At 67.6% G+C, this 56,241-nt stretch carries 51 protein-coding genes and 5 pseudogenes (1 of these 56 only partly in view); 28 read left to right on the top strand and 28 right to left on the bottom strand.

The window, feature by feature from the left end; genetic code table 11:
* Positions 1-259, top strand: the 3' end of a protein-coding gene (locus AB0K12_RS42630; protein WP_364573987.1) for a TIGR03854 family LLM class F420-dependent oxidoreductase. Its footprint begins 623 nt before the window's first position; the window shows 259 of its 882 coding nt (coding positions 624-882); the start codon falls outside the window, past its left edge; the stop codon is at positions 257-259.
* A 20-nt stretch (positions 260-279) separates the two neighbouring features.
* The gene (locus AB0K12_RS42625) at positions 280-438 is read left to right on the top strand and encodes a hypothetical protein (protein ID WP_364573985.1); all 159 of its coding nucleotides are present in this window, start codon (positions 280-282) and stop codon (positions 436-438) included.
* A 20-nt stretch (positions 439-458) separates the two neighbouring features.
* Here the strand turns inward: AB0K12_RS42625 and AB0K12_RS42620 are convergent, their stop codons facing one another.
* Positions 459-866, bottom strand: coding sequence for a hypothetical protein (locus AB0K12_RS42620; RefSeq protein WP_364573983.1), 408 nt, complete (start codon positions 864-866; stop codon positions 459-461).
* Positions 867-1,617: 751 nt separating this feature from the next.
* On the opposite strand from AB0K12_RS42620, the gene AB0K12_RS42615 reads away from it, so the two are divergent.
* Positions 1,618-2,445 (top strand): hypothetical protein, encoded by an 828-nt coding sequence (locus AB0K12_RS42615; RefSeq protein WP_364573981.1) that lies wholly within the window; start codon positions 1,618-1,620, stop codon positions 2,443-2,445.
* Between the two features lie 117 nt (positions 2,446-2,562).
* On the opposite strand, the gene AB0K12_RS42610 is transcribed toward AB0K12_RS42615, so the two are convergent.
* The gene (locus AB0K12_RS42610; protein WP_345388576.1) at positions 2,563-2,850 is read right to left on the bottom strand and encodes a DUF4287 domain-containing protein; all 288 of its coding nucleotides are present in this window, start codon (positions 2,848-2,850) and stop codon (positions 2,563-2,565) included.
* Positions 2,851-2,952: 102 nt separating this feature from the next.
* Between AB0K12_RS42610 and AB0K12_RS42605 the strand changes: the two genes are divergently transcribed.
* The 4 genes from AB0K12_RS42605 (at position 2,953) to AB0K12_RS42590 (ending at position 5,540) form a co-directional block, all read left to right on the top strand.
* A complete protein-coding gene (locus tag AB0K12_RS42605) occupies positions 2,953-3,600 on the top strand; it encodes a winged helix-turn-helix transcriptional regulator (protein ID WP_364573979.1) in 648 nt (215 codons plus the stop codon).
* Between the two features lie 101 nt (positions 3,601-3,701).
* A complete protein-coding gene (locus AB0K12_RS42600) occupies positions 3,702-4,133 on the top strand; it encodes a hypothetical protein (protein ID WP_364573977.1) in 432 nt (143 codons plus the stop codon).
* Between the two features lie 104 nt (positions 4,134-4,237).
* On the top strand, positions 4,238-4,522 hold the full coding sequence (locus tag AB0K12_RS42595) for a hypothetical protein (protein WP_364573975.1): 285 nt from the start codon (positions 4,238-4,240) through the stop codon (positions 4,520-4,522).
* 61 nt (positions 4,523-4,583) lie between these two features.
* Complete coding sequence (locus AB0K12_RS42590; RefSeq protein ID WP_364573973.1) at positions 4,584-5,540, top strand: hypothetical protein; 957 nt, start codon at positions 4,584-4,586, stop codon at positions 5,538-5,540.
* Between the two features lie 68 nt (positions 5,541-5,608).
* On the opposite strand, the gene AB0K12_RS42585 is transcribed toward AB0K12_RS42590, so the two are convergent.
* The 6 genes from AB0K12_RS42585 to AB0K12_RS42560 all read right to left on the bottom strand — a co-directional run bounded on the left by AB0K12_RS42585 (position 5,609) and on the right by AB0K12_RS42560 (position 14,267).
* Positions 5,609-5,818 (bottom strand): hypothetical protein, encoded by a 210-nt coding sequence (locus AB0K12_RS42585; RefSeq protein WP_364573971.1) that lies wholly within the window; start codon positions 5,816-5,818, stop codon positions 5,609-5,611.
* Positions 5,819-6,019: 201 nt separating this feature from the next.
* On the bottom strand, positions 6,020-9,430 hold the full coding sequence (locus AB0K12_RS42580; protein ID WP_364573969.1) for an alginate lyase family protein: 3,411 nt from the start codon (positions 9,428-9,430) through the stop codon (positions 6,020-6,022).
* A gap of 31 nt (positions 9,431-9,461) precedes the next feature.
* Entirely contained in the window at positions 9,462-11,093 is a 1,632-nt protein-coding gene (locus AB0K12_RS42575) for an extracellular solute-binding protein (RefSeq protein WP_364573967.1), read from the bottom strand.
* A 33-nt stretch (positions 11,094-11,126) separates the two neighbouring features.
* Complete coding sequence (locus tag AB0K12_RS42570; RefSeq protein WP_364573965.1) at positions 11,127-11,996, bottom strand: carbohydrate ABC transporter permease; 870 nt, start codon at positions 11,994-11,996, stop codon at positions 11,127-11,129.
* A gap of 89 nt (positions 11,997-12,085) precedes the next feature.
* Positions 12,086-12,997, bottom strand: a complete 912-nt coding sequence (locus tag AB0K12_RS42565) for an ABC transporter permease subunit (RefSeq protein ID WP_364573963.1) — start codon at positions 12,995-12,997, stop codon at positions 12,086-12,088.
* Positions 12,990-14,267, bottom strand: coding sequence for a polysaccharide pyruvyl transferase family protein (locus tag AB0K12_RS42560; RefSeq protein ID WP_364573961.1), 1,278 nt, complete (start codon positions 14,265-14,267; stop codon positions 12,990-12,992). Before AB0K12_RS42560 ends, AB0K12_RS42565 begins: the two co-directional genes overlap by 8 nt.
* Positions 14,268-14,346: 79 nt before the next feature.
* On the opposite strand from AB0K12_RS42560, the gene AB0K12_RS42555 reads away from it, so the two are divergent.
* Positions 14,347-15,351, top strand: a complete 1,005-nt coding sequence (locus AB0K12_RS42555; RefSeq protein WP_364573959.1) for a LacI family DNA-binding transcriptional regulator — start codon at positions 14,347-14,349, stop codon at positions 15,349-15,351.
* Between the two features lie 68 nt (positions 15,352-15,419).
* Here the strand turns inward: AB0K12_RS42555 and AB0K12_RS42550 are convergent, their stop codons facing one another.
* Genes AB0K12_RS42550 through AB0K12_RS42540 form a run of 3 tightly spaced genes read right to left on the bottom strand, consistent with a single transcriptional unit; the run spans position 15,420 to position 18,710 of the window.
* Positions 15,420-16,076, bottom strand: a complete 657-nt coding sequence (locus AB0K12_RS42550; RefSeq protein WP_364573957.1) for a response regulator transcription factor — start codon at positions 16,074-16,076, stop codon at positions 15,420-15,422.
* Complete coding sequence (locus tag AB0K12_RS42545) at positions 16,073-17,416, bottom strand: histidine kinase (protein WP_364573954.1); 1,344 nt, start codon at positions 17,414-17,416, stop codon at positions 16,073-16,075. The genes AB0K12_RS42550 and AB0K12_RS42545 overlap by 4 nt, the downstream gene beginning before the upstream one ends.
* A gap of 10 nt (positions 17,417-17,426) precedes the next feature.
* Positions 17,427-18,710: an alpha/beta fold hydrolase gene (locus tag AB0K12_RS42540; RefSeq protein ID WP_364573952.1), complete on the bottom strand. Its 1,284-nt coding sequence runs from the start codon at positions 18,708-18,710 to the stop codon at positions 17,427-17,429.
* A gap of 352 nt (positions 18,711-19,062) precedes the next feature.
* Here AB0K12_RS42540 and AB0K12_RS42535 point away from each other — a divergent pair, with 352 nt between their 5' ends.
* The gene (locus tag AB0K12_RS42535) at positions 19,063-19,857 is read left to right on the top strand and encodes a nucleotidyltransferase domain-containing protein (protein ID WP_364573950.1); all 795 of its coding nucleotides are present in this window, start codon (positions 19,063-19,065) and stop codon (positions 19,855-19,857) included.
* Positions 19,858-20,277: 420 nt separating this feature from the next.
* On the opposite strand, the gene AB0K12_RS42530 is transcribed toward AB0K12_RS42535, so the two are convergent.
* The 5 genes and pseudogenes from AB0K12_RS42530 to AB0K12_RS42510 all read right to left on the bottom strand — a co-directional run bounded on the left by AB0K12_RS42530 (position 20,278) and on the right by AB0K12_RS42510 (position 32,026).
* Complete coding sequence (locus tag AB0K12_RS42530) at positions 20,278-26,478, bottom strand: S8 family serine peptidase (RefSeq protein WP_364573948.1); 6,201 nt, start codon at positions 26,476-26,478, stop codon at positions 20,278-20,280.
* Between the two features lie 17 nt (positions 26,479-26,495).
* Positions 26,496-26,672 carry a hypothetical protein gene (locus AB0K12_RS42525; RefSeq protein WP_364573946.1) on the bottom strand — a complete coding sequence of 59 codons (177 nt, stop codon included), beginning with the start codon at positions 26,670-26,672 and terminating at the stop codon, positions 26,496-26,498.
* Positions 26,673-26,752: 80 nt separating this feature from the next.
* Positions 26,753-29,710, bottom strand: coding sequence for an AAA family ATPase (locus tag AB0K12_RS42520; protein ID WP_364573944.1), 2,958 nt, complete (start codon positions 29,708-29,710; stop codon positions 26,753-26,755).
* A 254-nt stretch (positions 29,711-29,964) separates the two neighbouring features.
* Positions 29,965-30,229, bottom strand: a pseudogene (locus AB0K12_RS42515) (integrase core domain-containing protein); the annotation flags it as partial.
* 129 nt (positions 30,230-30,358) lie between these two features.
* On the bottom strand, positions 30,359-32,026 hold the full coding sequence (locus AB0K12_RS42510; RefSeq protein ID WP_364573942.1) for a hypothetical protein: 1,668 nt from the start codon (positions 32,024-32,026) through the stop codon (positions 30,359-30,361).
* Between the two features lie 19 nt (positions 32,027-32,045).
* Between AB0K12_RS42510 and AB0K12_RS42505 the strand changes: the two genes are divergently transcribed.
* The gene (locus AB0K12_RS42505) at positions 32,046-32,249 is read left to right on the top strand and encodes a hypothetical protein (RefSeq protein WP_364573940.1); all 204 of its coding nucleotides are present in this window, start codon (positions 32,046-32,048) and stop codon (positions 32,247-32,249) included.
* 648 nt (positions 32,250-32,897) lie between these two features.
* Here the strand turns inward: AB0K12_RS42505 and AB0K12_RS42500 are convergent.
* Entirely contained in the window at positions 32,898-34,205 is a 1,308-nt protein-coding gene (locus AB0K12_RS42500; protein ID WP_364573938.1) for an FAD-binding oxidoreductase, read from the bottom strand.
* Between the two features lie 34 nt (positions 34,206-34,239).
* Positions 34,240-34,749: a nuclear transport factor 2 family protein gene (locus AB0K12_RS42495; protein WP_364573936.1), complete on the bottom strand. Its 510-nt coding sequence runs from the start codon at positions 34,747-34,749 to the stop codon at positions 34,240-34,242.
* Between the two features lie 125 nt (positions 34,750-34,874).
* On the opposite strand from AB0K12_RS42495, the gene AB0K12_RS42490 reads away from it, so the two are divergent.
* Positions 34,875-35,768, top strand: coding sequence for a LysR family transcriptional regulator (locus AB0K12_RS42490; protein WP_364573934.1), 894 nt, complete (start codon positions 34,875-34,877; stop codon positions 35,766-35,768).
* Here AB0K12_RS42490 and AB0K12_RS42485 read toward each other — a convergent pair.
* Positions 35,744-36,052: a helix-turn-helix domain-containing protein gene (locus AB0K12_RS42485; protein ID WP_364573932.1), complete on the bottom strand. Its 309-nt coding sequence runs from the start codon at positions 36,050-36,052 to the stop codon at positions 35,744-35,746. The two genes, AB0K12_RS42490 and AB0K12_RS42485, sit on opposite strands and share 25 nt — an antisense overlap.
* 221 nt (positions 36,053-36,273) lie before the next feature.
* Here AB0K12_RS42485 and AB0K12_RS42480 point away from each other — a divergent pair.
* Both AB0K12_RS42480 and AB0K12_RS42475 read left to right on the top strand, forming a co-directional pair.
* Positions 36,274-37,269, top strand: a pseudogene (locus AB0K12_RS42480) (IS1380 family transposase); the annotation flags it as partial.
* A gap of 697 nt (positions 37,270-37,966) precedes the next feature.
* Positions 37,967-38,440, top strand: coding sequence for a DUF4279 domain-containing protein (locus AB0K12_RS42475; RefSeq protein WP_364573929.1), 474 nt, complete (start codon positions 37,967-37,969; stop codon positions 38,438-38,440).
* A gap of 139 nt (positions 38,441-38,579) precedes the next feature.
* Here AB0K12_RS42475 and AB0K12_RS42470 read toward each other — a convergent pair whose 3' ends face one another.
* Positions 38,580-39,038 (bottom strand): hypothetical protein, encoded by a 459-nt coding sequence (locus AB0K12_RS42470; RefSeq protein WP_364573927.1) that lies wholly within the window; start codon positions 39,036-39,038, stop codon positions 38,580-38,582.
* A gap of 304 nt (positions 39,039-39,342) precedes the next feature.
* Here AB0K12_RS42470 and AB0K12_RS42465 point away from each other — a divergent pair, with 304 nt between their 5' ends.
* Complete coding sequence (locus AB0K12_RS42465) at positions 39,343-39,852, top strand: hypothetical protein (RefSeq protein ID WP_364573925.1); 510 nt, start codon at positions 39,343-39,345, stop codon at positions 39,850-39,852.
* A 203-nt stretch (positions 39,853-40,055) separates the two neighbouring features.
* On the opposite strand, the gene AB0K12_RS42460 is transcribed toward AB0K12_RS42465, so the two are convergent.
* Positions 40,056-41,345 carry a hypothetical protein gene (locus AB0K12_RS42460; protein WP_364573923.1) on the bottom strand — a complete coding sequence of 430 codons (1,290 nt, stop codon included), beginning with the start codon at positions 41,343-41,345 and terminating at the stop codon, positions 40,056-40,058.
* A 59-nt stretch (positions 41,346-41,404) separates the two neighbouring features.
* On the opposite strand from AB0K12_RS42460, the gene AB0K12_RS42455 reads away from it, so the two are divergent.
* Complete coding sequence (locus AB0K12_RS42455; RefSeq protein ID WP_364573921.1) at positions 41,405-41,554, top strand: hypothetical protein; 150 nt, start codon at positions 41,405-41,407, stop codon at positions 41,552-41,554.
* A 250-nt stretch (positions 41,555-41,804) separates the two neighbouring features.
* Entirely contained in the window at positions 41,805-42,539 is a 735-nt protein-coding gene (locus tag AB0K12_RS42450) for a GntR family transcriptional regulator (protein WP_364573918.1), read from the top strand.
* A 13-nt stretch (positions 42,540-42,552) separates the two neighbouring features.
* Here AB0K12_RS42450 and AB0K12_RS42445 read toward each other — a convergent pair whose 3' ends face one another.
* The gene (locus tag AB0K12_RS42445; protein WP_364573916.1) at positions 42,553-42,945 is read right to left on the bottom strand and encodes a hypothetical protein; all 393 of its coding nucleotides are present in this window, start codon (positions 42,943-42,945) and stop codon (positions 42,553-42,555) included.
* A 190-nt stretch (positions 42,946-43,135) separates the two neighbouring features.
* Here AB0K12_RS42445 and AB0K12_RS42440 point away from each other — a divergent pair, with 190 nt between their 5' ends.
* From AB0K12_RS42440 to AB0K12_RS42400, 9 genes and pseudogenes are all read left to right on the top strand, one after another.
* Positions 43,136-43,561: a plasmid replication, integration and excision activator gene (locus tag AB0K12_RS42440; protein WP_364573914.1), complete on the top strand. Its 426-nt coding sequence runs from the start codon at positions 43,136-43,138 to the stop codon at positions 43,559-43,561.
* Positions 43,562-43,828 carry a hypothetical protein gene (locus tag AB0K12_RS42435; protein WP_364573912.1) on the top strand — a complete coding sequence of 89 codons (267 nt, stop codon included), beginning with the start codon at positions 43,562-43,564 and terminating at the stop codon, positions 43,826-43,828.
* Entirely contained in the window at positions 43,825-44,139 is a 315-nt protein-coding gene (locus tag AB0K12_RS42430) for a hypothetical protein (protein WP_364573910.1), read from the top strand. Before AB0K12_RS42435 ends, AB0K12_RS42430 begins: the two co-directional genes overlap by 4 nt.
* 187 nt (positions 44,140-44,326) lie before the next feature.
* Positions 44,327-45,940 (top strand): annotated as a pseudogene (locus tag AB0K12_RS42425) (replication initiator).
* Complete coding sequence (locus AB0K12_RS42420) at positions 45,937-46,128, top strand: helix-turn-helix domain-containing protein (protein WP_364573908.1); 192 nt, start codon at positions 45,937-45,939, stop codon at positions 46,126-46,128. The pseudogene AB0K12_RS42425 and the gene AB0K12_RS42420 overlap by 4 nt, the downstream one beginning before the upstream one ends.
* Positions 46,125-46,517 carry a hypothetical protein gene (locus tag AB0K12_RS42415; RefSeq protein ID WP_364573906.1) on the top strand — a complete coding sequence of 131 codons (393 nt, stop codon included), beginning with the start codon at positions 46,125-46,127 and terminating at the stop codon, positions 46,515-46,517. The genes AB0K12_RS42420 and AB0K12_RS42415 overlap by 4 nt, the downstream gene beginning before the upstream one ends.
* Entirely contained in the window at positions 46,453-47,427 is a 975-nt protein-coding gene (locus AB0K12_RS42410) for a hypothetical protein (RefSeq protein WP_364573904.1), read from the top strand. Before AB0K12_RS42415 ends, AB0K12_RS42410 begins: the two co-directional genes overlap by 65 nt.
* Before the next feature lie 925 nt (positions 47,428-48,352).
* Positions 48,353-49,183 carry a hypothetical protein gene (locus AB0K12_RS42405; RefSeq protein ID WP_364573902.1) on the top strand — a complete coding sequence of 277 codons (831 nt, stop codon included), beginning with the start codon at positions 48,353-48,355 and terminating at the stop codon, positions 49,181-49,183.
* Between the two features lie 78 nt (positions 49,184-49,261).
* Positions 49,262-49,740: pseudogene (locus AB0K12_RS42400) on the top strand (IS5 family transposase); the annotation flags it as partial.
* Here AB0K12_RS42400 and AB0K12_RS42395 read toward each other — a convergent pair.
* The 6 genes and pseudogenes from AB0K12_RS42395 to AB0K12_RS42370 all read right to left on the bottom strand — a co-directional run bounded on the left by AB0K12_RS42395 (position 49,738) and on the right by AB0K12_RS42370 (position 53,536).
* Complete coding sequence (locus tag AB0K12_RS42395; RefSeq protein ID WP_364574111.1) at positions 49,738-50,253, bottom strand: SMI1/KNR4 family protein; 516 nt, start codon at positions 50,251-50,253, stop codon at positions 49,738-49,740. The pseudogene AB0K12_RS42400 and the gene AB0K12_RS42395 sit on opposite strands and share 3 nt — an antisense overlap.
* Positions 50,254-50,311: 58 nt before the next feature.
* Positions 50,312-51,288, bottom strand: a pseudogene (locus tag AB0K12_RS42390) (IS256 family transposase); the annotation flags it as partial.
* Between the two features lie 175 nt (positions 51,289-51,463).
* Positions 51,464-51,793: a hypothetical protein gene (locus AB0K12_RS42385; RefSeq protein ID WP_364573900.1), complete on the bottom strand. Its 330-nt coding sequence runs from the start codon at positions 51,791-51,793 to the stop codon at positions 51,464-51,466.
* Positions 51,790-52,347 carry a winged helix-turn-helix domain-containing protein gene (locus AB0K12_RS42380; protein WP_364574109.1) on the bottom strand — a complete coding sequence of 186 codons (558 nt, stop codon included), beginning with the start codon at positions 52,345-52,347 and terminating at the stop codon, positions 51,790-51,792. The genes AB0K12_RS42385 and AB0K12_RS42380 overlap by 4 nt, the downstream gene beginning before the upstream one ends.
* A gap of 206 nt (positions 52,348-52,553) precedes the next feature.
* The gene (locus AB0K12_RS42375) at positions 52,554-53,180 is read right to left on the bottom strand and encodes a hypothetical protein (protein ID WP_364573898.1); all 627 of its coding nucleotides are present in this window, start codon (positions 53,178-53,180) and stop codon (positions 52,554-52,556) included.
* 8 nt (positions 53,181-53,188) lie between these two features.
* Complete coding sequence (locus AB0K12_RS42370) at positions 53,189-53,536, bottom strand: hypothetical protein (protein ID WP_364573896.1); 348 nt, start codon at positions 53,534-53,536, stop codon at positions 53,189-53,191.
* Between the two features lie 903 nt (positions 53,537-54,439).
* On the opposite strand from AB0K12_RS42370, the gene AB0K12_RS42365 reads away from it, so the two are divergent.
* From AB0K12_RS42365 to AB0K12_RS42355, 3 genes are read left to right on the top strand one after another with little or no spacing between them, the layout of a single operon-like run.
* Positions 54,440-54,808: a hypothetical protein gene (locus AB0K12_RS42365; protein ID WP_364573895.1), complete on the top strand. Its 369-nt coding sequence runs from the start codon at positions 54,440-54,442 to the stop codon at positions 54,806-54,808.
* A 5-nt stretch (positions 54,809-54,813) separates the two neighbouring features.
* The gene (locus AB0K12_RS42360) at positions 54,814-55,281 is read left to right on the top strand and encodes a NucA/NucB deoxyribonuclease domain-containing protein (protein WP_364573893.1); all 468 of its coding nucleotides are present in this window, start codon (positions 54,814-54,816) and stop codon (positions 55,279-55,281) included.
* A gap of 28 nt (positions 55,282-55,309) precedes the next feature.
* Positions 55,310-55,876, top strand: coding sequence for a hypothetical protein (locus AB0K12_RS42355; RefSeq protein WP_364573891.1), 567 nt, complete (start codon positions 55,310-55,312; stop codon positions 55,874-55,876).
* Positions 55,877-56,241 lie beyond the last annotated feature (365 nt).

The following is a 56,241-nucleotide window of genomic DNA, read 5'->3' as shown; positions in this document are numbered from 1 at the left end:
AGCCGACCACTACGGCACCAGCCTCGCGGTCGCCACCACCGAGATCCCCGCCACCGCGCTCGACGCCATCGCGAGACGCAACCCAGGGGCCGACCCCGCCGAGATCGTCCCGGTCGGCTGGCCCGCCGCCCGCGCGATGATCGAACGCTTCGTCGACGCCGGCATCACCAAGTTCGTCGTCCGCCCCGCCACTCCCGTGCCCTCGGCCGAACGCTGGCTCGACGACTTCGCCACGCACCTCATGCCCCTGCAGAACTGACCGGCTTCCGCTGTAGCGGCATGCGCATCGAGTACCGCTACCAGTACCGGAGCTCCGACCAGCCCTACCCCCGCGGCGTCCCCGCCGGCGAAGTCGATCCCGGCTGGCACGTCCACGAGGGCCTGCGCGGCACGGACAACCAGGCCATCCTGTCCGTAGGCCCGGACGCCGAGGGCTGACCGCCTTCGGGTGGGCCGCCTCACCCGTGACGTCCCGGCGGCGGCTCGGTGTCGACGGTGCCGAACACGAGCCCGCCCCCGGCCGCGGCCTGGAAGCCGTACGCGTGCAGTCCGGGATCGTCGATCGCGGTGACCACGCGCAGAGCACCCTCCTCGGCCACCGTACGGACCACGGCATGCACCAGCGCGCCGCGTACCTCCGCCGGGACGCCGGGCCGGGTCTGGACGAGATCGAGACGCGCGGCGCCGCGCCGCGCGTCCTCCCAGGACGCGACCGCATGCCCGACGTAACGCTGCCTGCGCGCTTTGTCCGCATACGCCTGCACCCAGCAGGCGAGCCTGTCCTCGGCGATCAGCCGGTGGGAAAGGCTCACGTCCATGCCCGCCTTGGCCAGCCACGTGCCGGTCTCGGAGGCGGGCAGAGGCACCAGCTCCTCCGCAGAGGTCCCTCGCCGCCGCCTTGGGCGGGTCGGCAACCCGACGAGGGGCACCGAGCTGAGACAGAACCCAGCGGGAGAGACATCCGGCGCGTCATGCGCATCCAGCACAACGTACCCACCGCGCACTTTCCGGCGGCTACGGCTCACCAACCCGGTGGCGAGTTCCTCCGTGAGCTTGGCCAGCACCTCCACGGCCCACTCATCCACTGAGCTCACCGGCAGACCGGTCCATGGACTTCTGGGCGCGGTCGGAAACGCGACCTCAATGGCGTATACGTTCGGATCCCGCCGCCAACGGAAAATCACCAAGAGCTTCTCCGGCTCCGCAACGACCTCGACACCGGAGAACCCGTCCGCCATCGCCCCGGCCCGGAGCAGACAACTCCTGACCGCTTGAACGATTTCCTCTCGCCCCCATGAGACCACCACCCGCCCAGGCTGCCACACGCTACGGCGGGTACGGACGGCCAGCCGAAGCCGACAACCGATCCCACCTCTGGGCTTGGCCATGAAGCCTTGTTCTGCTGTTCCTTAACGGCCAGCCGACGTATGCCCATGACAGCGAGAATCGGAGTCAAAAACATAACAATGGAGATGCTTCCTCCTCCGCCGAACCACCTTCCCATGCCACGCCGACCGTCCGACTGAAAGCGTGAGAGGTATGACGATAGAAGACCCCATCCACTTGCTGGGACGCCTACGACTGGGACGAGAGGAGTACTGCCAGCGCCTTCTGACCATGTTGATCGTGGGCGGCCCGTATCCGCGATGGAACAGCCGTACCCCTCTGTCATCCCAGGGCGCCCGGTTCCTCCGATCGCTGGACGTCCTGTCGTTCGGACGGACCGAATGGAACGGGCAGCCGCTGTTCGTGGACGAGTTCGAGTTACGCCCGCGCCACGACGACGAGCAGGGCGGAGCCCCCGACTACGCGGTGCTGTGGGCGGAACGGCTGTGGATGATCGAATTGAAGACCGAGAGCTCCAGCCACCGACGAGGCCAGCTCTCCGGCTATTACACGCTCGCCCGCCACCACCACCCGCACAGCAAAGTGGACCTCACCTACCTGACACCCCCGCTCACCTTCACGCCGCCGCCCGAAGAGGACGACAGAAGGTTCGCTCATGTGACCTGGGCCCGCATCATCCCGTTGCTGGAGGACGTCTGGGGTCAGGGCACGGAAGAGCAACGGCAGGTCCTCACGGCACTGCTGGCGGCGTTGAACAGCATCGGATCGAACTGGTCCGACTGGAGGACACAGCAGGTCGCCACCAGAAGGGACGAGCCGCGGGCAGTCGAAGCCCAGGCGATGGCCCTGGCAGAAGCGACCGCAAGGGACGGCCGGCAGCGAGCAGTGGACCATCCGGCAGCAGACCTGGAAGAACTGCAACGTCTACGCCTGGCCCTGCGACAGGCCATCTGCGCCGACCCCGAAGGATCCCCGCTCCGCCACGTACGGCCCTGGCTATGGAGCCTCACGACCAGCGGCGGCCACGCACTCACGCCCTCCGGCCAGGCCACAGGGTTCGAACTCCGCCTTTCCCGCTACCACAAGCCAGTGTGCTGACGACCGCAGGTGCAAACACGAACGGCAGACTAGCCGTCGTCACCGTCCCCTGACGATGGACGCACCGACACTCCATCGCGACGCTGAAGGCCCGGGCAGCGGGCCTCGGGCGGCTCGTCAGGGGCGGTTGTTCTTGCCGTCCAGCCAGAGCGTGTCGGACTCGTCGCGGTGGGAGCCCGAGCTGCCGACGTGTTTGGCGTCGATCTTCGGCCCCTTCTTGATGACGTGCACCAACGCCATCGCATGTCCACGACCGAGCCCATAGTCCTGCTTCAGCCAGTCGACGATCACTCCGGCCTTCACCGACGGGTCGTCGAAGCCGCGTTCCTTCGCCAGAGCGATGAACTCACGTGGGGTCAGCCCGGTCTTGGTCTCGATGTTGTCGAGGTAGGCCTGGAACGACATGCGCTTCTCCACTCTGTACGGCCTGTCACGATCTCGCGCCAGGCAAAGCTTGTCTTTTACAAGTATGCTTTGTCAACTGAAGCATGGGCTAGGATCTGCATCATGGCGTCTCGGGAGTACGGACAGTTCTGCGGCCTGGCGCGCGCGATGGAGATGGTCGGCGAACGGTGGAGCATGCTGATCATCCGCAATCTGCTCATCGGGCCCCAGCGCTTCACAGACCTGCACAAGGGCCTGCCTGCCATCCCGACCAACATCCTTTCGGCCCGCCTCAAACAGCTGGAAGAGGCGGGCCTGGCCACCCGCCGCATCCTGCCGCACCCCGAGCGCGCCGTGGTCTACGAGCTCACCGACTACGGGCGCGGCCTCAAGCCCGCGCTCATCGCCCTGGGCCGCTGGGGCGCGCGGACGCTCACCGAGCCCCGCCCCGGCGAGATCGTCACCGCCGAATCGGTCGCCATGTCCTTCCACACCACCTATCGACCGGAAGCAGCCCAAGAACTCACCGCCGGCTACGAGATCCGCATGAGGGACATCACGCTCCGCCTGCAGATCACCCATGGAGAGCTCACCGTCGGCCTCGGCTCCCACCCCTCCCCCGACCTCGTCATCGAACGCCTCACCGGCTACCCCATCCGCGAACTGATGAGCGGCGCCAAGACTCCTGACGACGTACTCCGCGACGGCAGCGTACGAACAGAAGGCGACCCCGCCCTGCTCGACCGATTCGTCGAGATGTTCCGCCTCTGACGGAACAGGCCGCGGCCTTCAGCGCTTCAACGCGCACTCAACAGATCTTCAACGTCCCCTCGGCCATCCTTCGTTCATCGACGGACGCGAAGGAGCGAGAGATGATGCGACGCTGGATGGTCGCCGGAGTGTCGGCCGGGCTGCTGATGGGCGCCGTGCCCGCCCATGCGCAGGCCGCCGCCGCGGGTCCCATCAACTACACGTGCGGGCCGGGCATCAATGCGCACAAGGGCATCGAAATGGCCGCCACCCAACGCAGCAACGGGGCGTTCGCGGTCCTGGTCAAGTCAACGAACAGGCCGTACAAGGGCCAGAACGTCTTCTGGGTCCACGGCGGGCAGCTCCGCAAAGGCGACCGGATCTCTCTCGACTGGGGCGACGGTTACGGCCACGGCTACCACTCCTGCCACGCCAAGGCCAGGGGAGGAGGAGCCCACACCCGCGGCGTGAACCAGCCGAGCGGCCGCTGGTTCCGCGCCTGCCTGAAATCCAACAACCACTGGACGTGCACCAAGTGGTTCAACGTCGCCTAGATCGCTGATGTGAAATTCGCTGATCGGCTGCGGGCGTGACGAAGGGCGGCCATGGTCGGTGAAGACGCGAATCCCGCCACGCCTTCTACCAGGGCGCCAAGCTGATGCTGATCACCACCGCCGACGGCGCGGTGACCGGCTTCCGCCTGGCCTGCCCCAAGGCACTCGACGAACGCAAGCAGGCACTGCACCTGCGGCACGTCACCCCGACCGCACCCGGGCCGTGCCCGATCGTGTGCGACAAGGGATTCGCCGGCGCCGGCATCGAGAAGGCCGCCGCCGATCTAGGCCACCCCTTGGTCCGGCCGCCCGCGAAGACGAGCCCGGACCCGCCCTGCCCTTTCCCGGCTGGTTACGCCAGCGCATCGAAGCGATCATCTGGACGCTGAAGAACCAGCTCGGCCCTCGAACGCCACAACGCCCGCCACACAGACGGCATACTACGGAAGCATGTTCGACGAGAAGCAGAGGTCTGAAGCGCGAGAGTTCGTACGGCTTCTGCTCGCGCTGGGCGCGGACGACTTCGACGGCATCGTCGAACGGGGCACCGATGTCCTGGGAGGCACCCCGGAGGCCGAATCGCTGCTGCGAGAGCTGGCCGTCGAGGAGTTCTCACGCTACCTGTCCGACCAGCCGACCTGGCCGGAGGTGCTCGACAGCGATCGGCTGCTGCGCGCGTTCAAAGACCTGGAGCTCGCGGGCATCGTCGCCAGGGCCGACTTCGCGTGCTGCCAGAACTGCGGGATCGCCGAGATCGGCGGGGAGGTGCCGGACGACGAGCGGCACGCGTACCGCGGCTATGTCTTCTGCCACCGGCAGGACATGCGGGACGCTGTGGACGGCGGCCGCCTCAGCCTGGCCTACGGAAGGTTCAACGACGCCGTCGTCACCGCCGACCAGGCCGACATCGGCAGGGAGGTGGCCGAGACGATCCGCCGCCACGGCCTGGAGTCGCAGTGGAACGGCGACCCCGGCACGCGCATCGAGGTGCCCCTGACCTGGCGCCGCCGCCGGTTCGGCCGTCTCGCCACCTGGCCGGGCGGCCCACCGCCGGCCTCCCCCGACCCGCACCACATGACCGTCACCTACTGCGACTACCGGCTGGGCCGTTACGAGGACGAACCGGTACCGATGTCCCTGACGCAGGCCAGGAGCCTTCTGCTCGATCTCACGCCCAGGAAGGACAACTTCGCCGTCTTCATCGGGCGGTCGGGCGGTGTCATCCAGATGCGCTGGGAGAACGGGCGCCGGCTGTGGCTGGAAACCCCTGACCAAGAGGCCCGCCATTCCCGCGGCCGACACGTCACCCTTGACGAGGCCGACGACCTGGTGACGATCCTCGCCCGCGAAGACCGCGTCGCCATCGATCACCTGGGCAACCTGGAAACCCACCCCTGGGACACCTGAAGGGCCAGCCTCTCAGCAGCTCACGGAACTCCTCGTCGGTGACGATCGCGTCCCTTGAATGATCCATTTCACCGCTGGGAGGCGAAGCGCTCAGGCACGTCAGTCGGCAGGAATCCGCGCCCGACCTCGATGCCGCTGGACAGCTTCACGTTGACGCCGATGTTCGACGGCAACGGCTCGCGCAGCGGCGTCTCCTGCTCCGCGACCCCGCTCTCGTCCCCGACCACGATCACCCCGTTGCGCACCTCCACCTCCACCTGTGCGGGCCGGGCTGGCATGAATGCTCCGCCTGGAGATTCTCGTGGGCGCGTGACCGGACGGGAACTCGACGAGGCGTGGGTGGAGGACCACCACACCCGATACACCATCCGCTGACCTGCGAGGTGCAGGTGCCCACGCTCGTCCTGAAGCGGCGAGCGTGGGCACCTGCACCATCGCATGACTCGGTACTCGGTAGGAGCAAGAACCTGCTCGGGGCTCTAACGCCCCCCGCAGGACCCGGCGACGGTGACGTTCTCGAACGAGGTCTTCGTGGAGGCGTAAAGCCCGACGCCGCCGCTGCGTACAACGGTGTCGCGGCCCTTCAGGATCTCCTCGCCGTTCAACGTCATCGTGATGCGGTCGCCGTGGATCGTCGCGCCCAGCCGCACAGGACCTGTCAGCGGGTCGCTGATATCTGCCTTGGCCACGATGACGGGGCCCGACGCGTGGGCCTCGCGGATGATGCTCGCGTACCGGTCTCCGTCGCTCGTCTTGCCGACGTGGATCCGGTACCCGTACGCGTCCGTGCTGTCCCGCAGCGAGATGCCCGCGTTACCGGCGGCGGGTCCCTCGAGCGTGAGCGTGGTCTCCACGGCGTAGTCGCACGTGTCGGAGAAGCGCTTCGGCAGGGTCGGGCCGGCCAGGACGTGCGCCCGGCCGTCGGCCGGCGTGAGGCGCAGTTTGCCCGAGGCGACGGACACGGACCCGGCTATTCCTCGCCAGTGGGCCTGGTCGAGCCCTTCCCTGATCACGATGTCGTCGAAGGTCGCGGCCCGCCGATGCGTGTAGGCGGCGGCACCGCCCGTCGGGAACTGCGTGTCGTCCGCGGAGATCGACGTGTCGCCGACCTTGGCGCTCAGATGCTTCCCGATCGCGGACACGACCAGTGTGTGCGGGACGTTGGCGCCGCCGGGTAGTGCGGTCTCCGCGAGGACCTTGGTCTCCGAGTCGTCGATCTTCACGAGCTTGAGCGTCGCGCCCGACGTGGAGTTGAGCACTTCGGCCCGGTAGTAGTTGCGGGAATTCTGGTAGCGGAACGCGAGACCGGTACGGGACGTCGTCTGGCCGCGTGCCCCGGGAACGATGTCCGCGGACATGACCACGTCATCCGGTACGTCCTGCAGCGCCGCGAACGAGACGGTGTCCGCGGTGGAGGTCTGTGCCAGCTGTCCGCCGGTCACCGCCCAGGCCCCCTGGACCGGTGTCCAGCCGCCGAAGGAGCCGTCGAAGTCATGGACGGTGCGGTCCAGACCGGCGTCGTCGAACTCGTCGTCGAGCACGGGCGCCGGGGCGAACCGTTCCTGCAGTGACACGGTGATGAGGTCGCCCGTACGGGTGAACGCGGCCGGGGCGTCGTTCACCGTCACCGCGGTCGCGTTCGGCGCGTGGAGGGAGAGCGTGCCGGTGAACGGGTCCCCCATCGAGATCCGGGCGGTCGTGCCGCTCAGTTCCACGCTGACGTCGGACACCGGTGCGGACGCGCTGATGACGGTGCTGTTCGCGTCGGTCAGCGACGATCCTCTGGTCAGCGCGTACCGGGTGAGGCCGCCGGCCGGAGCACGCTCGAGGTACGCGGTCTCGGCGTTGGTGGTGGCGGCCCCGAACGTCCTCGACGAGGGATTCGCCTCGCGCGACAGGTAGAAGCGCCCGGTCGCGCCCGGCATGGCGATCTCCATCGCCGTCGCCGTGGAGTGGCTCACCCCGGACATGGCGATGCGCTTCGCCGTCACCGAGGGCGCCGCGCCGGCCGGGCCGGGAACCACGACCGTGTCCAGTCCCGTCGGCCCGGTGGAGGACCAGTCGTACGACAGGAAGTCGACGTCGGTGAGCACCCGCTCGCCGACACGTACGGCGCCGTATTCGTGGACCCTGGGGGTCACCGCGGCGCCGGACGTCGCCACCGGGATGAGCCGCACGCCGGCGACGGGCGCGGCTCCCGGCACGGTGTCGAACCCGACCGTGGCGACCTTCGTCGTCGAGTTGACGGTCACCGGATCGCCGGGGAAGTGCCAGAGCTGCCGGTATGCGTGCGCGGCGGTGTCACCGGTGAGGGCGTCGGAGACCACCCAGAAGCCGGGCTTGACGAAGTAGACCACGCGATCGTGCTCGACCGGCCGGTAGCCCATCGCCGCACCGCGGTAGATGTCGAGGCCGGCGTTCGAGCGCCACCGCGACGTCGTGCGGGGAACGCCTTTGGCCTGTGGCTCTCCGTCGACCTCGACGGTGTTGTGCGCCTCGGTTTCACGGCGCATCCAGTCGTTCGTCGGAGTCGAGCTGTAGTCCCCCACCCCGGAGTCGACGATCAGCGGACGCCCGTACGCCGCCATCACCAGGCTGAGGTCGTCCGGATGCCGATGCGAGGCGGTGTAACTGGTGTTCTGGTTGTTGATCAGCATGTATCGGGCGTCGGCGTCCCACCCGGAACGCTGCACCGCGAAGCTGATCGGGAACACCGTGGACGACAGCGTCGGGACGGTCCCCTGCGTCCGGCCGGAGGCGACCCAGGTGAAGTCGGACCAGGAGTTGCGGACGCCGCTCCTGCGGATGGCCGACGTACCCGCGGTGTCGTTCGGCGTGTCGCCGATCGCCGCGGGTTCGAGGTTCGGCTGACGGGTCGCGAACAGCGAATCAGCGATCCAGTCCGCCCCCTGGACGAGCGCGTCGGGAACGGTCCGCCCGTTGGCGTTCGCGACTGAGATGACGGAGTTGAGCATGTCCGCCACGTACGCCTGATAGTTGAACGCCGGCTCGCGGTACACACCGTCGCCCTTCGACCACGTGCGCAGGAACCGCTCGGCCGAGCGCATCGCGAACCACTCCCAGCCGGACGATGCCGAGAACTCGGGCAGGAACACGGCTGCCGCGTGGACGGAGCGGGCCATCGACATGTACCAGTTGTTGCCGAAATGTAGCTGCAGCACGCCGACGAGGTAGTTCGTCGTGGCGTGCACGCCGGACAGGTACGCCACGAGATCGCTCGCGTCGATGCCGGGATCGGCCCGGAACACGGAGAACGAGCTGACCAGCTGGGCGAGCCGCTTGGCCGCCGACAGGTTGCGGCCCTGCGGCCAGCTCTGGTTGTCGGCGAAGAAGTCCAGCGAGATGTCCATCCACGCCTTCGCGTACGCCACACGCTTGGCCGGGTCGCTCTCGGACAAGTACGCGGAGGCCAGTTTGGGCATGAACGTGAAGTCGCTCATCAACGTCTGCGCGCCGCCGGGGGCGGTCTGCGTCCCACCCCAGAGGTCCTGCCAGTCGACGTCGATCCGCTGCTCGGCGCTGTCATAGAAGTTGCGGGTCTGGGAGCCGAACCGGAAGGTCCCCGCCGCGAGCTCGTCGGGGCCCGAGTCGCCACCGCCCGAGCCCGCGGCCGGAGCCGGGTACTGGACGCCGGTGCGGCCCGCGTAATAGACCTTGAGCTCGCTCGCGGCGCCCGCTTCGTCACCGGCGGCCAGTTCGGCCGCCACCTCGCCGAGCCCCGGGCGCGTCAGGTCGAGCAGCCGGCCGAGGTCCGACATGTCGGCGACGGCGGCACTGGCCGGCGACAGGAACGCCGCCACCAGAGCCAGCACGACCGCCGCACGGGCCCGGCGGCGCGTGTGCCGACGTAACCTGCTCCGTCTCGCCACTGGTTTCTCCCTATCTTCGTGAGAGTCCACGTCAGCCACCCGTCTGCTCCTCGTACTCGGCCTTGATCTTGTCGCCCACCCGGTCCATGTACTTCTTGATCGCCGGCTGCCACGCCGAGACGGGCTCGTTGCCCAGCTGGATCTCCAGCAGCACCGAGTCCAGCTCCTGCTGCTCGCTGGCCGCCTTGCTGGCGGCGGTCTCCGAGTACAGCCCGAGCGTCGGGTCCTCGACGGCGAGCGGGACGCCGGCGACCTGGTGGTCGTGCTGGTCCTGGACGGCCTGGCGGTTGCCCGGCTCGTAGATGACCGGCGATGCCTCGGCGAGGTAGCGCACCGGCAGGAACAGCTGGCTGCGCCCGGCCTCGGTGAGCGCCGGGTCGGCGCCGTCGCGGGTGAACGTCTGGCCCTCGACGCCGTACCGGAGCGCCAGGTACTCGCTGCTGCCGAAGGGTGCGCACAACCAGTCGAGGACCTTGAGGATCTGCTTGATCCGGCTGGCGTCGTCGGTCCTGGCGACGGCGGTGAAGCTGGACAGGGTCGGGCCGGGCGTGCGTACCCGCGTCCCCTTGCCGTCACGGGTGGGCGAGAGCATGCCGGTCAGGCGGAAGCCGGGCACGTCCTTCGCCTGGCCGTAGAACTTGCCCCACCCGGCGTACCCGCCGATGGTGAACGAGGTCGTGCCGGCCAGCATCCACGCGTTGCGCTTCGTGTTGGGCGCGCCCGCGTGGTCGGGATGCACCACCCCCGACTTCACCAGCTCGACGGTGTCCTCAAGGGCCTGGATGAACTGCGGTGTCGTCCCTGAGTGGGTGAAGACGCCGCCTTGGGCCTGCCAGACGCCGACGCCGCCGGGCCAGTTGCCGGTGATCCCGTTCATCTCGAGGATCGTGTTGAACGGGATCTGCCCGAACGCCCACCGGCCGGCCCGCTCGTCGGTCAGCGCACGCGCCATCTCCTTGAACTCGGCCCACGAATCGGGCTGGAGGCCGAGTCCCGCCTTCTCCAGCAGGTCGGCCCGGGTGTACAGCACGGTGCCGATGCGGGCCCGCGGCACGGGGACGCCCCAGATCCGCTGGTCGTAGACGGTGCCACGCCAGGCGTCGGTGGGCAGGGCGGCGAGGTTCGGGTAGGCGAGGACCGCGTCCCCTGACAGGTGCTCGGTGAGGTCGGTGAACGTCGCCTGCAGCATGGCCGGCATCTGCTGGACGACGCCCTGGATGGCCACGACGTCGGGCACGTCGCCACCGGCGATGGTCGTGGCGACCTTGCTCTTGTAGTCGGTCGAGGCGACGTACGTGATCTTCAGCTCGGTGCCGAGCCTGCTGTTGAGGTTCTGCCAGTAGGGGTTCGAGCCGAGCGCGGGGGCGATCGGGTCGTAGGTGTACGTCAGTGCCGTGACGGCTTCGCCCCGCACCGGCTGTGCTGCGGCGCTGGAGGTGGCCGGGTAGGTGAAGTATCCCGGCGACACCCCGGCCGGCTCGGCGGCCAGGTCGGGCGTGGCCACGGTGACGGGCTTGTAGGTGGGCAGCTTGAGCGACCCGGCCGGGCTGTTCGAGCCGTTCGGCGAGCTCGGGCTGCCGTCGCCGCAGGCCCCGAGCAGCGGGGCCAGCCCCGTTGCCGCGCCGAGTGCCAGGACGCGGCGGCGGCTGAAGGTGGGTGCCATGACGTCTCCTTGCCACACTGCGCGGACGACCGGTCAGCCCTTGACGGCGCCGACCATGAGTCCCTTGGCGAAGTGCTTTTGGATGAAGGGGTAGATGAAGAGGATGGGCAGGACGGAGATGACGAGGATCGCCATCTGGACGGAGACCTGTGGGGGCAGGTTCTCCAGGTTCGAGCTGAGCTGGTCGGCCCCGATCGGGGTGTTGTTGACGACGTAGGTGCGCAGCACCAGCTGCAGCGGCCACTTCTCCGACGACTGGAGGTACAACATCGCGGAGAAGAAGGAGTTCCAGTACGCCACCGCGTAGAACAGCCCGATCACGGAGACGACCGCCTTCGACAGGGGCAGCACGATCCGCAGCAGGATGCGCAGCTCCCCGGCGCCGTCGATGTAGGCGCTCTCCCGCAGCTCGCCGGGGATGCCCTGGAAGAACGCGCGCATGACGATGACGTTGAAGGCGTTCACCAGCACCGGCAGGATCAGCGCCAGGTAGTTGTCCAGCAGGCCGAGCTGTTTGACCGTCAGGTACATCGGGATGATGCCCGGGTTGAACAGCAGGGTGAACAGCGTCATCAGCAGGATCGGCTTCTGCAGCAACGCAGCCGGCCGTGACAGCGCGTACGCCAGGGCGATCGTGGCGACGAGGCTGAGCGCCGTGCCGAGCAGGGTGATGCCGGCGCTCACCAGCAGCGCACGGGTGACGATCCCGCCGGACAGGACGGCCCGGTAGGCGTCCAGCGTCGGTTCGTTCGTCCACAGCACGAACCCGCCCGCGCTGTTGACCTCCTCCGGGGAGGCGATGCTGGTCATGAGCACCGCCCAGAACGGCACCAGGACCGCCAGGCAGCCCATGCCGAGCACGAGTCCCCGGGCGCCGACCCCCAGCTTGCTCGGCTCGCCCATCCAGACAGGACGCCGGCTGCGGCCCGGGCGTGACCTTGTGCGTGCGGCGTGGCGCGGCACGGACACCGCGGCCGGCGCAGGTCGGCTGGTCATTTGGCGTACACCCCCTGCTCGCCCAGGGCGTGGGCCAGCCGGTTGGCGCCGAGCACGAGCGCGACACCGACGATGCCCTTGAACAGCCCCACCGCGGCCGCGGTGCCCCAGTCGCCGCCGACGATCCCGTGGTTGTAGACGTAGGTGTCGAGCACTTCGCTCGCGCCGGCGCCGACCTGTGCCTGCTGCAGGATGATCTGCTCGAACCCGACGGACAGCGAGTCACCGAGCCGCAGGATCAGCAGCAGGACGATCACCGGGCGGATGGCGGGCAGGGTCACGTGCCACAGGCGGCGCACCGCGGAGGCGCCGTCCACCACCGCGGCCTCCATCTGCGCCGGATCGACCCTGGACAGCGCGGCCAGGAAGATGATCGTCGACCAGCCGGTGTCCTTCCAGATCACCTGTGAGGTGATCATGAGCTTGAACAGCTCGGGTACGCCGACGATGCTGAACGTGGACAGGTCGGCCGAGCGCAGCCAGGCGTTGAGCATGCCGCCGTTGCCGAACATCTGCTGGAACAGGGCGACCACGATCACCCACGACAGGAAGTGCGGCATGTAGAGGATCGACTGGGCGAGGCGTTTGAGCCGTTCGCTGACGGTCGCGTTCAGGATCAACGCCAGACAGATCGGCAGCGGGAACACGAAGATCACCTGGATCAGCGTGATGATCAGCGTGTTGACGAGTGCGTTGAGGAACACCGGGTTGCCGGTGAGCACCGGCTCGAAGTTGTCCAGCCCGACGTACGGGCTGTGCCAGATGCCGAGGAACGGCTGGAAGTCCTGGAACGCGATGATGTTCCCGCCGAGCGGCAGATAGTGGAACAGCAGCAGCACCGTGACCCCGGGCAGCGCCAGCAGCAGCAGGACCCGGTCGCGCCGCCAGCGCTCGCGCAGGCTACGCATGGCTGATCCCCGCCGATACGGGCCGGCCTGCCACGCAGGCTTCCACCGCCGCCCGCAGCCGGTCGTCGGCGTTGGCCGCGATCCTCCTGCTCCGGGCGATCGCGGGCGCCGGGTCGGTCGCGATGTCGGTGACCGCCGCGACGACCGTCGCCGCGGCACGATGGTCGAGCTCGATCACCAGGTCGGGGGCGCCGAGGTCGGCGAACATCTGGGACTTCGTGGTCTCGGTCGGCTGCCGAAGGTAGATGGTCGGGATCGCATGTCGTGCGGCCATGATCGGCGAATGACACTCCATGCTGACCACCAGCGACGAGACGGCGTAGACGCCGGTCGCCTCCTCCAGCGGCCAGTACCGGTCCAGGATCCTGACCTGACCCAGCGTCTGCGGGCTGAGCAGGCCGGGAAGCTGCTCGTGGGCGAGCTCGACGGCATAGCTCATCTCGGGCACCACGACGGCCGGCAGGCCGCTGACGCGTACCCAGGTCTCGATCGCCGCCGCCAGCACCGCCAGGTCCTGCGTCACGGTGGCCCGGTTGATCGCGTCGCGCCGCATCTGCTCGCGGGTCGGTTCGGTGCCGTAGATCTTCGCGTAGGGGGCGTAGCGCAGCCGCGGGACGAAGCAGGCGAACCGGCCGGGCCGCAGGCCGAGCTCCTCCAGCAGGCGAGCGGCGGCGACGTCGTCGGTGTGGTCGAACGCGAACGTGCCGTCCGGCCCGAAGGCGAGGTCGGGCCCGGTGATCTTCTGGCCGCGCAGGGTGGCCAGGGTCAGCGTCTCGCGGCAGTACACGAAGTCGGCGCCGTCGAAACGGTCCTTGACGTCGTCCTCGAGATAGGAGGGCGGGAGCCGATCGACCATCTGGGCCAGCTCCGGCAGCGTCGCCATGGTCGGCGGGCACAGCGGATCCACGGTGATCCCGAAGTACCCGTACGGGCGGCCCACGTGCTCGCGCCACCAATCGATCTCGGCGCCCTGGAAGGCGTCCGCGCCCGATCCGTGCATCAGGACGTCCGCGCCGTCGATGGCGGCGGCCAATTCCGGGGTGCTCGGCCCGTCCTCGCCGAGAGCGCCGTCGACGACACGCACGTCGGGAAACGCGTGCCGCAGCATGGATCGTTCGCGCTCCTCCAGCCGTATCGGCCAGAGGACGACCTCGACCTCGGGCGCGAACCGCTGAAACGCCCGCACCACGCCAGGGGAGTGGGCCACGTCGCCGATGTTCACCGTCGCCCAGGAGGACCGCAGGAGGACGGTGCGACGTGTCGATGTCATACAGACTCCTTCATGACGTAACGTTGCTTCAACATAGGGATGGTGAGACGTTACGTCAATAACCGAGTAGGCTTTCACCATGGCAACGCAACGTGACGTCGCACGGGCCGCCGGAGTGTCGCTCGCCGTGGTGTCGGCGGTGGTCAACGGCACGAGCCACACCCGGATGAAGGAATCCACCCGCGCCCGGGTGCTCGAGGCGATGCGGCAGCTGGGCTACCAGCCCAACCAGACGGCGCGCTCGCTACGGCTCAACCAGACCGACATGATCGCGATGATCCTCAACAAGATCGACAACCCGGTCTACGGACCGCTGCGGCGCGGGGTCTACGAGGCGGCTGCGGAGCACGGCGCGACGGTCCTGCTGGGCGACGCCGAGACGACGCGCTCCGGCAGCCGGTTCCTGACCCGGCTGCTCAGCCATGGCACGGTCGACGGCATCCTGATCCGCGGCGAAGGGCTGCTGGACGACGACGTGATGGCCGAGCTCCGCTCGCACCCCAAGCCGATCCTCATCCTGGAACACGACGTGGACCACCCCTGGATCGACGTGGACGACCTCCGCGCGGGCGAGATCGCGACGCGCTTCCTGGCCAACCTCGGCCACCGCCACATCGTCTTCGTCGGGGGCTCCGGATACCTCTCCCAGCAGCGCTACCTCGGCTACCGGCAGGCGATGTCCGCCGCCGGCCTGACCCCGGCTCCCCACCTGGCCACCGGCTTCGGCGAGCAGGCCGGCGCCGACGGCCTCCGTCAGGCCATGCAGGCGGCGACCGCGCCGACCGCCATCGTCGTCAACAACATCATGAGCGCGGTCGGCGTCCTGGCCGCCGCCCACGACCTCGGCATCACCATCCCCGACCAGCTGTCCGTGGTCGGCATCCACGACGTCGACCTGATGCAACACCTCCGCCCGGCCGTCACCGCCGTCCGGATGCCCATGTACGACCTCGGCCGGGCCGGCGTCGAGGCGCTCTACGATCTGATCGCGGGGCGCCCGATCACCGGCGGCGTCATCACCGACCCCGAGCCCGAGCTGGTGATCCGCGACTCAGCAACCGCCCTGACCCGGCTCCCCGATTAGCTGCACGCGGTACAAGGACTCGCTGAACCGAGATCTTGCGGGGATCGCCGAACTCGGTCCTCTGGGACTTATGAGCGACGGGATGCCTCGTCCGAGGACAGCAATCCTGAGCGGTAAGCATGGATTGCGGCTTGGACACGCGTGCGCACACCGATCTTCGACAGGACACGCGACACGTGGATCTTGACCGTTCCTGCGGCGATGCACAGCTCGGAGGCGATCTCGGCGTTGGACCGACCCAGCGCGACCAGGCGGAGGACCTCCGTTTCCCGGAACGTCAGCTCCGGGCCTTGATCCCGCACCGGTGGGGCGGCGAAGCGGCGCACCAGCCTACGGGTGACCTGCGGGTCGATCAGTCCCTGACCTCGGTGAGCCGCACGCACCGCCGCCAGGTAGAGGTCGGGGTCGCCGTCCTTGAGCAGGAAGCCCACGGCGCCCGCCTCGAGTGCCCCGAAGAGGTATTCGTCGGTGTCGAACGTGGTCAGCGCGATGATCGGCCTATCCGGCGCCTGCGCCGTCAGCCGCCGGATCGCCGTGATCCCGTCCGTGCCCGGCATTCGCAGGTCGGTGAGGATCACGTCCGGCTGGTGCTCGCGCGCCATCTCGATCAGCTCGGCTCCGTCGCGGGCGGCACCGACGAGGGTGACGTCGGGCTCATGCCCGAGCAACTGCCGCAGGCCCTCGCGGGCGAGCTGCTGGTCGTCGGCGATCAGTAGCCGTATCACGGGATCACCTGCCGGGCCGGAGGAACGTCCGCAGCGGACATCGTGGAGGGGCGGAGTTCTCCACCGCCGGCAGTCACCGCCGATCTGTGCTCGTCAAGCGCATGCGAGGGGAGAACGGGCAGGCTGGCGCGCACTCGCCAGCCGTTCCTGCCGTGCGGGCCGGAGCGGCAGTGCCCTCCGAGCGCCGCCACCCGCGCCTGCATGCCCGCCAGGCCCTGCCCACCACGGTGCCCACCACGGTGCCCACCGTTCAGGACATCGTCGTCGGCCGATTCGTCGTCGGCCGATTCGTCGTCGGCCGACGGCTGGGGTGGGCCGGGGTCGTCGATGGTGACGACGATCCGGTTGCCCACCGCACGGACCGTGACCGTGGCCAGCGGGGCCCTGGAATGTCGTGCCACGTTGGTCAGCGCCTCCTGCACGATCCGGTAGGCGCAGGCTTCCGTCTCGGGGTGGACGGTGCCGTCGAGACGGGGGTCGACCTCCAGGGCGACAGCCAATTCTGGCCCGCCACTGCGTTCCGCCAGCGCGGGCAGGTCGGCGAGACCACCGCTGTGAGCGTGGTCCCCACGGTCCGAGCGCACCAGGGTCGCGAGCAGCGTCCGGATCTCGGCCAGCGCCTCGGCCGACAGCCCGGCGATCCCGGCCAGCGCGCGGTCGGCCGTGCAGTCGTGACCGGCCAGCGCCCGCCGGGCGCCGACCGCCTGGAGCCTGATCGCGCTGAGGTGATGCCCGACGACGTCATGAATCTCCCGGGCGATCCGCGCGGCCTCCTGTGAGCGTGCCTGCTCCTCCCGGGCACGTTGCAGCCGCGCGGCCTGCACGGCGCGGTCGGCCCGGAGCCGCAGCGCGTATCCGATGGCGACCGGAGCCGCGCCGGCCGCCGCGTTGACGGATACGGTGACGAGATCCGGCACGGAGGTGCCGCCCAGGCCGGCCGCCACCGCCCAGGCGACCGAGCCGATCAGGAGTGCCGACCGCAGCCGATGACGGTGGTAGGCCGCCGAGGCGACGATCAGGCCCAGCACCCAGATCCCAGCGTCGCGCTCCAGCGCGAGCCCGAGCACGAGCACCGCCATCGCCGACACGACCACTGCCGTCAGCGGCAGCCGCCTGCGCAGCGCCAGCGGCGCGGAAACGGCCAGGATCGGCGCCGCCCACGCCGCCGCAGCGCCCACGCCGGTGATGTCGACAGGCTGACCACGCCACCATGCGTTCAGTGCCGAAACGGCCAAGGCGATGAGCGCCACGGCGCAGGCGAGCAGGGCGTCACGGCCGACGAGCGGCAGGCGTCGCCGGACACCGGTCAGAAAGGAGCGCAAACCCGCTGGTCGTCTCACGCGACCAGTATCACGCCGGCCGGACGGGGCACGTGGTGCCGGGCGCGGGCACCTTGCCGTCGATCAGATACCGGTCCACATGGCCGATCACGCAAGGGTCACCGGCGTTCAGGTACCGGCCGTGGCCGATGCCGTCGTACCTGATCGTGACCGAACCGGGAACCTGGTCGGTGACGGCGCGGACAGAGGGGTACTCGTAGACCGGTCCGACGCCGAGCAACGGCGGAAGGTCGCGGGCCGGCAGCGGCGCCGGCGGGTTGACCGCCTTGGCCGCCCACGGGGAGCAGGCGAGCCAGGCGTTCTCCCGCAGGCCGGAGAAGTTCGGCGACACCTTGACCGAGCGCCGCACCGCCGCACGGTAGGCCTGGTAGCCGTCGTAGCGGAAGCCGTCGGCGCAGTTCACCGCGAGCATGGCGGTCACCCGCGGCGGCAGGCCACGGCCTTGGGGGTCGAAACCGGACGCGTCGCCCTTGACGGCGCTCGCGATGGCCTTGGCCAACGCCGGCCACTCCGTTGTGCCGTCGACCAGGCCGTAGGCCAAGAACTTCAGGTCATCACCGTCGTAGCGGCGCCCACCGGCGGCCGGGATGCCGGGCAGGGGGCGGCGCTCGGCGCGTCGCACGACGGCCTGCCAGGTCTTCTCCACGTTCGTGCCGCGCAGCGCGCAGTCGGACGAACCAGCGCACCAGCGGATGAACCGCTGGAACCCGGCCTCCAGGCCCTCATATTGCAGCCGCTCCGACTTCTCGAACGGGTCCACGTGGTCGGGCACGCTGTCCACCGCCATCGCGCGCAGCCGCTGCGGGAACAACCGCGCGTAGGAGGCCCCGAGCACGCCGCCGTAGGAGTTGCCGAGGAAGGAGATCTTCTCCTCGCCCAGGGCGGCGCGGATGGCGTCCATGTCTCGCGCCTGGGTGGCGGAGTCCAGGTTGGCGAACAGTTCGGGCACGGCGTCCCGGCAGGCAGCGATCCCAGCGGCGTTCGCCTTGAGCGCCTGATCGTACTCGCGACGACTGTCCGGAGTGGCGAACGCAGGACCGGCCGCGCAAGAAGCCAGCGGAATGTGCTCACCGCTCACCCCGCCACGCGGGTTCCAGGTGACGACGTCCATCCGGGTACGCAGACCGGCGAAGTGGGACAGCGCCCGGGACAACTCCTGAACGCCGGCACCACCGGGACCGCCGGGGCTGAACAGGACGGTGCCGGCGGCCGCCGCACCGGTCGCCGGCGCCTTGCCCACGGTGAGGGTGATCCTCTTCCCGCCGGGCTTCGACCAGTCGACGGGAACGCTCACCTTGGCGCACCGCAACTCGGCCGAGATCTTCCCCCCGCAGGCCGACCAGGCCAGAGGTGGCGCGGGCGTTCCGCTGGACGACGCGGAGGCCGCCGGAGCGACTGCTCCCATCGTCACCATGAGGGGTACGGCAAGCAGAACTGATCGTGGCCAGGACATCGAACCTCCAACAGGACGGTGCGGCGAGCGCCGCAGACGACCTCACAGACTAGGCACGCCGACCTCCCGCCACATCTGCCACAAGACATACCTACGACCCGCCACGCACGCTGCGGGGAGACAGAATTGCTTGGGACCCCGACTTGGCTGTGTGGTACGTTGCAAGACTTTGCTCCGATCACGAAGGAACGCCATGGACGCCCCCACCTTGCACCGCCGATTCCTCAGCGATGTGGTCCCTCAGATCCGGCATGATGCCCGCGTGACCGGTGTGGCCCTCGCGGGGTCGATCGCGGGAGGTCATGCCGACGCCTATTCCGATGTGGATCTGATCGTGGTCATCGACGACGAGGCGTTCGACGCGGTCATGAAGGAACGGCTCGCGCTGATCGATGCATGGACTGAGCTGGTGGCCGGATTCACCGGAGAGCATGTCGGAGAGCCCCGTTTGATCATCACGCTCGTCGGACCGCCCCTGCTGCATGTGGACTTCAAGTTCGTGCGGGCCTCCGACTTCGCCAAGCGTGCCGACGATCCTGTCGTCTTGTGGGATCGGCAGGGCCACCTGGTTAGGACGCTCGCGGAGCATCCGCCGGTAAGCTCGCCCCTTGACCTGCAGTGGATCGAGGATCGGTTCTGGATCTGGGTGCACTACGGCGCGACGAAGCTGGCCCGCGGTGAGCTGTTCGAGGCCATCGGCTTTCTCAGCTACTTGCGCGAGACGGTGCTGGGTCCGCTGGCCGCTCGCCGAGTGGGTGCCATCCCCCGGGGCGTGCGTCACCTCGAGTCCATCGCGCCGGAAGAGGCACGCGACCTTCAGGCGACTCTCTGCGGTTACGACCCGTATGAGATCGGTCAGGCGTTCCTCGCCAATGTCGCGCTCTACCGGCGGTGGCTCGACGACACCGGAGTGGTGATCCAACGCCGTCATCACGCCGAAGAACTCGCCGTTCAATACCTCCGCGACGTTATCGCTGAGCTGACCTGACGCGTGCTGTGAAGATGACCTTCACCACGATGCCGGGGCCGGCTGCACGTCACACGGTTTCTCGGCGCGGCGGCTGCCCGACGGCGGGGCCACGAAGGTGCCCCGGCCCGGGCTCCGGATCGTGGGAGTTCGTCCAAGGAGCGCTGCCGGGACTGGCCACGGGCGATCCCGAAGCGGTGGCCCGGCAGGAGCTGCATGAGGAAACCGGCATCACGGCCGGGGCGATGGGGCATCTGGGACGGCGCAACTGCGCGACCGGCATGTCGTCACAGGGCTTCGATGTGTTCGTGGCCTCGCAGCCGACCCACGGATTCGGCGAGCACGGATGGGAAGCCGCAAGCTCGGCAGGCGTGGTCAGAGCCTCCACGGCGATCCTCTCCGAGGAGGCTCTGACCACTGCCGGCGGACTGGCCGGCTATCTCATAGGCGCGGGTCCTCCTGGACCTTCAGGGCGTTGAGGATCGGGTCGCGCTCGCCGATCTCGCGGAGAAACTCGACCTTCAGATCGCCACCGCCGTGCTCGACGGTGACCGTGTTCACGTCCGCGGTCAGCGCACCCACCTTCTTCTGCACGTCGTGGTCGTGGAGCACGGCTTTGCCGTCGACCAGGACGTCGAAGGCACGCTTGCCGACCTTGACCTTCTCGATCTCCGCGAAGTCGAGGCCGATTCGGTACATCCCGGCGGGCGCGTTCTTGAACACATAGGCGAACGTCTCGCCGGTCCGCTGGGTGCGGAACAGGTCGTCGTCCTCCGTGCCACCGATGCCGGCCTTGGTGGCACGGGCCTTGCCGCCGACGTAGCCCCACGGCCGCGAGCCGAGTTCCTGGTCCGGCGACCAGACGAAACCGTCGGCAGCGACGTGCCCGGACCCGCCCGCGTCGACGCCCTTCCAGTAGGCCGAGGTCGCCAGGCGGACCGGCCTGAGCTGGGCTTCGCCCTTGCCGGCGTTCGACGCCACGAGCACGTCCCCGGCGAGCACGCCGGGCACGACTGCGGCGTTGTCGGCCGTCGCCGTGACCGTGGTGGACTCGCCGGCCGCGAGCTTGACGGTGCCGGCCGCCGCCGCGCCCGTGAGGGTCAGCCACGGAAGGTCGGCGGCCTCGTGCCCGCCGTCACTGGTGCGTTTCTGCTCGCTGAGCCGCACCTCAAGCGGGGCTGAACCGGTGTTGGTCACGATCACGTCGGCGGTCGCCTTCTGGTCCGGGCCGAGGAGCCAGTCGAGGTCGCCTCCCGTGACGGTTGCGACGCCCGTGGTCAACGCCGTGTCGACCACCTCGGCCTGATCTTTCTTGGCAATGGTCACGGGGTGGCCGGCCGTGACGTAGTTCGGCGCCCAGACCTGCACGGTGTTCTCACCGACCAGTGCCTGGGCCTTCCACCGGCCCTTCTCGTCGGCGGTGATGACCCGCTCACCGTTCGGCCCGGTGAGCGTGACGACCGCGCCCGCGATCGGCTTGCCGTCGTTCGCGTCGGTGACCGTGCCCTCGATCGTGCCCGCAGCCGGGAGGGTGTACTCCAGCCCCAGACCGGCCGTCAGGATGGGCTGGTTGAAGGAGTACTGGCTCGCTGGGTTGCGCGCCAGGCTCTCCAGGCCGACCGTCGCCGACGACCCGCGGGTGACGGGGTTGTCGCCGCCGATGCCGTCGCCGTACCCGATCTGGATGCGGCCGTCCGCGATCAGGGTGACCGAGAAGCTCACCCGGGCCGTCCTGTCGCTGTCGAAGGTGGCGTTGCGCCACTCGATGACCTCAGCGGCCAGGCCGTCCACCTCGGTGGTGCCGAAGTAGATGCCGGCCTCGTTGTCGACGACCAGGTCGTCCCAGAACGGAAAGACCGCGTCGAACGCGTACGGCGACGGCAGCGCCGTGTTGTTCCCCAGGGCGCTGGCCCGGTCGAAGACCAGCGCGCCGTTCGTCGTCACACACACGCCGTCCCAGGCCGTGTCGTAGAACGGGAACAGGAAGCTGGAGTCGAACCACAGCACGCCGCAGACGTCATCGCCGTGCCACCCGGAGTCCTCCTTACCCTGGCGGTAGAGGCCGTCGGTCACCTTCATCGAGTACGAGCGACCGGCGGGGGACACGGGCACGGGGCCCGGCTCCGGCTCCTCGGGCTCGGGCTCCGGCTCCTCCTTGTCTCCGCGCGGATCGAGCGTCACGCGCAGCGCCGCGACGCTCGGAGCCCGCAGACCCTTGCTGCCCCTCAGCTCCACGGTCAGCGGACCGCCGTCGTGCCGCACGACGGCGGTGTGCCAGTCGGCGGTGTTCGGGCCGACGGCCTTCACGGGGTCGTAGGCGTACTGCGTCAGCTCGTCGTCGATGAGGACGTCGAACACCCGCTTGCCCTGCTTCACCTGCTCGATCTCGGCGAACCCGAGATCGACGGCGTAGGTGCCCTTCGGCGCGTCGGGGAACGTGTAGACCATGTCCTTGCCCGGCGTGGTGCGCTGGGCCTGGAACAGGGCGTCGTCCTCGGTGCCCGCGATCGGGGCCCTCGTGGAGATCGTCTTGCCCTTCCCGGCGTAGCCCCAGTCCTTGCCACGAGCCGCCTGGTCGCCGGACCAGGTGTAGCCGGAGGCGTCGGTGAACGAGGGGCCGCCGGCGTTGACGCCGACCTGGTACTTCGTGGTCGTGAGCGTCACCGGGACGTAGGTCTTGGGCTGCCGTCCGGAGTCGGACCGCACGATGATGTTCGCGCCGAGAGTGCCCGGGTCGGCGTCCTTCGAGGAGATCGAAACCTTGACCGTCGTCGACTCGCCGGGGGCGAGAGTGCCGCCGGTCGAGGAGAGCGACAGCCAGGGCAGGTCGGTGCGCAGGTCGTCCTCGACGTCGACCAGCACGACGTCATCGGCGATCTGGTCCGCCGCCCACAGCGCCCCGGTCGAGTCGGTCTCGAGGCCGCCACCCTGGCCCACCTTCTGGCCCGGGAACCACCACGCGTTGACGAGCGAGCAGTCGTCGGGGTCGACCTGCAGCAGGCGGGTGGGCCTGTCCGAGGTGAGGTCGGTGTACCAGATGGTGTCGGAGGCCTGGTTGTAGGCCAGGCCCATCACCTCGGGCAGCGGCGGGGCGCAGAAGGACAGCAGCGCACCCGCGTTGTCGTGCGACGTCCCGGCGACGGTTCCGATCAGGCCGTTCGCCCGGCCGCCGACGTAGAACACGTCCTCGGCGGGGTTGTAGGCGAGTCCGGTCAGCTGCAGCGTGGACCAGTCACCCTTGATCTGCCGGGTTTCCTTCCCGGTCTCCCGGTCGAAGCAGTGGATGTAGCTGGCCGGGCTGTCCTCCATCTGGCACATGTCGCCGGTCTTGGTGTCGAGCGCCATGTCGAACGCCCGGTACGTGGGATTCCACGAGGCGTCGAAGACCTTGCCGGTCGGCTTGCCCGTCACCGTGTAGGCGGTGTTGGTCCGCGCGTTGTAGTCGTGGACCCACACGTCGCCGTCGTACCCGATGCCGGAGGGTTCCTTCTCCGCGATCGTGCCCGGGATCTCGATGCGGGTGATGACGTCGCCGCCGGAGGTCGTGCCGACTCTGTCGGCCGCCTTCGCTTCCGCGGCGCTCACCTTCGCGGCCTTGCCGTCGACGTTCGACCGCTTCATGCCGCTCGCGCCGGCCTTCCACGCCTTGAGGTCGATCGTGCTGTCCGCACCCTTCCCGGTGCGCGTGGTGGCGCCGGCGGTGTCGAACTCGTGGTGGCGCGCGGCCTCGCCCAGGTCGTACGTGAGCGGGGCGGAACCGGTGTTGGTCAGCGTCAGCGAGCCCACACCGTTCTGGTCGGTTCCCATCACGGCGTCGAGGCCGCTCACCTGCAGGCCGGCGACGCCCGTGCTGAGCCGCGCGTCGATCGTCGCCTTCGCGAAGAGCTTGTCGAGGGTGAAGTCGTACGACCCCGTCACGTAGTTCGGAGCCTCGACGGTCATCGTGTAGCCGCCGACCGGCAGCTGGCGGTGCACGACGCCCGTCCCGTTGGTCGTGACGCTCTCGACGAGGCCGTTCTTGTCGGTGAACGAGACCTTGGCCCCGGACACCGGCAGCCCGTCGTTCTTGTCGACGACGGTCGCGTCGAGGTAGCCCCAGTCCGGAAGGTCGTAGGTGACGATCATCCCGTCGTGGAGCACCGGGACGTTCTCGGAGAACCGGATGCCGTCCACACCGGCCCAGCCCTGGATGCCGGTGATGGCGCGGGCGCCGCCGGTCACCGGGTCGTCGGTCCCGATGCCGTCGCCGTACCCGAAGATCACCTTGCCCGAGCGGGTGAGCGTGGCCGAGAAGCTGACCGGCTCCGTGTACTCGGACCGGATCGGGTAGGCCCAGATCTTGGCGTCGCGGAACTCGATGACGAACGCGTCCTCGCCGTCGACCTTGGTGGCCGCCGTGAACACTCCCCCGCCGGAGGCGAACTGGACGGGGGACGAGACGGTGAACGGGAAGAGGCCCGCACCGCCGAAACCGGGTCCGGTGGAGTTGTTCGGGGAGATCACGCCGCGCAGGCTGATGGCGAGGCTGTCATGGCTGCCGTTGTAGAGCGCGACCGGGAACGGCAGGTTCACCGTCGCCCACACGCCGCTCCCGTACGTGACCGGGTCGGTGCCGCGCAGGTACTCCCCCTCAGACACGGAGCAGCTGTAGCCGCCCTTGTCGACGACGAGCCCGACCGGGATCTCCAGCGGCTTGTTCTCGGCGCCGACGGTCAGCGGGACAGACGTCGGCGAGAAGCAGGCGTTGGGCGTGACGGCGAGCCCGTACTGGCCCTCCGGCACACCGGCGATCGTGAACGCGCCGTTGGCGTCCGTGCGCACGGCGTCCAGCGGCGTGTCCTTGACGGAGACGTCGGCGTTCGGGACGGGCTGCTTCTTGTCGTCGATGACCCTGCCGCTGATGTCGTGGCGCGCGGCGGCGGTGAGGGCGATCTCGACCGAGGTGTCCTGGCCGAGGGCGATCGTGGCGCTCGCGGTCGCGGGCAGGTACCCGAAGGCCTCGGTGCTGATCTGATAGTCGCCGACCGGGAGGCTGACCTTGAACCGGCCGTCCTTGTCGGTCCCGACGGACCGGCTGAACGGTCCGCTGATCATCACGTCGACGCCGGAGACCGGGGCGCCGTCGGCGGTGACGACACCGGCGAGGGTACCGCCCTGCCGGGGTGCGAGCTCGAGCAGGCGGACGAGGTCGAGCCGGCCTTCGCCGTACTTGTTGTTGAAGTCGGCGGTGCCGCCGCACTCGGTGTCGTCGACGTCGACGGCCGACTCGGCCAGCAGGCGGCGGGTCTCCTCGACCTGCCCGATGAGGGTCGGGTCGTAGCTCCACAGGGCGGCGACGGCGCCGGCGACGTGGGGAGCCGCCATCGATGTGCCGGACATCGCGATGTAACCGTCGTTCGGGTAGGACGAAGTGACGGCGACGCCCGGAGCGGAGATCTCGGGCTTGATCCGGCCACCTTCACCCTCGCCCTTGCGGGAGAACAACGCGAGCGTGCCGTCCGACGCGTAGGCGCCGACCGAGTAGGCACTCTCGGCGGAGCCGGGCGAGGAGACGGTGTCGCACGCCGCGTACGGCGAGGTGTTGCCCGATGACCAGACGCTGAAAATGCCTGCGGCGCTCCAGGCCTCGTCGATGGCCCGGAAGAAGTCGTCGAAGTTGTGCTCGACGGTCTGGCCCCACGAGTTGTTGATGACGTGGGGGCGCTTGGACGGGTCGGGGTTGTTCCCGTTGACGTCGGTCGGGGCGAGCAACCACCAGCCGGACTTGAGCAACGACTCGACACCGGTGCTGTCGCAGCAGCCGTTCGTCGCGATCCACTGCGCGTCCGGGGCGACGCCGACGTGGTTGGTGCCGTCGTCGCCGACCATGGTGCCCATGGTGTGCGTGCCGTGTCCGTCGTCGTCGCACGGTGCTCCGGCGCACGTACCCCGGGTGGCCATCCAGTTGTAGTTGTGGTCGACGGTGCCGTCGGGCTTCTTGCCGCGGTACTGCCGCATCAAGGCGGGGTGGTCGAATTGAACGCCCGAGTCGAGGTTGGACACGGTGATGCCCGAACCGGTGGCCCCCATGGCCCAGGCCTCGGGGGCGTGAATGGCGTCCAGGCCCCACGCGACGGTGCCGTCCTCGGCGGCGTCCGCGTCGGCGTCCTTGGGGGCGGCGGGACGGGCGGCCTGGTCGTCCGGCGTCTTCTCGTCCACGGGCTCGACCAGCGCGACCTGCGGCGACGCATGGATCTCGGCGACCTGCCCGACCGAGGCGACGTCGAGCGCGAGCTGCTGCGTGCCGCCCTTGACGAGCACAGCGTTGACGAGCGGGTAGGACGTGTACTTCACGCCCGCCGCGTCGAGTTCGGCTGAGACGGACGCCGCGGAGGCCTTGGCCGCGGCCTTCAGTGCGTCGTAGACGAATTGTCCGCGAGCGGTCCAGTCGGCGATCTTCATCGCCGGCGCGAGGTCGGCCTTGGTGTCGAACGTGATCCAGAAGTCGGAGACCGGCTCCGTACGGAAACGGCCCTTCAGGTCCGACGTGATCTTGTTGGCGGGTGCACCGGGATCCGGCTCAGCGGCCGACGCCGGTGGTGGCGCGATCATGCTCAGGCCGACCGCTAAGGCCAGCGAAGTGACGAGGGCTTGCAGTCTCACGTGGGGGGTCCTCCGGCCTACAGGGGTTGGTAGGGGTCGTGGCTCTCGTCATCGCCGTCATCGCCGTCATCCCGGGTATCGGGGGCGTCAGGGGCGTCGGGGGCGTCAGGGGTGCTGACGCCACCGCGCGACAGCTCAAGTGGTTGCTGGTGCTCGATGAGGGAGTCGTCAGGCGCGACAGGTCGCTCAGGCATGCAGTGCCCTAGGGGCATGGATCATGGAGTCATGCTCGGGGTGACGAGCGATCTTCGCTATCCGGCGGATACGTCAATTTTCATGACGGGTCGCCGAGGGAGTCCTCTTCCGCGAACACTCCGGCCTCTACTGCCTTGACCGCGAGCGCGGTTCGGGTACTCACCTTCAACTTACGCATCGCCGCACGCAGCTGTTGATCCACCGTGGCCGGTGACTTGGCCAGGATCCGGCTGATCTCCCGGTTCGTCTTGCCGGCGACGACCAGCCGGACCACGTCGAGCTCACGAGGTGAGAGCCGGTCGCCGTACCCCCGCCGGCCGCCACGCCACAAGCGCGGAACCTCGGCGCCGTGTTCGCGAAGCCGCTGCGCGACACGGTCCGCGTCGCCGCGGGCTCCGAGCCCGAACAGTTGCTCGTACTGTGCGGCCAGCAGCTCTCGGCCCTGTTCGATCTGGCCTTGCGCCATGAGCGCCTCGGCTTGACGCTCGCGGGCGAGCATGGCGTCGTAGGGGCGGGGCAACGCGTCCCAGGCGCGCGCCGCCCGCTCGTACGCCCTCGCCGCGCGGGCGTGGTCTCCGGCCGCGGCGGCCAGCAGAGCGCGGCACACGGCGAGGGCGGCGCGAGGCGCAGGCGCCGTACGGCCACGCAGTCCTCTGGCGAACTGGTCGCCCAGGCGAGTCGCGGCCCGCAGGTCGCCCGCGACGAGATGCGCCTCGATCCGGGCGGGGACGAGGTCCGTCGCCCAGACCCAGATGCCTTTTCTCCGGACCGTGTCCATCGGCTCGTTCGTGATCTGCAGCGCCCGGCCGCTGTTCCCATCCGTCAGCCACAGTCTGGCCAGCGCAGCGGCGGCCTCCATCGTGTCGTCGGCTGCGCCGAGACGGGCGGACTCCTCGAGGACCAGCCGGAACTGCTCCCTCGCGGCGCGCCGCCGTCCGGCGGCGGCCGCCAGCCGGGCCGCGAGGCGAACGCTGCCGAGGTAGAGCGCCGGCCGGTCCCGGTCGGCATCGGCGAGCGCCGCGCTCGTCTCCGCGAGACCCTCCCACCGGCCGGTGAACCACGCCAGGTTGCTCTGTTCGAGCCGGACGTTGTGTCGCAGCCGGGACGCCTGCTCGGCCTCGGCAAGGCGCATGGCCACGGCGAGGTGTTTCTCCGCGTCGGCGTACCGGCCCCAGATCAGCGCGCCGGTCCCGACATTGGTGTGGATGCGGGCCACGTCGAGACGCTCCGCCGAGGTCGCGCCGTCGACGGGCAGGTCAGCGACGACGTCCCAGGCCTCCTCCTCGCCGAGCATGAGCAACGCGGCGGCTCGGTTGCCGGCCAGGTTCAGCCGCTCTGCGGGAGAGTCGACTTCGGCGGCGAGCTCAGCGGCGCGATCCAGCCAGCGCCGATGGGTCGACGCCGGCCACGGTCCCGCGTAGGCCCATCCCAGATAGGTCATCGCCCGGGCCGCCTCGACCGGGTCATGATCGAGGTTGGTCACCGCCTGCTCGAGCTCGCTGAGCGCGGCCTGCGCCTCACCGCCGATGATCAGGAGCCGGCCCAAGGGGTTACGGATCTCGGCCTGCTGGCGGGCGGAGAGACCGGGGGTCTCCAGCACCGAGCGCAAGGTACGGATCACGCGGTGGTAGACCTCGTCGACCGGTTCACGACGGCCCAGCGCGGCTACTCCGGCGATGCGCGCGACCCGCGCCCGATCCGCCGGCGGCAGCTCGGACCACGAGAACAGATCGACCAGCAGGTCGACCGCCTTGGTGTGGTCACCCGAGGCCATGGCCAGCTCGGCACCCTGCTCGGCGTACCGCGCCCAGGACCGTGTCTCGCCCGCCTCACGGAAGTGGTGGGCAAGGCGTGCGACAGGCGGCGGATCGATGCCCTCCAAGGCCCGGCCGGCCAGCAGGTGCAAGTGTCTGCGGTCGGTCAACGGGATCGCTTCGTAGACAGCGGTGGCGGCCAGCACGTGCCGGAATCGCCACTGGCCGCGGTCGTCTCCGTCCAGGACGCCGACGTCGGCCGCCTCCGCGATGGCGCCTCGGCACGCAGCCGGTGACAGACCGGCGGTCATCGCGATCGTGGCCACCGATGACCGCTCGGCCAACGTGGCCGCGGCTCGCAACACCTGCTGCGCCGCCGGCGACAGACGGCCCACCCGCTCCCGGGTGGAGTCGCGCACCGTCGGCGGCACCTGTAGCTTGCGCAGCTTCAGCCGGACCCACTGTCCGTCGCGGAAGACGAGGTCGGCACGGTCGCACATGAGGCGGACCGACTCCTCCAGCACCAGAGGCACCCCACCGGTCCGCTCGTGCATGAACGTCGTGAACTCCTGCGAGATCGGGTTGCCGTCCAGCATCGAGGACACCAGCGCTGCCGTGTCGTCGGGTCGCAGCGGCGCCAGGGCGATCCTCAGCTGGGTCACGCCGGCGGGAAACCGGGACGTCAGCCGCAGCAACAGCGATCCGGCGTCCACCTCCTCCGGCCGATAGGAGATCACGAGGCTCGGCCCGTCCGATTGCTGTCGAGAGGCGACGAACAGCAGGAACTCCAAGGTCACCTCGTCTGCCCAGTGAGCGTCCTCCAGCACGAGGACGTCGACGTGCAGAGCCCGCAGCAGCTCGTCCAGGGCGCGGAACAGGCGATGCCGTGCCGCCTTCGCATCGTTCAAAGGCGGCAATGCGGGCGGCAGGTCCGAGGACCATTCGGGGAACAGGGGCCGTAACGCACCCGCGAGCTCGGTGAGCCGCAATCGCGACACCGGGCGGTCGATCCCACGGAACGCGTCGACGATCGGCCCCAACGTCAGCGACTCGCGAAGCGGTGGACACACCGAGACCAAGGCAGTGCGCTGGTCCGGCGCGGCCAACCACTCTCGCAGCAGCCGGCTCTTCCCGATCCCCGCCTCACCCTCTACCAGCACGATCGCCGGCGGCCGGGCCAAGGCGACCCGAAGCGCCGCCATCTCCCGATCACGACCCACGAAATGCGGTGTGGAAACCGTCGGTGAGGTCCCATCGTCCGCGGGCGGCAAGGGGTCGAGCATGCGTGATGATCTCGCTTTCCGATTTCCGGGCGCAACTACACAGGTTAATTCGTGGAGTCGGTCATGGCTTTGGCGGGGTATCGAGGGTGAGCCCGGTCTGGGTCATCCAGCCGGTGAGGAGGTGGGGCCGGTATTGGATGTTCTTCAGCTTGCGTTTGACGACCCGGACGAGCCCGGGCAGGCCGGTGACGGCAGAGTCGGCCAAGGCCCGGCGGAGCAGCGACCACACACCCTCGGCGGGGTTGAGCTCGGGAGCCGAGGGCGGAGTGCCGCCTGCGGGTGTTGTAGCGGGTGATCCACTTGCAGACGGCCAGGCGGGCCTCACGCGCAGAGGACCAGCGCTTGGCGCCCTGCAGCGTTTCACGTTTGAGGGTGGCGCCGAACGCCTCCGCGGCGGCGTTGTCGGCGCTGGTGCCGACGGCTCCCATGGACTGGCGCACCGACCTGGGCACAGACCTTGGCGAACTCGGCGGAGGTGTACTGGGCCCCGTGATCGGCGCGGAAAATCGCGCCGTGCAGGCTGCCCCGGAGCGCGGCGGCGTGCAGCGCGGCGCACCTCCGAGCTGCCCCGCCTGTTGAAGCCGCTGCGCGCCGCCGCGGCCGGCATCGCCGGGGCCTACGAGAGGTAGGCCCCGGCTCCCTGGGACGCTATCCCGCCGGCTCGACGACGGTGACCACGTGATTGGTGCTCGTTCCCTTGACGGTCGAGCTCCCGACCAGCGTGACGGTGTAGGTGTGCTTCCCGGCCGTGGCCGGCGTGTCGGTGAAGGCGAACGTCCCGTCGGTGGCGGCGGCCAGTTTCTGACCCTTGGTGGTGACGGTGCCGTCCGGCGCGACGGCCCTGCGGCTGACGGTGACCGTCGTGCGCGGGTAGACGACGCCCTCGGCGGCAAAGGTGCCGCTGAACTCCAGCACCTCGCCGACGACGCCTGTCGCGGGCCCGGTCACGGTGAGCGCCGGTTCGTACCTGGCCACCGTGACGGTCGCGGTCGCGTAGGCGCCGTAGTACCAGGAGTTGCCCGGCCAGGACAGTCGATACCTGAACACCCCGATGCCCGGTGGGATGTCGGTGAACTCGTAGGTCCCGTCCGCTGCTGTGGTGACCTCACGGAAGGGCCGGTCGGTGCCGTCGGGGAGCCAGCTGTACACTTCGAGCGTCTGCACGCCGGGGGTCGCCCCGGTACTGAGCGTGAGCCGTCCGCTGATGGTCAGCGGCTTGAGCGCGTTCGCCTCGGCGGGCGCCGTCAGGGTCAGGGCCGAGGAGTGGTAGGGCGCGGACGGCAGCCGCCAGAGGTGCATGCGCCCGGTGCCGGGCTCCTTCAACACTGCGAAGGTGTAGATGCCGTAGAAGCCGATGCTGCCCGGCACCAGCGCCTTTCCCTGGTGACCGGCCGTGTAGATCACCCCTCTCGTGGTCGCGTCGTAGACCACGAGCTCCGCCGCGTCACCCGCGGCGGAGTTCCAGCCGCCCACGACGTAGTAGCCGTTCTCGCTGGCCGCGACGGTGGCGGCCAGGTCGTGCCCGGCCGGCCCCTTCTCGTCGTAGGCGTGGACCCGGTCGAAGGTCGTGGTGTCCCAGGCGTCGAAGCGGTGGGCACCGGACGGCACCGGCAGCACCGCCGACCCTTGGTAGGCGAGGGCCAGGTCCTCGAGGGCCGGCAGCGCGTCCGCGTCGCCGACGATCTCGCCGAGCGGGTTGCCAGGGTCGCGGTTGACGTCGTACAGCCTGACGGTGGCGGGGCTGACTCCCGGCTCCGATACGGCGAGGAAGGCGCCGGCGACCGCGACCAGCGGAGGCCGGGTCGTGGGGGGCCCGACCTTGACGAGGATGGGGGTGGCCCGCACATCGAGCGCGACGACCCCTCCCTCACCCGCCCCGCCGCAGCCGTATCCGATCCACAACCGGTTGTGGGCCTGCGCCAGCGTGGACGGGCATGGATACGCGGACAGATCGATGCGCCGGGTGACGGCGACCGTGGCGGTGTCGATCTCGATCACCTCATGCGTGCCGCTCAGCGTCGCGTACACCTTCCTGGCGCCGTCCGGCGCGGACAGGGCGGTGACTCCGGACAGGCCGCCGATCGTGGTGACGGCCTCGCCGTCGAGGTGCGTGACCACGATCCGGTCGTCGGCGGCGACGAAGACCTTGCCGTGGCCGGCCACCAGGTCCCCGCCTTTGCCCGTGACCCCGAGGTCGACGACGAGATCGGCGGCCGCAGCGGCGGGGGCTGGGGCACCGAGCAGGCTCGCCGCCAGGAGCAGGGACCCGGCCGAGGCGAGTAATCGGCCGACGCGTTCAGAGGCTGATGGACGCACATGCACTCCGTTCCAAAAGATGATCTTTGTTCTTCGAACGTATATTCGCATGTTGCGGCATCGCTGTGAAGGGCTGGTCGCCGAGTTTCTGGATGCGGTCCTTGAACAGGGTGGTGGCGATGGCCGCCTTGTGCGGCTGGCCCTTGAGGAAAGCCTGCGCGAAGCTCTTGGCCGGGCTGTAGGAGACCTTGCCGGGCTTGGGCGGCTCGTTCGGCGCCGGTGAGGACGGCCGGCTCTTCCAACGCGCGCAGACGGCGTGATCTCGGGCTCGGCGTACGCGAAGGTCTGGGAGGAAGCCCGCATGTACGCCTTCGCGGCCCGACCAGGTCGCCTCTCCTATGGCGGGCCGACCGTAATATCTCCGGCATGCTGCCGTCTCGCTTCGGCTCAACGCGGGCGCGCATGCCCCGGAAGCGACCGAGACAGCGGGACACGGCGTGGACGTGATGCTCCGCGTCTACGCCACGTGCATCGACGGCCAACAGGAGATCGCCAACCAGCGCATCTTGGAAGCACTCGCGGCGTGACCCAGGAGCTACGGCAGGACCCCGGGACACCTCGGGATCCTGCCGCCGTTCCGGGCCGCGAAGCTCCGGGGCCGACCTGGGGAAACGCGGCTGTGAGCATTCCGCGCACGTTCCGTGAAGAGTGCCACAGGGCTGCTTCTGGCCGGGGGGCACTTTGGAGGTGAAGCGGTTGTGCCAGGTGATCGACCTCAACCGGGCCGGCTCCTACAAGTGGCGTGCCGGCGCCGGAGGCCGGGTGCCGGCGTACTGCTTGAAGTGCAGAGCCACGTACACGTGAACGTGCAGAGGTGCCGGCGGCGGGATTTCGTTGTTCAGCCGTCTGACGGGCACAAAGGGGGATGCCTTCAGCCAGAGATGGGGAAGTTGGCGCGGAAGGTGTCGTGCGGGTTGTAGTGGCGTGCGAGGTCGCGAAGGCGATGGAGCGCAGCGGGAGGGAATGCGTCGGCCGGTGTCTCACCGGGGCTGAGAAAGGTGAAGGGTTTGCGTCCGCTCACCGGGAGGGCGTCGGCGAGCGCGCGTTGTTTGGCGGTGATGGCCTCGGTTGTTGCCGGGTCGGCCGGCACGCCGAACAGGTAGAGCGCGTAGGGCTCGGCCAGTGGGCCGTGAGGGCCGTCGGACGGGCGGGTGAACGCGCCGCCCAGGTGGCGTATCTGCACGCTCATCAGCGGGGCGATCGGCTCGGCCAGCAGGGTCTTGACCGCTGTGTCGTCCAGTTCGGTGAGCAGTTCGGCGCGTGAGGAGCCCGCGCCGGGGTCGGTGGGTTCGGCGGTGATGGTGCCGAGTTCGGCAACCGTCATGGTCCGCCTGCTGTCGGCGAGGGGGCGAGGCAGGCGGTCCAGGGGGCTGAGCAGGTCGCGGGCCGCAGCGGCCTGGCCGAGGTAGGCGGCATCGACGGCGATCATGGGGTCGGAGCCGGGGAAGTGCAGCAGGTCCAGCCAGAGGGTCAGGTCGTCGGGGGCGGTGGCGGTGACCTGGCGGTAGGCGTCCATCACGTCCGGGGCGTGCTCGGTGGGCCACAGTATGCGGCCGCCGTACAGGTGCGGAGCGCGGTGGAGGGAGAGTTCCAGGGCGGTGACGATCGCGAAGGAGCCGCCACCGCCGCGCATGGCCCAGAAAAGGTCGGGGTCGGTGTCGGCGGTGAGGCGCCGCTGTCGTCCTTCGGCGTCCACGATGTCGAAGGCGGTGACGCTGTCGGCGACCCAGCCGTACTTGCGGCCGAACCAGCTGAGCCCGCCGCCGAGGACGACACCGGTGACGCTGACGACCGGGGAACTGCCGGGCAGGCCGGTCAGGCCGTGCGGCGCCGCGGCGGCCTGGAGGTCGCCCGAGGACACGCCCGCGCCGACGCGAGCGCGTCGGGCGACCGGATCGATCTGGAGGGAATTCAGACGGCGGGTACGCAGCAGAATGGCGCCGTCCAGGTTCGTGGTGGCGCCATGGCCGTTGGGCTGGGCCGAGACGGCCATTCCGCGAGCGCGGGCGAAGCGGACCACGGCCGCGACGTCGGCGGCGTCGGCCGCTTCGACCACGGCTGGAACAGCCTGTTCGACGGCGAGGTTCCAGGGGCGCCGGGCCTGGTCGAAACCGTCGTCTCCGGGGAGCAGGACCCGTCCGCGGACGAGGGTGCGCAGGTCGTTGACCTTGGTGATCATTTTTCTTCCGATCTTGGGTGGAGGGAGGGGATCGTCAGCTGCCGAAGATCGCGGTGGGGTCGCCGGTGTACCAGGCGTTGTCGATGCGCAGGCGGTGGATGACCCAGCGCCGGCCGTCGCGGACCAGTTCGGCGTCGTAGGGGTTCTTCAGCAGGGCGAAGGCGGTGTGGTCGGCGGTGAGCAGATGCTGGGCCTCTACCAGGGCGGTCAGCCGTGCGGTGTCGCCGTCCACGGTGATACGAGGGTTGGTGACCTGGTGGGTGGTGTCCACCCGATCGGTGAACATGGTCAGGATGGTGGTGACGATGGTGTCCCGCCCGGACATCACCGGTGGCCGGCCGTCCCACTTGGCGGCGGCGGGGCGGAAGTCCAGCTCGGCGTCGGCGGCGAAGGCCGAGGCGAACAGGGCCTTGTCCTTCAGGTCTTGGCCCAGGCCGAACCGGTACAGCGCGTCGAGGATCTCGGCGCGGTCCCGCAATTCCTCGACGACTGCGTCCGCGTCGGTGGCCGGAGCGGACAAGGCGTGCTCTGCGGTGACGTACATTGCTTGCTCCCGTGCAGGTCACAGTAACGATTGGTGCGATCCACTGTCGTCTGGGGGCGAGGGGGCGATCAATGCGGCCCTGTGCAAGGATCGTGAAGCGGAAGTTAACGATCTGAGGGGGTGCCATGCTGGAGCGCCACGAGCTGGAGGCGTTCTTGACTCTGGCCGAGGAGTTGCACTTCGGCCGCACCGCCGAGCGCCTGCGCGTGTCAACCGCCCGGATCAGCCAAACGATCGCCAAGCTGGAGCGCCGAATCGGGGTGCCGTTGTTCACCCGTACCAGCCGCCGGGTGGAGTTGACCGCAGTGGGCCGGCAACTGTACGAGGAGGTCCGGCCCGCCTGGGACCAGATCGCCGCGGCGTTCGCGCGGGCGATCGACACCGGCCGCGGCCTGACCGGCACCCTGCGGGTGGCCTTCGTCGGCGCGGCGGGCGGGCAGCTGCTCGCCGGGGTCGCCGAGTTGTTCCGCCGTCGCCTGCCGGACTGCGATGTTCGGCTCCGCGAAGCGCAGATGGTCGATCTGATGCCCTGGCTGCGCGATGGCCAGGTGGATCTTGCGTTGGGCACGTTCCCCATCGACGAGCCGGACATCGTCACCGGTCCAGTGCTGGTGTCCGAAATGCGCATGCTCGCCGTACCGTTCCAGCATCCGTTCGCCCGCCGTACGTCGGTCTCGCTCGACGATCTGTCCAGGGTGAAGCTCCTCCAGCTACCGGATACCCTGCCCGCCTCGCTGCGAGAGGATCGCACTCCGCGCGCCACTCCTGCGGGACGACCGATCGATCCCGGTCCCTCGGCCTCGACGTTCAACGAGATGCTCACCCTTATCGGCGCCGGACACGGCGCCTTCCCCGTCGGCGCCCAGGCCAGGCGCTACTACGCACGCCCCGACGTCGCCTACATCCCCATCAGCGACGCCCCGCCACTGCGATGGGGCCTGCTGTGGCGGACCGCCGGCGCCACCGCTCGGGTCCACGCCTTCGCCCGGGCCGCTCACGACCTGGTCAGCTCCTCCTGACGGCGGCGTCCACCGTTCGGCGGACTCTTCGGCGCCGGGACAGACCCGCCGATCATCTCTGCACGTCTACTTGTACGTGGCTCTGCGCGTGAGACCGGCCCCTTGGAGCGCAGCGCCTCGATGCCGTCCTCTCGCCAGGACTTGCGCCATCTGGCCACCGTCCGCTCGTGGACCCGCAGCTCACGAGCGATCTGCCTGGTGCCATGCGCGTCCTCGAACCATTCGGCCGCCTGTAACCGCAGCCGTTCCCGTCGTTCCTGCTCTGCGGGGTTTACCCGCCTCATTGCCCGTACCGCATACATCGGTCGTACACCAGCAACGGCAGACCGTCACGGCTCTATGACTCTACGAATTCAACCTGTGTAGCGGGGACGCGGTTCTAACCTCGGGCTTTCGCGGTGAATTTTGCGAGGGTTGATCAACTACATGAGAAAAGTGCTTCTGAGCTGGGAGGATGGGGCTTGTCTAGAGTCCTGTCCGCGCCAGATCAAGAAGCACTTTCCACGTGAAGACTATCGCCTCCCACCGCACGATCATCGCCTCCGCCGACGGCACCGGGCTGCTGTCCCATGCCGGGAGCCTGTTGCTGCTCAAGACCCTGCACGTCACCGGCCTGGACCGGGCGCTGTCCGCCCAGCTGGAGCGCTGGCGACCAGCCCGAGCGGTGCACGACCCCGGCAAAATCGTGGCCGATCTGGCCGTCGCCCTCGCCCTCGGCGGAGACTGCCTGGCCGACATCGCCCTGCTGCGTGCCCAGCCCGACCTGTTCGGCCCGGTGGCATCCGACCCGACCGTCTCTCGCCTGATCAACCACCTCGCCCGCGATGAGAGCAAGGCGCTCAAGGCCCTGCGTGCGGCCCGCGCCCTCGCCCGCGAACGCGCCTGGGACCTGGCCGGACCTGCGGCGCCGGGCAGCGACGGCGAGCTGATCCCCATCGACCTCGACGCCACCATCGTCATCGCCCACTCCGACAAACAGCACGCCGCCCCGACCTGGAAACACACCTTCGGCTTCCACCCGATGACCGTCTTCGCCGACCACGGCCCCGGTGCCTCCGGCGAACCGCTGGCCATCGTGCTGCGGCCGGGCAACGCCGGCTCCAACACCGCCGCCGACCACATCGAGGCCACACGGCTGGCCCTGGCCCAGCTGCCCCAGCACCGCCGCCGCCAGGTGCTGATCCGCACCGACTCCGGCGGCGGCACCCACGAGTTCCTGGCCTGGCTGACCAAGCCGGGCCGGCGGCTGTCGTACTCGATCGGATTCACCCTGACCGAGGAAATCCAGCAAGCGGTCCTGCGCCTGCCCACGTCCGCGTGGACGCCCGCCTACGACGCCGACCGGCAGGTACGGCCCGGCGCCTGGGTGGCCGAGCTGACCGGCCTGCTGAAGTTGCCGGGCTGGCCGAAGGGGATGCGGGTCATCGCCCGCAAGGAACGCCCCCACCCCGGCGCACAGCTGCGCTTCACCGACGTCGACGGCTGCCGCGTCACCTGCTTCCCCATTGGGGCCCTGGTCGCCAAGCGCGGAGTGGCGGCCCATCAATGCAGCCGTCGCTCATCGCCGGCCTACCGAGTCGACACGCGCGCGCTCGCTGCTCGACTCATGGAGACGGCTTCTCAGACATTCCCGATGCGTGACGATGGCATGGCTGCCAGGACCGTCCGCGCTCCTGACATCCATGGTCACACCGTCGCCTCCCGGACTGAGGACGGTGGGGGTGCCGCAGAAGTCGCACAGCCATTGAAAGCTGTGAAGGTCCTGAGATCGAATCGTCAGGCGTGCCCATGCCGGTGGACTCCATCGACGGATCTCTTGCACCACGGCATCCACCTCCGTCCCGACAGCCGGATACTCACCAAGCCACGCCCGGCCGACGCCGGAGGGACTGTCGATCGCCGCGCCATCGATCGATGCACCGATGCCCTCATGACCGAGGATCTCCACCATGACACCCCACGGGTGTTGCTGGGTCACTCGAACTCGGACCCGTTGGCCAGGGACCAGGTCGGCTCCTGCTGCATCGAATCGCTGCACGAGATCATTGTGTCGCAGGGGGGACTTGAACCGTTCACCTACCTCTTGAGCCACCTTGAGGAGCCTTGGCTCGGGCTCGACCCATCGGTCTAGCAGGCTACTACTGGCGAGGCTTGCGCATCCCACCCTGCTTACTTCGGGGATTGTTTAGAGTCACCGCATGCAGGTCGATCAGTATGTCTATTTCGCGCTCAAGAGTGAGCGTGTGTCCGCTGCGGAGATGGCGGCACGGCTCGGCCTCGAGCCTGACGTGGCCACGGTCCGAGGCAGTAGAAAGCTGGAACCGCCCCGCCCTGCCGTTCATATTTGGCAGGTCAATGGTCCACGATCCTCAGCGCTGCCAGTGGACGAAATGATCTTGACCCTGGTCGACCGGCTGGAACCCTATGCCAAGGTGATCGGCACGGTGGCCGAAGAGTTGGATCGGCATGAACCGGGACACACGGCGACCCTACAAGTGGTTCGATTCTTTGGCGATGAAGAGGACGAGGTCGCCGCCCATGAGGTGCCAGCGCTTCCTAGCATCCCGGCTCGGCATCGGCCACTGGGGTGGCATCTGGATCGACGTGTCCTGAAATTCTTGCAGATCACACATGCCGAGCTCGACGTCGACGAGTACGGAGACAATCTGTAGTAGAGCGTTGGGAAGCGAGCTCGCGCTGTCTGCTTGGGAATTGCAGGGATCTCGGCTCGTAGGGGCGTTGACCTGCGGCTGAGGTCGGTCATGAGTGACCGTGGTTGACCCCTCGTCACCCTGGCTAATGGCACGACGATCAAAGCTCTGAGCTGGGTTCGGTAGGGGACTCGGCGGCGATGGTGCGGAGTTGCTCGATCTCGGCGAAGATCTCTTGATCGGTGAGTACGGACCGGATGGTGAGCCCTTGCGGCCCCGGTTCGCTGTGGTGCTTGCGAAGAGAGAAACAGAGGCCGGCTCGGAGCTCTGCCAGTTCTTGGCGGAGCGCATCGCGTTCAGTGATCAGCTCTTCTACGTCGTCCAGAGTAAAGAGCGTCTTGGAGGGGCCGTCTATGGTCCAGCCGTGCTGGCCGGGTTCCCAGAAGATATTGATCTCGGTGCCTTCGAGAGGGTCGCCACCGGGTGTCGCATCTTGGGCGGTGGTCACGTTGAGTTCTTCTACGCGGAGATACCAACCTCCGGAGTTGACGTCGACCCCGACGGGCGTTTCGTCGGGTAAGCCGGTGAGGTAGTCGAGGAGCTGGCGAACGGTGAGCATAGGCGCAGGGTGACATGGATCGCGCACCTGCGCACACCCCGCCTGCTCGACACTGAGATCATCCCGTCTGCCCTCGCCCCGCCCGAAGGGGAAGCGGGCCAGGGCCACGGGGACAAGGTGGAGCCCCCAACTGGAGGAACGACCTTGGCCCCGTGGCCCTGGTCTGCTCGGCTTGTCCCGGGTCGATGGCGGACGGGATGATCAGCTTCCACCTCAGGCATCTACGGACCTCAGGTCCGCGCGGCGATCACCCCGGAGCCGGAGTCCCCCGCCGGAGGCGCGTTCTTGAGGGATGATGAGTGCTGTGCCTGACCTGCTTTGGGATGACGTGAAGGTCCTCTTCGACCCTGAGGTCAACGGAGCGTTGCCTGATGTGGTTGTAGAGGGGACGACTGTCGAGGACTGGCAGGTGCTGCTGGATCTCGTTCGTGCGCAGGGTTGGCAGCACGCCTACGCGGTGGGTGGCGAGCCGATGGAGCTTTCTTCGGCTGCTGACATGGTCGCGGCTGTGGATGGCGGCGGCGTGCCTGAGCTGAGCCTCTCGCCCGTGCTGAAGGTCTGGCCGATCCCTGAGATCCTGATTATTTTCCGGATGTATCAAGTGGAATCCATCGACTTCGACGTCGATCTCAGAGAGTTGCAGGGGCAAGAGCGGCTGAACGTCCTGGTGCGGTTCTTCTGCGTGATCGGACGGTGTCTCGGGAAGTCCGTGTTGATGAGTGCGGAGGGATCTCCTGGCCATCCGGATCTTGGGTTCGATATCGAGGCTGATCGAGTGGTGCTGATGGTAGCTCCGGCTGATCTGGGCGTGTAGCAACTGTTGATGGGGCTTGAGGGCCGGGGGTCGAGCTACCGATGCGGCCCGAGTGGCGGGCGCGCGCGAGAACGGCCCCCAGGCCGCACGCGCAGCGCGCGGCCCGCAAGCTCGGGCCGCGCGGCGGCGGGTGCGCCGCCGCCTTGATACCCGAAAGAACAACTCGGCAATTCGGCGGGCTTGCAAGTGGTCCCGTTTGTCACTCAATCGAGCAGGTCCGGACGGCGGTTAGTGAGGGCTCTGCGGGCTGTGACGAACCGTTCGTGGAACTCTTCGGCAAGCGCTTCGCGTCGATAGCGTTGCCGTAGCACGCGGTCGAGATCTCCAGCACGGTGCACGAGGTCGGTAAGGGACCGTCGATCGATGTCGAAGGCGGCCAGTCCCTCTTCAACGGCGGCGTCGAGATCGCCGCGCCGAGCGTGGACGATGCCAAGGTCTATGTGTGCGTCGGCGACTCTCATCGGTGCGTTGGAGCTGCCGTCAGGGCGAAGGTGCATCTGGATGGTCTCGCGGGCGTGTTCCTCGGCGCGGTCATCATCGCCCAGCCAGGTGTAGCAGGTGGCGGCGTAGAAGACCCACTTGGCGTGGTCGAAGACGAAGTGGTGGTCGGGGTGGTCAGGCATGGGCAGGGTGCTGAGGACCTCGGCTCCGCGGGTGAGGGTACGGTCGGCTTCGCGGCGGTCGCCGATGCGAGCAAGGCCGCGGGCTTCTTGGAGGGTGAGTTGGACCATGGCGCTGCTGGTGCCGGCGACGGCTTGGCCCATCCGGGCGGCGGTGACGACGTCTTCGTAGCGGCCTTCGACGAGGGCGAACCAGGCTGACATCTCGTGTGCCCACCCCATCAATTCTCCGTGCTCAACTTGGCGGCCCATCTCGAAGGCGGCGCGGCGGGCGGTCTCGGCTTCTTCCCTCTCGCCCAGGTCGTAGTGGACGCAGCCGAGTAGGGCGGTGAGCCAGCCGGTGATGACGAGGAGTTCGCGGTGCTGGGCCAGGGTGAGGCGTCCGGGAAGCAGGCGGTTGATTTGGGCCAGGCGCTTTTGGGTGCGGTCGCGTAGCGTGCCTGCGGGTACGACCGGGTAGGCGCGGCAGAGCAGATCGACGGCCTCGGCGAGGGCTTCCAGGGTGCCGGTGCCGACGTCGGATGCCTGGAGTTGCTGGGCGAGTTCCATGGTGCCGTACAACTCGGCCTCGGCACGAAGAGCGTCGGCGGGGATGACCTGGGCCTCGATGAGGCGGCTGCTGGTCTGTCTGGTCTGGGTGAAGCCGAGGGCTTCCGGCTCGTGCCCGGTGAGCTGGGTCAGGGCGAGCCCGTACGGCGTGCGGGGCCAGCGGACTTCGCCGGCCTCCCAGCGGCGGACCCGTTCCTCGTCGCATGCCAGGCGTTCGGCGACGCCTACCGGGGTGGCGTTGATGCGGTCGGCCATCTCCGCGCGGGTGAGGCGATGCTCGTTGCGCCAGGCGCGTAGTCGCACGTTAGGGACGTAGTCGGGCATCTTCGGGTCTTCCTCCCGGCTGGGGGCTCGAAAGGGGAAATGAGAACAACTCCGCTCTCATGGTGCACAAGCGGGAGCCCGGGTTGCCGGTGTGGGTGTTCGTCGGGTACGGCGGGGCCTACTACTCCTGGCAGAGCGCCGAGCAGCGGCACCCGACCTCCGATCCGGAGGGCGCGGCGAAGCTCCTGGCCGCATACGCCGCCAGGTGATGACCGGCGCGCCGAGGCATGCGCAGTCCCTGTCGGAGGGGGTAGGGATCGGGGCCGCCGTGCCTCGTCGCGTCACCACCGGCAGGCAGTCCCAGCGGTGGCTCCCGTGGCGTTCTTTCCCCGCCCGGCCGCTGGGCTGCCTGCCGGTTCTCCTGTACGGCTCCCCGCCTTGGCTCAACCGCGTGGACAGTGCGTGGTTCGCCGGTTACTCTCAAACTTGGTAAAACAACCTGTCGGCTGTTGGACGGTCATGATGTCGCTTGAGTCCGTGCCGCCTAAGTATGCGCAGCTTGTCCAGACTCTTCAGAGGCGCATCGAGGCAGGAGACTACCCACCGGGCACGCTCCTCCCCAGCGAGAACCAGCTCATCCAAGAGTTCGGCGTCTCCCGTCCCACCGTGGTCGCCGCCCTTCGCGTGCTGCGTGAGCAGGGCTGGATCGAGTCCCAGCAGGGCAAGGGCCGCTTCGTACGCGGCCGACCGGCCATGGCCTCCATCGAGCAGAAGCGGCCCGGACAGGCGTACCTGACCAACCCCGAAGCCGGCACCAGCGGCGAGGTCGTCGAAGTGGGCTCAGTGACCGCCCCTAATCGTGTCGCCGCGCTGCTCGATCTCCAGCCCAAGAGCAAGGTGTTCGTCCGGCGGCGGCTGATCGTGCGTGAGGGCGAATCTACCGAGTTGGTGTCGCTGTGGCTGCCGCTGGATCTCTCCTCAGGTACGGACCTGACCAGCGATGAGCCGTTGCGGCAGGGGTTCCGGGAGCATCTTCAGGCGCGCAAGGGTGTGCGGTTCGATCACATCGTGGAGCAGATCACCGCGCGTATGCCTTCGGCCGACGAGGTCAAGCAGCTCGGCATGCCGAAGAACATCCCGCTCCTGGCAGTGTTCGGTGCCGTCCGTGATGCCTCCGGCCGGCCTCTTGGTGTCATCGAGGTCTTGCTGCCTGCTGACCGGCACGAACTGGAAGACGCCTACCCGGTCGCCTGATTCAACTGTCCGGCTATGTGCAGCGCCAGTCCCAATCGCTGGGGCTGATGTCGATGACCTCCACGGTGATCTTCCGGCCGTCTCCCGTGTCTTCACCGAACCGCAGAGACACCTGCGCTTGTTCGTCGTTGTCGGCCCCGCGGATGCGAGCCTCGTTGTAGTAGGTGCGGATCTCGCCCTGAGACAGGCCGGTCTGCAGCACTCGCCGTACGCGGTACTCGCAGTAGTCGCCGTTCCCTCCCGAGATCTTGCCGAAGGTCGCTCGGGCACTGCCCTCGCTTTGCGTCTTGGGCGGAAGCGGATGAGCAAGGACGCGCTCGCGGAAGTCGTCGAAGCGGGCATCGTCGCGCCACATGGGGATCTGGTACAGCAGGAAAAGCCCGATCAGCGGGACGATCACCACCACGGATAAGCAGCCCCACAAGATTCGCACCAGATCCTCCTCATATGTCGGGCCATCGGCTTGGGTGCCTGTCTATCGCAGTGGTGACACGCACGTCACCTCTCACCTAGTCACTTGACCTAGCAAGCTACGGAGTTATCTTCTGACTACTTGATAGGTCGAGTGCCTGTCATCCAAGAGAGGAACCGTAGTTATGGCTCTGCAAGGCCCTATCCCCGTCACCTTCGCCATGGTCTTCCCGCACGGCTGCTACATCGTCGGCGAGGTCGAGCCCGTCAAGGACTTCGACGCCTCGACGAACGGCCGTTTCGTGCAGGCCCGCGACAAGCAGACCGCCGAACTGGTCTGGCAGGTCGCGGTCATGGACGGTGACCCGACCCTCAAGCCCGCCCAGAAGACCGTGGCGGTCAAGATCCTCACCCCGGTGCAGCCGACTCCGCCGCAGCCCATGCCGGGGCTGCCGTTCACGCCGGTCGAGTTCGACGGCATCACCGTCACCCCGTACGTCAACGCGGCCGGACGACTCGCGTACTCGATCAAAGTGCGGGAGATGCACGCACCTCGCCAGCTCAACCAGCCCGCCCAGAGCAAGGGTTCGGCCGGAAAGGAAGCCGCCTAAATGACCCGACGCCGTACACCACGCAACAGCGTGATCCGGCTGACCACCGGGCACGCCGCCCACACGCTCAACCACCCGTTCCCACGCCGTCAGCCCGTCCTGGCGCTCGACTTCGGCGCCACCTCCGTCCTGCTCACCACCCACAGGGCCGTCACGAAGGAAGACCTGGAATTCGCACGCCAGCTCGCCCGCGAAGCATCGCGCTTCGCCCGCTCCCTAGAACGCAGCTTCTACGGCCTCCCGGACGGACGCGGGGTGGCGGCATGAGCGAGCACCGGCCCTACACCTACGTCACCTTGTCCATGCAGCCCGACACTGAGCCGCACGTCAGCGTCTCCTTCCACACCGCGCGCCTCAAGGTGCGTGCCGGACTCCTGCTCAGCAACCCGCGCCCCTACCTGGACTTCACCTCGCACGAGGCGAACCTGCACATCTCCACCACCGAGGCCGGACCGGTCACCGACGACGACCTCAACACCGCCCGCGACATCTTCAGCGCGGCTGCTCGCTACCTGGCCGACTGCGAGCAGCTACACGCCGAACAGGCCAACAAGGACGCCGGCGACACGGCGGCCTGACAGATAAGGCGGGGCCGCTGGAAGCGGCAACTTCCGGCGGCCCCTCGGTTCTCCCCTGACTCCACATCACGAGAGGTACCCCAGCTTATGTTCAAGCGGCTGTCGACCCCGTACGCGGCCTGGTCGAGTGCGCCGAGTGCGGCCAGACCGCACTCATCGTCACCGACCCCGACGAAGGGAGGAACGCATGACGCATGCGCACGACCGCGCCCTCCCCCGAGCCGTCCGCCAAGCCATGCCGATGGCCCGCGACGTACTCGTAGAGGTCGCCAAGCAGCACGGCGTCTGCATCCGCCCGATCCCGCTCAAGCGCCTCGACACCCACACCGGTACCTGGGAGGTCATCGACGTCCCGTGCGGGGCCACCCTCGACAGCAAGTGCCCGCCGTGTGCCAAGCGCAACAAGCAGCTCCGCAAGGCTTAATGCCGCGAAGGCTGGCACCTCGACGAAGAACCCACCATCACACCCGACGAACCCAACGAGGAACAGCGCTGGCTGGTGGAGTTCCGCGCCGACTACCAAGCCCAGCGCGACGCCGCCGAGAAGGCCGGCGACGACACCACCGAACTCGACGCGATCATCGCGGGCTTGGACGAGGAGATCAACGCCGCCGGCATGCGCGGCAACGTCCTCGGCCGCACCACCGCCAAGCGCTCCCGCTCCACCCGGCGACGCCAGGATGCACCCGACCTGCCCAAGCGCAAGATGGCCCACACCACCCTGGGCCGCACCTTCCAAGCCAGCGACGGCAAGATCTACCGGCCGTCCCTGTTCGTCACGCTCACCCTGCCCTCGTACGGCAAGGTCCGCGACGGCGTACCCATCGACCCCGACACCTACGACTACCGGCGCGCCGCCCGAGACGCCCTGCACTTCTCCAAGCTCGTGGACCGCTTCGTACAGAACCTGCGCCGGGTCGCGGGCTATGACGTGCAGTACTTCTCCTCGGTAGAGCCACAGAAGCGGCTCGCCCCGCACCTGCACACGGCCATCCGTGGAACGCTCCCACGAGCAGAGATCAAGCAGATCGCCGCCGCGACCTACCACCAGGTCTGGTGGCCCGAGGCGAACGAAGTCCTCTTCGAAGGCGAGCACCTGCCTGTCTGGCAGGACGGCACCGGCTACCTCGACCCTGTGAGCGGCGAGGTCCTGCCCATTTGGGACGAAGCCCTCGACGCGATTGATGAGGACGCCGAACCGCTACACGTGATCCGCTTCGGCGAACAGGTCGATGTCCAAGGTGTCTTGGCCGGTACCCCGGATTCGGACCAGTGCATCCGCTACCTGTCCAAGTACCTCACCAAGTCCATCGGCGACGCCCTCGACTGCGGCCAGGCCCAGCGCGAGCATGCCGCCCGCATGCTCGACGCCCTCCGCTACGAACCCTGCTCACCCACCTGCCCGAACTGGCTCCGCTACGGCGTCCAGCCCAAGAACGCGAAAGCCGGTATGCAGCCCGGCCGCTGCCGTGGCAAGGCCCACAAACCCGACCACCTCGGCCACGCCGGACGCCGCATCCTCGTCAGCCGCAAGTGGTCCAACAAGACCCTCGCCGAACACGAGCAGGACCGCCGTACCTGGGTCCTCGAAGCCCTCGGTCAGGCCGACCAACCCACAGATCCGCACCGCTACATCTGGCGGCCCGTCCCGGCCGGAGACGCCAACGTGCCACCTCTCGCCGTACGCCTCCTGCGCAGCGTGGCCGTACGGCAGCGCTGGCGAGCCCATTTGCGAGAGCTGGAGGCCAGAGCAGCCGGTCGAGATCTTTCGGCAACCGAGGACATGGGGAGGGCGGCGTGACCAAGCGAGACGAACTGTTGACCGTTACTCAAGTCCTCGACGAACTCGGCGGCGTCTCCCGCCGCACCTTCTACCGCTGGCGAGAGATCGGCAAGGCACCGAACGGCATCCGCCTGCCCAACGGCGAACTCCGCATCTACCGCAGCGACCTCGACGCCTGGCTCGAATCCCTCAGGAGCGCCGCATGACCACCTCCTACAAGGTCAAGTTCTGGGATATCCGTACCAACACCCGAGCGGACAAGCCCGGCAAGAAGCCTCGGGTCGTCTCCCACACCGTGCGGTGGACGGTCGGCAACCGCGAGAAGTCACAAACCTTCAAGACCAAGGGCCTGGCCGAGGGCTTCCTGTCCGATCTGCGGCAGGCGGCCAAGAAGGGCGAAGCCTTCGACGTAGATAGCGGTCTTCCCGCTTCGATGGTCAAGGCTAAGGATGGCCCGGACCTGGTACGCCTTCGCCGTCACGTACGTTCGCACCTGGTGGCCTCAAGCGGCGGCCAAGTCCCGGGAAGGCATGACCGACACTCTCGCCACCGTCACCCGCGTTCTGGTCGGCGACGTACCCGGCCGACCGTCTGACGAGATCATCCGGCGGGCACTGCGCGAGCACTCCTTCCTGCCCGAGGATCGCCGGCGTGAGCCGACACCGGAGATCGCCCGCGCTGTCCGCTGGTTGGAAGGTGCTTCACTCCCGCTGACAGCTCTCGAAGAGACCAAGCACGCCCGTGCGGCGCTGGAAGCCCTGGCGCTGTGCCTGGACGGCAAGCCTGCGGCCACCTCGACGTACCGCCGCAAGCGGGCCGTCTTCCACCACGCGCTTGAGTACGCCGTGGAGTTGGAAGAGCTTTCGGCGAATCCGCTGCACAAGGTCAAGTTCCGCAAGGCCAAGGTGAGCGGCGAGATCGATCGGCGCTCAGTGGTCAGCCCAAGGCAGGCACGTGAACTGCTCACCGCGGTGACCTACGTGGGGCGATCACGAGGGCCGATGCTGGCCGCCATGTTCGCCTGCATGTACTTCGGCGGCCTGCGCCCGGCAGAAGCGGCGGGACTGCGGCAGAAGGACTGTCAGCTCCCGGAGAAGGGCTGGGGGCTGCTGACGCTGGAGAAGACCAGGCCGCAGAGCAACAGGCGGTTCACCGACTCGGGTCAGGCTCACGACGAGCGCGGGCTGAAGCATCGGGACGTGAAGCACACGCGCACCGTGCCCGTCCCGCCCGAACTCGTGGCCATTCTGCGGGATCACATCGCGGCGTTCGGCGTCGGCGAGGACGGCCGGCTCTTCCGTACGCGCACGGGCGGCGTGATCTCAGGCTCGGCGTACGCGAAGGTCTGGCAGGAAGCCTGGACACCGCCTTTACTCCCGACCAGGTCGCCTCTCCCCTGGCGGGCCGGCCGTACGACCTCCGGCACGCTGCCGTCTCGCTTTGGCTCAACGCGGGCGTGCACGCCCCGGAAGCGGCCGAGAGAGCGGGACACGGCGTGGACGTGATGCTCCGCGTGTACGCCAAGTGCATCGACGGCCAACAGGAGATCGCCAACCGGCGCATCTTGGAAGCGCTCGCGGCGTGACACAGGAACTACGGCAGGACCCCGGGACACCTCAGGGTCCTTTCGCCGTTCCGGGCCGCGAAACTCCCAGGTCGAGCTGGGGAAACCTGGCTGCGGGCATTCCGCGTATGTTCCGTGAAGAGTGGCACAGGGCTGCTTCGGGCCGCCTCTCGCTGCCTACGAGGCATCCGAAGCGATCATGCAAAAGACCAGGTCAACCCGTGAATTGCCTGGTCTCGAACGCGCGCCCTGCAGGATTCGAACCTGCGACCGTCGGATTAGAAGCAAGATCTTTCAGTGTCAGGCAGTGCTGTCTGGTGGCAGTTCGTGCCATCTCCACACCTTTCGCGTGTCCGGCAGTGCCAGGAACTGACGACACGTGACGGGGCGCACGAGCACGCACCGAGCACGGCGGACACCCCATTGGCCATTCCCCCGCGGCCGCCCGAATGATTGTCCCCTGAACGGTGGGCGTCATGTTCTTCAAGGCAGGTAGGACAGCGACCCGCGCATGGGTGCCGGAAGGATCGTTCGGGCGTGCGTGTGAGCACGTGCCGAGCACAGCGGCGATATCTCTACCTGTGGCCGGGATACCCACCACGAGCACTCCGAGCCCTTGCGACCACGGATACCTCCTTCCATGGTTGCCCAACCATGGAAGGAGGACGCGGACGATTGAGCCAGGCATGCAACATCGCGTACAGCCATGCCTTCGTCCAGGCACAACACAGCAGATACTGCACGACGTGCTGGCGCCGCTGCTCGCCCCTGCCACCTCTTTCCTGCTGGCTCCGTCCAAGCCCGCCCCCGCATGACGTCCCCGCCGAGCGTTCGACAGCGTCAGGGCCGACACCTCTCGTGATGAGATGGAGATCATCATCTGTGATGATCGACGCATGAAGCGCATGAGCGTCGCGCTGGTCGTGGCTGGCCTGTTGAGCGTAACGATTCCCGGCGGCGCCGTGCACGCGGTTCCCGCATCGGAGCCTCTCGGCTCCGTCGTCAAAGCGATCAAGAAGCAGTTCGCGAAGAAGAGCAGCGTGCGCTTCTCCGTCAGGCGACGTGGCGGCCCTCCGCCGTCGGAGGATCTCAAGATCTCCGGCGCCTACCGCTTCAACGCTTCAGGCATGTACGCCGCCGACCTCACGGTGATCTCCCGCGAGCGGGCCGCGACGGGCCGGTCCCGGGAGATCACCATAGGCCGGGACTACTACTCCCAGAGCTACGTGCGTTCCGATAAGGGCAAGTACATCTGGAAATCGCCACCTAAGCTGGGGGAATGGACCGCTGGACAGAACCTCGCCGGGGTCGTCTGGGGTAAGGATCTCGTCAACGGAATCAACCCAGGCTTTCTCGAACTGGTCGCCTCCTATGGTGCGACCAGCGCCGACGGCGAAACCTTCGAGGGCGTGAAGACAACGCTCCACAGCGGCACGGTGACGGTCACCAAGCTGATGGAGAGGCAGGCCGGAATCTCCTTCGATATCGAAGAGGAGGGGGTACACGGCGGCCAGATCACCTGGAAGCTCTGGGCAGGCCCGGACAACCTGCCGAGACGCTTCCAGGCCATCATGAAGTTCACCTGGCCGGAGGGCGGCGACGCCGAGACCATGACGATGAACATCATCTATCGAGACTGGGGAACCCCCGTCAAGATCACCGCCCCGCCCAAGCGCCTCCTCTCCGACGACTGGTGATAGACGAGCTGACGTACAACGCAGCACTTCGGAGCTCTAAGACCGTGACTCATTTGGGGTTTGGTCGTTGGATCTTTCGTGGATGCCTTCCTTCGGCGGCTGGTGCCTGATGAGTTGTGGGAGTTGTTCCAGCGGGTGGTCCCGCCGGCGCCGACGCGACCGCAAGGTGGCGGGCGACGGCGGGTGGACGATCGGACGATTCCGGCAGCGATCGTGTACGTGGCCACTACCGGGTGCGCCTGGCGGCAGTTGCCCCCGATGTTCGGCGCATCCTGGCAGACCATGCACCGTCGCTTCACCGAGTGGAGCACCGCGCGCGTGTGAGCCAAGTTGTACCGGATCTTGCTGGACGAGCTCGGCGCGCGCGGCGAGCTGGACTGGTCGCGGTGCGCGATCGACTCGGTCAGCGTCCGGGCGGTCAAAGGGGGAACTGACGGGCCCGAATCCTGTCGACCGCGGCTAGAAGGGGTCGAAGATCCACCTCGTCACCGAACGGACTGGTCTGCCCCTTTGCTGTCGCGATCAGCGCCGCCAACGTCCACGACAGCCTGGCGCTACATGTACTGGCCGACCACCTCCGAGTGAACCACTTCATACAGCTCGGGATCCATAGTCAACATGCCCCGCTCATCAACTCCGAAAGCGCCACGAAAGTAACATTCGCTGAAAACGGAAATCATGAGTTCGATATTTTGAAACTCTATTTCGGTAGGCTCTCCCGACAGAACTCCGGCTACCTGTGGCTGCTCGGATCCTCTCCACAATGCCGCATAGAAATCCCCACTTGCATTGCCGAGCAGGGGAATCCAGTCAGGGCCAAGTACCGGGTCATCAGGATACGACTCTCTGAGCACAACGGCCTCAGACAGGGAGAGCGGGGCATATCCAGGAATCAAGTTCGCGTCATCCTGCGTCTGTCCAGCAAAGTATGCAACGCCGTTGCACCAGCCGAACCAGATTGCCACGTCTTCCGGAACGGAGCAACCAAGCTCTGACTCAACCTGTTCAGACGAGAGGCCTGGCGAAAGTGCTGCAACGATCGGACGCTTCAACGCGGCCAGTTGAGTCACCAAACGCCGCAGCGCGATGAGCAACACCCACTACCCCTTATCTTTTCACCCGTACATGATGCCGCCAGTGCTCGGCCGGGTAGTCGTAGAAGGCCAGCAGCTCTTCGACGTCGTCGGTGATCTTGGCGACGGCCTTGGGGAACTTGGCGCCGTAGGCGGCCTCAAAGGCGGTGACCGCGGCCAGCGCGCGGTCCTTGCTCTCGGCGTTCCAGATCTCCGTAAGGGTCTTCTTCGCGCCGGGGTGGGCCGACTTCGGCAGCGACCCGAGCACATTGGCGATCTTGTTAAACCAGCAGCGTTGAGCTCTGGCCTGCGGGAACACCTCGGCCAGCGCTGACCAGAAGCCGAGCGCGCCGTCACCGATGGCCAGCACCGGGGCGCGCATGCAGCGCCGGGCGCAGTCGCGCAGCAGGTCCGCCCAGGACTCGGTCGATTCGCGGTAGTCGTCGGTCAGCGCGATGAGTTCCTTGCGGCCGTCGGCACGCACCCCGATCAGCACCAGCAGGCACAGCTTGTGCTCCTCCAGCCGGATGTTGACGTGGATGCCATCAGCCCACAGGTAGACGTAGTCTATGTCGGACAGGTCGCGTGCGGCGAACGCCCGTTGTTCGGCTTTCCATTGCTCGGTGAGCTTGGTGATGACCGGCGCCGACAGGCCGTGGCCGGTGCCGAGGAACTGGCCAGCGCGGGCACGAAGTCGCCGGTGGACAGGCCGTGCAGGTAGAGCAAAGGGAGCACCTCGGTGATCGCCGGGCTCTTACGGCACCACGGCGGCAGAATCGCCGAGGAGAACCGGCGCCGCTCGCCCGTGGTCTCGTCGATGCGCTTGTCATTGACCCGTGGAGCCTGGACCTCGATCGCGCCCGCGCTGGTCAGCACGGTCCGGGGCTGATGGTGGCCGTTGCGCACGACCAGGCGGCGGCCGGCCTCGTCGCGTTCGCCGGCGAAGGCGGCGATGTAGGCGTAGACCTCGGCCTTGAGCGCTTCGGCGAGCATCCGGCGGGCGCCTTCCCGCACCAGCTCGGCGATCAGCACGGGTGAGAGGCTGGAGGCGGACGCGTCACGGTCGCCGCCAGCGGGGTCAGGGACTACGGTGAGCACGGGTGTGCCTTCCCGACCGACGTTGACGCGTCGGTCATGTCTTGAGGACTCGCATGATCTTCGGGAAGGTACACCCCTTCCCGACCGATCCACAGGTCTCAAGCATTGCTCAGATGCGTAACCGGTCGGCGTTGGCCTCGGCGAAGCGGGCCAGTTCGGCGACCAGGTGCACGCTCAAGTTGTCCCAGCACCACACGAGCGGCGTGCCGAGCTGCTGGTGGACGGCCATGATGAGGTCGCGGTAGTCGCTCCAGGTGAAGCTCCTGGGCTCGTCCTTACGCCCGTGGTAGATGAGCAGCTTGAACATCAGATGCGGGCGGTGTCCGAGCCGGTAGCAGACCACGCTGGCGATGTTGACCCGGCCGCTGCCCCTGCCGCGTACCGTCACCACCGGGCGGGCGCCGCGCGGTGCCCACGTGCGTCCTTTCGGCGGCCTCAACCCCTGACCTGCTTCATCCTCGAAGCAGATGTAGGCGCCCAGGTCCGCCGCGGTGGCTTTACGGCCGGCCACACCTCCTGCTCCCAGGTGGCGATGGCCTGCTCGTCGCGTTCCAGCGCGCGCCGGGAGGGAACCTGTGCCGACCAGCCGTGCCGTCGTAGCAGCTTGCCGACGCCCTCGATGGTGTAGCCGATGTGGAACAGCCGGCCGATCAGCGTCTTGATCCGGCCCGGGGTCCAGCGTTGGTCATCGCCGAACCCGTGCGCCAAGGGGGCCCGGTTCAGCTCGGTCTCCAGCCGTTGCCACTGCGCCGATGTCAGCTTCTCGCGTGAGACCGGACCCTTGGAGCGCAGCGCCTCGATGCCGTCCTCTCGCCAGGACTTGCGCCATCTGGCCACCGTCCGCTCGTGGACCCGCAGCTCACGAGCGATCTGCCTGGTGCCATGCGCGTCCTCGAACCATTCGGCCGCCTGTAACCGCAGCTGTTCCCGTCGTTCCTGCTCTGCGGGGGTGTACCCGCCTCGTTGCCCGTACCGCATACATCGGTCGTACACCAGCAACGGCAGACCGTCACGGCTCTATGACTCTACGAATTCAACCTGTGTAGCGGGGACGCGGTTCTAACGATGGCACCGAGTTCCACTTGCAGGCTGCGGGCCACGACGGGATGACCGTACGAATTCAGCTTCTCGATCGCCTTCTCCACGAGCCTGGACCCGCATGGATAGAATTTCCGGCAGGCACAGCACTTATTCAAGGTCTACGTAGGAGGAAACTCCTCACCACGAGCAAGCCAGGCCTTCAAGTCTTCCCTCTCTGAAGCCGTTCGACGCCCTGCCAGATATCGTCGTGCTGCCTCCTGCAGCGTTGAGGAACAGTAAGGTTCCGGCAACACCGCAACGCCGATTTCTTCTTGCCAAACCGTTCCGACAACGAATACCGAGCCGCTCATAGAAGACATCACAAATCCGGGATAGCCGTGCCCGGAGCCGACGACACCGGACGCTGCTCCTTGCCCAGCCAAATCCCATCCAGCTTGGAGCTCCACCGCTCCCCACTCGCATTCCCACCAGGCCGGGTCCGTTGAGTCATCGGACGCCTCCCGAACTCGGTCAAAATCCGGCTCGATACCTGGATTCAGCGATACGAGGAATTGGTGCTCGCCTGAAAACAGCCCTGCCTCGGACGAGAGCGCATACCAGTCACGGTTGAATATTTCGACTGAATGGGGGTTGCTGCGGCTGACCGTGCGATCATAGCGTCCCTCGCTCGGGCCGACACTTGTCACCAGCGACGCCACCCAGGTAGGAATTCCCGTTCGCCTTCTGGGCCCAAGGAATTTCATGCCGAAGCTCGACATGAGTTCGGAGATCAACTGCTCGTTCATTGGATGACTCACTCGCAATGCAGGCTAGTCGCAGAACGATCTAAGGTTTTTAAAGTTGTGGTTTGGATCCACATATATTTGCCATCCTTTTCGAGAATTATATAGCTATTATTTCCTTCAACTCCGTAGATCTCCGCCCCGTCCCACCACTTATTTCTACGCGGATCACCCCCTAGCCCAGTGCGCCGATTCGGCTCCCTATATTTATAGATGTCTGAACTGCCATCTGCTTTTAGACGCGGCCCAAGGCTGCCGTCTTTAATCCTTCTGAGCATCTCAGTGACAAACGGAGGAATGCGCTCGGCATTGTGAACCAGAACGCTAACGCCACCTACCCCAACATAGTAGGTATGCACGTCGGCGACGGTCAGATTATACACCTGCTGCGCTGCCGTCCATCGCTTTACGCCGGTGACCTTGACCCAGGTTCCGGCAGAGGTGCGAAGCCGGCCCGACCGGTACCTTCCGCCAGCGCGCCGAGCTGACCAAACCCCAGCGCGACATCCTGGCCAAACTCGACATCCCGACCCCGACGAAAATCGTCGAGGCCATCCCCGCCGCAGACACCTGACCAGGCGCAACGCTTACGCCTAGTGACACGCCGCATCGGCACGCTCGCAAGCGTTCCCGGAGCCCAGAGCACATATCCGGGTGCTTTTCCTGCTACACATCTGCGGAACGCGGCATTGGGCGTGGGATTTGCCACAGATCTGCGCGCGCCTTCAACCAGTCAGCTTCATGAGCCTGCGCGCGTTCCACCTACTGAGAACACTTCATCCCTACGTAGCCGCGCCCTCACGGTTCGCTTATATAGCAGTTCTGTAGATGCTCGCTTACATATGCACTAACGATTCAAGGCTTGTCAAGCCTCGCAACCACAAGATAAACAATCTATCGTAAGGTCATTCCGTTGGGGCTACCGTCTCACGGCCATGAGGCATGCCCCGGCGGGCATGGAAGGGAGAATACTGGTTTGCGATTCCGAGCAGCACTAACAGCGATGATCGGCCCACTCTTAGCCCTCGCCGTTCTCGCGCCATCGCCAGCCTTAGCCAATCCTCCGATGACCGACCCCGGAAACCCTCTCATCGCAAAACTCGAAAAGTATCGGCAAGGCCCATCCGAAGAACCTGGCCGAGTCAACCCAAAAGCAAAGCGCAAAGCGGCAGTTCAGGATACCTGCCAGAGCACGCAACCCTCGCAGACAGAAGGCAAGCCCTACACTATCTGTTTCGAGCCAGCAGAACCCGCCGCTCGCAATGCGGTCCAAGCTCTCACTCGGCCCGCCGAAGTACCTGAATGGTGCGCGCAAGTTCGAACTCGATCTGTGGAGCCTCATCACCGCGAACCCGGCAAAGAACGAGATCACCTTTGATCAATGGGTCGGAGCGGAAGACCTGGACGGACAAGGCTATGCCATCATATTCACGGCAATCCCAGGCTGCGGCGGCCCCTGTAGCGTCATGACAAATCCCTACCCTCCGACCGAGCTCGTGGAAGGAGAATACAAGAGAGTTCACCATGAACTCTCAGGCCAGCTCTCCGGCACTCAGGTCGAAGTCTCAAATGGAATTTCCCCCGAGGCCGAACTTGTCTTTATCCATCCCCGCTGGCAGTGGACGCGGTAACTGTCGTGTCGGAAATCTTCGAGCCGCTCCGCTGTGACTACATGGCCGCAGGCGGCGATATCGCCTACTACGGATGCGTCTTCCCCCTCTTCTGGGGGACTCACAAGGTCCCTCGGTCGATCCTTCTAGGCTACGCCAACCACATCGCCGATGCCCAGACTGAGGGCCTTCCTGGCGCACCGCCCACGCCAGGCAACAACTATCCGCTGCATCGGATCAGGAACCAGTCAGACATCACCGAAAATCGCAACACCGCATGCCAGGATGCACCCAGCCCTCGTCCAGCCGGCTGGGAATGTGATGAGTATCCTCCAGCCTCGACCCTGGAGGGTGCGGCTACGAGCGGCGGCGACTATAGCTGGCGCCTTATCCCCATAGAACAAAACCAGGCTGGCGGTGCCCATTTGAAGGGGTTCTATCGGGACTACAGGCTCATTGCCAGGGATGCCTTCTACATTCAAGTCGTCAATTAACCGGGGCTTACCACGGTAGCCTTGTGTCATGAGCTCTGACATTCCTCCAACAGCGAGAGCGGTCGTCCACGTCTCCTACCACCAATTGCTCATCAAGGCGGCAGACGAGGAGACCTATACGGAGCCTCCGATGGGCGACTCCGCGCGGCTAGTGGTGGCGCGAAAGGACGCAGCAACCATCTGGGCTGACGTGCACACCGGTCCCGTTCAAGTGAGCGTTCAGATATGGGACCATCCACCGGAGCGGCAGTCGTCCGGCTGGGACAAGGTTGCAGAGATCGAACTTGTGACCTCCACGGGGCTCATGCGGGTGATGGGCTTCATGGACTTCCCGCCAGATGAACTACCGGTCCTGACTCCGCGAGGGCCCGGAAGCTACGGGGTACGCGTCCATACCCGCCGCCCGAACTCGGCAAGAGCAACAGGTGGAACCCCAAGCGCGATGGAGGAGTTCCTGATCGTGACCTGGCCTGTCAGCGCTGATGAGGGGTTCTCCTCAGCGGAGACGCAGCATGGGGAGGCTAGCTTGTCTGACCAGATCAGAGCCTGGTCGAGCGCCAATACTGATCCCTTCGGCGACAGAGGGCGACTCTGAGCGCGCCATCGAACGTCGCAGCACGAGGGCCCATCCCAGCAGGAGTGGGCCCTCGAAGCTGTCCGCGTCCGCCTCACTTGCAGGGATCGGAGGAGCAACCGCCCTCTTGTAGCCTCAATCCCGCAAGACATCGACCCTGATGACAGCGCTCGAGTGAGCCCTTCCCACTCCAAGAAATTCCGATCGCCAGCCAGTAGCCACACCCGCAGCAGCAGCAGCGTATATCCGTTGCGGTCATGTAGCGCCGCCACATGCTCCAGGACCGGGGCTCCCGGTACTACATCCGTAGATCGCGTGGTAACGGGTCGCCTCGTCGGCGGTAGTGGCTGATCAGAGCACGGGTTTGGTGCGTTTGCCGGAATCTG

Source organism: Nonomuraea sp. NPDC049419 (genome assembly GCF_040676995.1).
Taxonomy (GTDB): domain Bacteria; phylum Actinomycetota; class Actinomycetes; order Streptosporangiales; family Streptosporangiaceae; genus Nonomuraea; species Nonomuraea salmonea.
This window is presented reverse-complemented; position numbering and strand designations above follow the sequence as displayed.

What these genes read in the sequence shown, in the direction of transcription:
- AB0K12_RS42625 (WP_364573985.1), top strand. Translation starts at nt 280, where the DNA reads ATGCGCATCGAGTACCGCTACCAGTACCGGAGCTCCGACCAGCCCTAC.
- AB0K12_RS42615 (WP_364573981.1), top strand. Translation starts at nt 1,618, where the DNA reads ATGTTGATCGTGGGCGGCCCGTATCCGCGATGGAACAGCCGTACCCCT.
- AB0K12_RS42610 (WP_345388576.1), bottom strand. Translation starts at nt 2,850, where the DNA reads ATGTCGTTCCAGGCCTACCTCGACAACATCGAGACCAAGACCGGGCTG.
- AB0K12_RS42605 (WP_364573979.1), top strand. Translation starts at nt 2,953, where the DNA reads ATGGCGTCTCGGGAGTACGGACAGTTCTGCGGCCTGGCGCGCGCGATG.
- AB0K12_RS42600 (WP_364573977.1), top strand. Translation starts at nt 3,702, where the DNA reads ATGATGCGACGCTGGATGGTCGCCGGAGTGTCGGCCGGGCTGCTGATG.
- AB0K12_RS42595 (WP_364573975.1), top strand. Translation starts at nt 4,238, where the DNA reads ATGCTGATCACCACCGCCGACGGCGCGGTGACCGGCTTCCGCCTGGCC.
- AB0K12_RS42590 (WP_364573973.1), top strand. Translation starts at nt 4,584, where the DNA reads ATGTTCGACGAGAAGCAGAGGTCTGAAGCGCGAGAGTTCGTACGGCTT.
- AB0K12_RS42585 (WP_364573971.1), bottom strand. Translation starts at nt 5,818, where the DNA reads ATGCCAGCCCGGCCCGCACAGGTGGAGGTGGAGGTGCGCAACGGGGTG.
- AB0K12_RS42575 (WP_364573967.1), bottom strand. Translation starts at nt 11,093, where the DNA reads ATGGCACCCACCTTCAGCCGCCGCCGCGTCCTGGCACTCGGCGCGGCA.
- AB0K12_RS42570 (WP_364573965.1), bottom strand. Translation starts at nt 11,996, where the DNA reads ATGGGCGAGCCGAGCAAGCTGGGGGTCGGCGCCCGGGGACTCGTGCTC.
- AB0K12_RS42565 (WP_364573963.1), bottom strand. Translation starts at nt 12,997, where the DNA reads ATGCGTAGCCTGCGCGAGCGCTGGCGGCGCGACCGGGTCCTGCTGCTG.
- AB0K12_RS42560 (WP_364573961.1), bottom strand. Translation starts at nt 14,267, where the DNA reads ATGACATCGACACGTCGCACCGTCCTCCTGCGGTCCTCCTGGGCGACG.
- AB0K12_RS42555 (WP_364573959.1), top strand. Translation starts at nt 14,347, where the DNA reads ATGGCAACGCAACGTGACGTCGCACGGGCCGCCGGAGTGTCGCTCGCC.
- AB0K12_RS42535 (WP_364573950.1), top strand. Translation starts at nt 19,063, where the DNA reads ATGGACGCCCCCACCTTGCACCGCCGATTCCTCAGCGATGTGGTCCCT.
- AB0K12_RS42525 (WP_364573946.1), bottom strand. Translation starts at nt 26,672, where the DNA reads ATGCCTGAGCGACCTGTCGCGCCTGACGACTCCCTCATCGAGCACCAG.
- AB0K12_RS42520 (WP_364573944.1), bottom strand. Translation starts at nt 29,710, where the DNA reads ATGCTCGACCCCTTGCCGCCCGCGGACGATGGGACCTCACCGACGGTT.
- AB0K12_RS42505 (WP_364573940.1), top strand. Translation starts at nt 32,046, where the DNA reads ATGATCTTTGTTCTTCGAACGTATATTCGCATGTTGCGGCATCGCTGT.
- AB0K12_RS42500 (WP_364573938.1), bottom strand. Translation starts at nt 34,205, where the DNA reads ATGATCACCAAGGTCAACGACCTGCGCACCCTCGTCCGCGGACGGGTC.
- AB0K12_RS42495 (WP_364573936.1), bottom strand. Translation starts at nt 34,749, where the DNA reads ATGTACGTCACCGCAGAGCACGCCTTGTCCGCTCCGGCCACCGACGCG.
- AB0K12_RS42490 (WP_364573934.1), top strand. Translation starts at nt 34,875, where the DNA reads ATGCTGGAGCGCCACGAGCTGGAGGCGTTCTTGACTCTGGCCGAGGAG.
- AB0K12_RS42485 (WP_364573932.1), bottom strand. Translation starts at nt 36,052, where the DNA reads ATGAGGCGGGTAAACCCCGCAGAGCAGGAACGACGGGAACGGCTGCGG.
- AB0K12_RS42475 (WP_364573929.1), top strand. Translation starts at nt 37,967, where the DNA reads ATGCAGGTCGATCAGTATGTCTATTTCGCGCTCAAGAGTGAGCGTGTG.
- AB0K12_RS42470 (WP_364573927.1), bottom strand. Translation starts at nt 39,038, where the DNA reads ATGCTCACCGTTCGCCAGCTCCTCGACTACCTCACCGGCTTACCCGAC.
- AB0K12_RS42460 (WP_364573923.1), bottom strand. Translation starts at nt 41,345, where the DNA reads ATGCCCGACTACGTCCCTAACGTGCGACTACGCGCCTGGCGCAACGAG.
- AB0K12_RS42455 (WP_364573921.1), top strand. Translation starts at nt 41,405, where the DNA reads ATGGTGCACAAGCGGGAGCCCGGGTTGCCGGTGTGGGTGTTCGTCGGG.
- AB0K12_RS42450 (WP_364573918.1), top strand. Translation starts at nt 41,805, where the DNA reads ATGATGTCGCTTGAGTCCGTGCCGCCTAAGTATGCGCAGCTTGTCCAG.
- AB0K12_RS42440 (WP_364573914.1), top strand. Translation starts at nt 43,136, where the DNA reads ATGGCTCTGCAAGGCCCTATCCCCGTCACCTTCGCCATGGTCTTCCCG.
- AB0K12_RS42435 (WP_364573912.1), top strand. Translation starts at nt 43,562, where the DNA reads ATGACCCGACGCCGTACACCACGCAACAGCGTGATCCGGCTGACCACC.
- AB0K12_RS42430 (WP_364573910.1), top strand. Translation starts at nt 43,825, where the DNA reads ATGAGCGAGCACCGGCCCTACACCTACGTCACCTTGTCCATGCAGCCC.
- AB0K12_RS42415 (WP_364573906.1), top strand. Translation starts at nt 46,125, where the DNA reads ATGACCACCTCCTACAAGGTCAAGTTCTGGGATATCCGTACCAACACC.
- AB0K12_RS42410 (WP_364573904.1), top strand. Translation starts at nt 46,453, where the DNA reads ATGACCGACACTCTCGCCACCGTCACCCGCGTTCTGGTCGGCGACGTA.
- AB0K12_RS42405 (WP_364573902.1), top strand. Translation starts at nt 48,353, where the DNA reads ATGGAGATCATCATCTGTGATGATCGACGCATGAAGCGCATGAGCGTC.
- AB0K12_RS42375 (WP_364573898.1), bottom strand. Translation starts at nt 53,180, where the DNA reads ATGAACGAGCAGTTGATCTCCGAACTCATGTCGAGCTTCGGCATGAAA.
- AB0K12_RS42365 (WP_364573895.1), top strand. Translation starts at nt 54,440, where the DNA reads ATGCGGTCCAAGCTCTCACTCGGCCCGCCGAAGTACCTGAATGGTGCG.
- AB0K12_RS42355 (WP_364573891.1), top strand. Translation starts at nt 55,310, where the DNA reads ATGAGCTCTGACATTCCTCCAACAGCGAGAGCGGTCGTCCACGTCTCC.